The organism is Vreelandella rituensis (assembly GCF_003336665.1).
Lineage (GTDB): Bacteria > Pseudomonadota > Gammaproteobacteria > Pseudomonadales > Halomonadaceae > Vreelandella > Vreelandella rituensis.
The window spans coordinates 57672-114759 of the sequence record NZ_QPIJ01000003.1 but is presented as its reverse complement, the minus strand read 5'-3'; the positions used below and the strand labels follow the sequence as shown (position 1 = coordinate 114759).

Genomic DNA, 57088 nt, shown 5'->3' with positions numbered 1-57088 from the left:
GGTCGTGTCGACTGCCACCCAAGGGCGTCCTCGATGCTCGGCTATTTCAAAACGATGACTGACATCGGGGCGCAACACCAGCCAGCGTTGAACCACGGCTGCCAGCCAATATTCCGCATCCAGCACTTCCGGTTCCGCCATCGTGCGACGATCGGCTTGGGCGACCAAGTGTTGCAAGCGCGATTTACAAATATCCACTTGCTGGCGCAGCAACGAAATATCCTGGTCCAGCACAGAGTTTTTCTCGGCCTCATGCTGCATTTCATTGAGCAGGACCGCCATGGTGGAAAGCGGTGTGCCTAGTTCGTGAGCGGTGCCTGCGGCCTGCGTGGCGACGGCAAGCACCTGCTCGTTACGCAAGGCGGCTTCACGAGTCCGTGAGAGCGCCTGGTCGCGGTTGCGCAAGGCATGTGCCATCTTGTAGATAAAAAAGGTCACCAGCCCTGCTGAAAGGCCGAAATTGATCCACATGCCGAGTATATGCAGACTCAAGCGTGTCTCGGTATGGATATGGGCCAGTTGCGGAATTGGTTGGTAGTGGAACATGAGAAACGTATAGGCGGCCATTGCCGTGGCCGCGATGATCCAGGCGTGGCGCCAGGGGAGCGTAGCCGCCGCAATAGTGATAGGAACCAGGTAATAAGTGATGAACGGATTGGTGGAGCCGCCGGTAAAGTAAAAAACCAAGGATAGGCCGATGATGTCAGCTAGCAAGTGAGCCAGGTATTCCGCGTGCGTGACTGCCTTGGGTCGGCCGAGGCGCCACCAGGTGAGCATATTGAGAAGCCCCATGGCGATAACCACGCTTACCACTGCGGTTACGTGTAAATCAAATGCCAGTAATTCGACGCCCACAATGATGGCAACGAGAAAGCCGGTCCAGGTAATACCGCGTACAATGGTAAGCCTGACCAGGTTGCGGCTAGGTGTAGACAGGGGAAGAGGTAAAGCGGCAAGCATGATTGTCGTTACCTACTGGTTGGCTTCAATTCATTGATAATGAACTTGATAAACAATGTCACCACAAATACCAGCCAGCCTGCGGTGGCTAATATATTGAACAGCAATATTTTCGGCGGCACCCAGGTGTTCCCTAGTAACACTTCGAGCAACACATGTAAAAACAAGGTTAAAAGTAAGGGAAGGGCGAGGATATGCATCCACATATCCGTGCGTCGCTTGCGCACATGGTAACGGCGCAGCAATAAACGTAATGGGCGATGTGCCCAGCTGACCAGAATAAGCGCGCCCACTATCGACATGGCGGCAAGTGAAAGCTCGGGACTGCCCCGGGTAACGGAAAAGCTTATCGACCAGGCAAGACAAAGCCAGATCAACCCTTCGATAATTGCGGCCAGGTCGGCAAAGCGGCGCACCTTGGGCATAGTTCTCATTTTCCTGTGATGACATTTGCAGCGGCATGATACGTCAATTGACACTCCCTTGTCGGCGGCTGCGCTCACTTGATTTATCCTGCCGGGAGATTGGTTATACTGGCGGACTTATTTACCTTCAGCACAGGATCTCATGTGGACTCGATTACTTTGACGCGCCCGGACGATTGGCATTTACACCTTCGAGATGACGCGGCCTTGGCTTCGGTAGTGGGGCACACGGCTGCTCAGATGGGGCGAGCCATTATCATGCCCAATCTCAAACCTCCGGTCACCACCACCGACCAGGCAATGGCGTATCGCCAGCGGATCTTAGAGGCATTGCCCGCAGGTGCCGAATTTGAACCCTTGATGACGCTTTACCTCACCGATACCACCACCCCAGAAGAGATCGAGCGAGCGGTGGCGAGTCCCCACGTGCATGCAGTCAAGCTGTATCCGGCAGGAGCCACCACCAATTCAGCGTCGGGAGTGACGGACCTGCGCCATTGCGATGCGGCGATTGCCACCATGGCGCGCCTGGGCTTACCGCTGTTGGTGCATGGTGAGGTGACGGATGCCGATATTGATATCTTTGATCGAGAAGCTGTCTTCATCGAGCGGGTCATGAAGCCGTTGATGGAGCGTCACCCCACGCTCAAGGTGGTCTTCGAACATATCACTACCCGTCAGGCGGCTGAATTTGTGAGCGAGGCTCCCGCCAATGTCGCTGCCACTATCACGGCGCATCACCTGTTATTCAACCGCAATCACATGCTGGTAGGCGGGATTCGTCCGCATTATTACTGTCTACCCATTCTCAAGCGTGAGCAGCATCGGCAGGCACTGTTGGCAGCCATTGCATCGGGAAGCAGCAAGTTTTTTCTGGGAACCGACAGTGCACCTCATGCGCAGGGTGACAAGGAGGCGAGCTGTGGCTGTGCGGGGGCCTATACGGCACCTGCAGCGCTCGAGTTGTATGCCATGGCATTTGAACAGGCTGATGCGCTGGATAAACTCGAAGGGTTCGCCAGTCATCACGGCCCGGATTTTTATGGCTTGCCACGCAATACTCAGCAAGTGGTGTTGAGGCGGGAAAGCTGGACGTTGCCTGAGAGCTATATGTATGCCGAAGGTCAACGCATCGTGCCGTTGCAGGCGGGCCAGGCATTGCCTTGGAAATTGAAGGCGTAACAAAACAAAGGCATGTGTAACCCGTCAAAAAGGGATGAGATCATGTCTCATCCCTTTTTCTGGATACTATTTCTAGATGCTATCTGAAAAACCGGTGCCAGAAGAACCGTCGGTTATGCAGAGAAGGTCTCAGGATGCCAGGCGCTGCAACATCACATCCACCATGCGAGAGGAATGATCGGCAGCAACGCTCAGGAACTGCTCGAAAGAAAGGTGGTTATCGCCGTCTCCCGGAATATCGGAAAGTGCTCGAATCACTACGAAAGGGCAGCCGAACAGAAAGCAGGTTTGCGCGATGGCGGCAGCTTCCATTTCAACGGCGAGCATATCGGGGAACTGGGCGCGTGTGGCCTCGACTCGAGCCGGGTCAGCCATGAAAGCGTCGCCGGTAGCAATCAAACCCTCGCGCACCTGTACTTCGCCCAGGATATCGATGGCGCTTCTGGCCACGTTTATCAAGTCTGAATCCGCCGGATAAGCGGCAGGCATACCGGGCACCTGACCGATTTCATAGCCGAAGACCACGGCATCCACATCATGGTGGCGTACTTCACTCGAGATGATGATGTCACCAATCTCAAGGTCGGTGGCGAACCCCCCGGCTGAGCCGGTATTGATGATGGCATCAGGGCTATGGCGTTCCAGAAGAAGCGCAGTGGCGACCGCGGCGTTGACTTTACCGATACCCGATTGCAGTATCACCACCTCCAGGCCATGGCGTGTGCCGACATGAAAGATTAGGCCGGCATGTTCATAGCTCTGCGAATTTTCCAGCTGACGGGCGAGTTGTTCGACTTCCTGCGCCATGGCGCCAATGATGCCAATACGTTTCACCTTTCTCTCCCTCGTAAGGTAGTTGCCCTCAGGCAAAAACGTTTTTCCATTCATTACGCCCGGCGAGAAACCCGCGAGCAATCTCTTTGGCGCCTTCCAGGCTGTGGCTTGCGGCCCAGCCACACTGCATTTCGTTGCATGCCGGAACCTCTTCCGCCTCAAGGACATCGTTCAATGTCTTTTCCAGCAGATTGAGAGCGTCATCGTAGTCGTCGTGGTTGATCAAAGAGACGTAGAAACCGGTCTGGCAGCCCATCGGGCTGATATCCACCACCTTATCGGTATGGTTGCGAGACAGCTCGGCAAGCAAATGCTCCAGGGAATGCAGGGCGGGCATGTCCATGTGGGCCTTGTTGGGCTGACAAATGCGCATGTCGTATTTGTAAATCTCGTCACCATGCTGGCCGGCTTTGACGCCGGCAAGGCGCACATAGGGCGCCTTGACCTTGGTGTGGTCCAGGTTGAAGCTTTCCACATTCATCTGTTTATCGGTCATCGGAATTCTCCGTCAGTGTGGGCGGCCCCTTCGCAGGCCGCAAAATCACAGCTTAGCCTTGTTGCATGGTATCGTGGTCTTTTGCCGCGTATAAGGTATTTTCCAGCAGTGTCGCCACCGTCATGGGGCCTACGCCGCCGGGTACCGGCGTAATGAATCCAGCGCGCCGGGAGGCCTGTTCGAAATCCAGGTCCCCTTTGAGTGAGCCGTCTTCGCAGCGATTGATGCCCACATCGATGACGATAGCCCCCGGCTTGATCCATTCGCCTTTGACAATTCCGGGCTTGCCTACGGCAACCACCACCAGGTCTGCGCGAGCGACATGAGCTTCGAGGTTGCGCGTGAAACGATGACATACAGTCGTGGTGCAGCCGGCTAGCATTAACTCCAGTGCCATGGGGCGGCCGACAATATTCGAGGCGCCGACTACCGTGGCATCCAGGCCGCGCACGGCAATATCGCTTTTTTCAAGGAGGGTCATGATGCCCTTGGGGGTGCAGGGGCGCAAGACGGGCATCCGTTGAGCCAGGCGGCCCAAGTTGTATGGATGGAACCCATCGACATCCTTGTGGGGCAATATGCGCTCGAGAATCGAGCTTGCCTCGAGATGTTGCGGCAGGGGTAGCTGTACCAGAATGCCGTCTACGGCGGGGTCGGCATTGAGTTGGTCAATCAGCGCCTCAAGCTCGTGTTGAGTCGTCGTCTCGGGCAGGGCGTGCTGAAAGGAATGAATGCCGGCTTGTTCGCAGGCGCGATGCTTGGTGTTGACGTATACCTGGGAGGCTGGGTCGCCGCCGACAAGCACCACTGCCAAACCAGGAGTTCTGGCACCTGCCATACGGCGCGAGCGTATTTTCTCTGCAACCTGTTGGCGGACTTGGGCGGCAATGGCTTTGCCATCGATAAGCTGGGCGGTCATTGAGTCTTTTCCCCGTGACAGGTCATGGTGTCTTGAAGCCGAATGCTGCGGGCAATTTTCGCATGCAACGGCCTTAACTCAAAGCATCCAAAAAATAGCTACGGTTTTGGTGCTTGACTCTAGAAGAGAAATCCGTAATATATGCCTCGCCTGAGCCAAGAAGAGTAACGAGCTCAGGCAAGAAGATGTCGGGATGTAGCGCAGCCTGGTAGCGCGCCTGCTTTGGGAGCAGGATGTCGGGGGTTCGAATCCCTCCATCCCGACCACTACTGACGGAAAATTCGATAGATAAGCGTTTTCTGAAAGTTTCGGTTGTGGTCAGGTGCTCATCACCATCAAGTGCGCCCATAGCTCAACCGGATAGAGCAACGGCCTTCTAAGCCGTAGGTTGCAGGTTCGATTCCTGCTGGGCGCGCCATCAATGATTGTTCATTGGTAGCTCACCGGTTTCAAGCCGCAGCTCAGCAACTGAATAAATCTTTTAAGCGATTACCTCGCTTGATAGATGAATTAAAGAAAGATCGCTATAGACGTGAAAATCATTGCAATGGTGGGTGTAGCTCAGCGGTAGAGCCCCGGATTGTGACTCCGGTGGTCGTGGGTTCGAACCCCATCATCCACCCCATGTTGCAAGCAGGATTTTTACAGATGCTCGACAAAGCTTCAGGTAATGGTGGGTGTAGCTCAGCGGTAGAGCCCCGGATTGTGACTCCGGTGGTCGTGGGTTCGAACCCCATCATCCACCCCATTTACCTTGAACGCTCAATATTTATGCCATCTCCCTTCTTGTTCTTCATCTCCGCTAATTTGTCTCCTGTATAATGCATCGTATCTTTGCGTCATTTCACGCATGGCCTGTGCATCGCCTTCATGATTTCTATATCCTGATCGCGCGGAGTAATAGTCTGAGTAATTGGTGTTGATCTTCCCTTGAAATAACGCATATTGCCCCCATCTTGCGAGTATGGCGCTTGCCAGCATGCGTCAAGCTTCTTAAAATTGCTCTCTTGAGCTTATTCAATGCAATTAACATAACGCCAGCCGGTAGAGGACAATTCATGCAAGTTTCCGTCGAGACGACCTCCCAGATTGAACGCCGTATCACTGTCCAGGTTCCGGCAGCTGAAATCGATGAAGCCGTCAACACCCGCTTGAAAGACACTGCGAAAAACGTTCGCTTGAATGGTTTCCGCCAAGGTAGGGTGCCGATGGCGGTGGTTCGTCAGCGTTACGGTCATGACGTGCGCAATGAAGTCGTGGGCGAAGTGATGCGTGAGCGTTATGTGCGTGCCATTACCGACGAAGGATTGAACCCCGCTGGCTATCCGCAAATCGAAGCAAATGTTAACGAAGCGGGCAAAGATCTTGAGTTCGTGGCTACGATGGAGATCTATCCCGTCGTGGAACTGGCCTCGATCGAAGGTGTCGAGGTTGAGCGCCCGGTAGTGGAAGTAACCGAGGCGGATGTCGATGAAATGATTGAAACGCTGCGCAAGCAGAATGCTTCTTGGGAAGAGGTGGATCAGGCCGCCCAAGAAGGTGATCAGGTTACCATCGATTTCCAGGGCTTCATTGGCGATGAGCCGTTCGAAGGCGGTAGCGCCGAGAATCATGATCTGGTGCTGGGGTCGGGCAATTTCATCCCTGGCTTTGAAGAGCAGTTGATCGGCGCCAAGCCGGGTGATGACAAAGAGATCACCGTGACTTTCCCTGAAGATTATCAGGCAGAGCAACTGGCAGGTAAAGAAGCCACCTTCAAGGTCAAGGTGCATAAGGTCAGCACGCAAGCCTTGCCGGAAATTGATCAAGAATTCATTCAGCGTTTTGGCGTGGATGATGGTGATAAAGAAAAATTCCGCTCTGAAATCAAGAAGAACATGACCCGTGAGGCCACTCAGGCGGTGGATAACCGAGTCAAGCAGCAAGTGCTTGAGGCACTGAAGAAAGCCAACGAAATTCCGGTTCCGAGCTCGCTGGTACAGCAAGAAGTCGACGGCATGAAGCGCCAGGCTGCCCAGCAGTTTGGTCTGGGTGAAGAGTTCGACGTTTCTCAACTGCCGAATGAGCTTTTTGAAGAGCAGGCTAAAGGGCGCGTTCAAGTAGGTTTGTTGCTGGCCGAAGTGATCAAGCTCAACGAACTCGATGCTGGCGATGAGGCCATCAAGGCCAAGGTCGAGGAGCTCGCCGAGCAGTATCAGGATCCCGAGCAAGTGGTCAGTTACTACATGAATAACGACCAGCTAAAAACGCAGGTCAAATCCGCTATTCTTGAAGAAAAAGCCGTTGATAAACTGCTTGAGCAAGCCAGCCTCAAGGATGTTGAAATGTCTTATCAGCAGGCCTTGGCGGCGGCACAGCAGCAAGCCGAGCAGGACGAGGAAGCTGTTGAGGACGACGAGCAAGCCAGCGCCTGATCCAGCTGCAACGAGACGGCCGCACTCAGAAGGTTAAAACCTCGTGGGTGCGCCTTCCCCTTATCGGACGCAAGGAATCACTTAATGAGTGAGTTTGATATTCAAAATGCCGGTGGCCTAGTGCCCATGGTGGTCGAGCAAAGCGCCCGAGGTGAAAGAGCCTACGATATTTATTCACGTCTGCTCAAAGAGCGGGTGATCTTTCTTGTTGGGCCGGTAGAAGACTACATGGCTAACCTGATCGTGGCACAGCTGCTTTTCCTGGAATCGGAAAACCCGGATAAAGACATTCACTTGTATATTAACTCGCCGGGTGGGGGCGTGACTGCAGGTATGGCCATTTACGATACCATGCAGTTCATCAAGCCCGACGTTTCCACGGTTTGTATCGGTCAGGCGGCCAGTATGGGTGCATTATTACTGGCGGGTGGTGCCCCAGAGAAGCGCTTCTGTCTGTCGAATTCACGCATGATGATTCATCAGCCCTTGGGCGGTTATCAAGGTCAGGCATCGGATATCGAAATTCATACCCGCGAAATTCTGGGCATTCGTGATCGCCTGAACCAGATCCTGGCTCACCATACCGGCCAGGACATCGAGACTGTGTCACGTGACACGGATCGCGACAATTTCATGAGCGCGGAACAAGCCAGAGAATATGGTTTGATAGATGCGGTACTGGATAAGCGACCCACATCCTGATAGCGTGAGGAAACTCCGCTTTTCCAACCAGCTTTTTCGGTGGCACAAGCCACCGCAGTGACAGAGGTACGCGAATGGCCGACGGCAAAGGCAAGGACGAAGGCGGCAAGCTGCTGTATTGCTCGTTCTGCGGCAAGAACCAGAACGAAGTACGCAAGCTAATTGCAGGCCCGTCCGTGTATATCTGCGATGAGTGTGTCGACTTGTGTAATGACATCATTCGCGAGGAAGTTCTCGAAGCCGATGCCGAGAGCGATGAAGAGCGTCTGCCTACACCTCGCGAGATACGTCATACGCTGGACGATTACGTGATCGGCCAGGACCGCGCCAAGATGGTGCTGTCCGTGGCGGTCTACAATCACTACAAACGACTGCGCAGCGGTGTCAAAGAGAGTGATGTCGAGCTTGGTAAGTCCAATATTCTCTTGATCGGCCCCACGGGTAGCGGCAAGACGTTATTGGCGGAAACAATGGCACGTTTGCTGAATGTGCCGTTTACCATTGCCGATGCCACTACCCTGACGGAAGCCGGGTATGTCGGCGAAGACGTCGAAAATATCATTCAGAAGCTGTTGCAGAAGTGCGACTACGACGTCGAAAAGGCTGAGCGCGGTATCGTCTATATCGATGAAATCGACAAGATTTCACGTAAGTCAGATAACCCCTCCATTACTCGTGACGTATCCGGGGAAGGGGTGCAGCAAGCGCTTCTCAAGCTTATCGAAGGCACGACCGCCTCCGTTCCGCCACAAGGTGGCCGAAAGCACCCGCAGCAGGAATTTGTCCAGGTTCATACCGGCAAAATTTTGTTCATTGTCGGCGGTGCCTTTGCCGGGCTGGAAAAAGTAATTCGGGACCGCGCTGAGAAAGGCGGGATCGGTTTCAATGCCAGCGTGAAAAGCAAGGAATCATCGCGGGGTGTGGGAGAGCTGTTGGCCGATGTCGAGCCGGACGATTTGGTCAAGTTTGGCCTGATTCCTGAGTTTGTCGGACGCTTGCCGGTGATTGCGACCTTGACGGAGTTAAGTGAAGACGCCTTGGTGCAAATTCTGACCGAGCCCAAGAACTCCCTGGTCAAGCAGTATGCCAAGTTGTTCGAGATGGAAGATGTCACCCTTGAGTTTCGTGAAGATGCCTTGCGTGCCGTAGCCATCAAGGCGATGGAGCGCAAGACGGGAGCTCGTGGGTTGCGCTCGATCCTCGAATCGGTATTGCTGGACACCATGTATGAAATTCCTTCTCTGGAAGGTGTCAGCAAGGTGGTTATTGATGCCTCGGTCATTGCAGGGGAAAGTGAGCCGCTGCTGGTGTACGCGCAGCAGGAAGAAGAGCGGGTTGACGGCACTGATGGCTGAAGCTGGTGTACTCAGTTCGGCCTAGCTTTAACCGCTTGTGCCATATCAAGGGGTCGCCTAGGCGACCCCTTGCTGTTAGCTAGCATTTTCAAGTACCCATCCGATTTGTTGAGGAACGTCTGCGATGCAGCAGAACGCCGAACAGACACAATGTCTGCCCCTTTTGCCGTTGCGGGATGTGGTCGTATACCCGCAAATGGTCATACCGCTTTTTGTCGGTCGTGAAAAATCGATCCAGGCCCTGGAAGCTGCCATGGCAGCTGACAAGCGTGTCCTGCTCGTCGCTCAACGAGAAGCAGCGCAAGATGAACCGGATAACGCGGACCTGTACGCCATAGGAACCGTTGCCGACATCATGCAGTTGCTGAAACTACCTGATGGCACTGTCAAGGTGCTAATTGAAGGCAGTTTCCGTGCCGATGTGCTGGATATCGAAGAAAATGCCGAAGGATACACCCAGGCTCACCTGGTGGCGCGTGACAGTCATCCGCTGACCAGCCGTGAGCAGGAAGCCTTGGTGCGCGTATTGCTCAACCAATTCGAGCAATACGTCAAACTATCCAAGAAAGTACCTAATGAAGTGTTGAATTCATTGGCCGGCATCGAAGACCCAAGCCGCCTGGTGGATACCATCTGTGCCCACTTGTCGCTCAAGATCGGCGATAAGCAGGAATTGCTCGAGATGGATCGGGTACGTGATCGTATCGAACACTTGATGGCGCTTATTGAGTCGGAAATCGACCTGCTTCAAGTCGAGAAACGCATCCGCTCGCGCGTGAAAGAGCAGATGGAAAAGACTCAGCGGGAGTACTATCTCAATGAGCAGATGAAAGCCATCCAGAAAGAAATGGGTGAGCTGGAAAATGTGCCCAATGAGGCTGAAAAGTACGAACAGGCCATCCAGGAAGCGGGGATGCCCAAAGACGCCGCAGAAAAGGCCACTCAGGAGCTCAACAAGCTCAAGATGATGGCGACTAACTCTGCCGAGGCGACGGTGGTGCGTACCTATCTGGATTGGCTGGTATCCGTGCCTTGGAAAAAGCGCACTCGCGTCAAGCATGACCTGATCAAGGCGCAAAAGGTACTGGATGAAGACCATTATGGCCTGGATGAGGTCAAGGCCCGCATTCTTGAATACTTGGCGGTGCAAAAGCGTGTACGTAAGCTCAAGGGGCCTGTGTTGTGCCTGGTGGGTCCGCCCGGGGTAGGCAAGACTTCCCTGGGGCAGTCCATCGCTCGTGCGACCAACCGCAAGTATGTTCGCCTGGCGTTGGGCGGTGTTCGCGATGAATCGGAGATTCGCGGGCATCGGCGCACTTACATCGGCTCACTGCCGGGTAAGCTGATGCAGCGCATGACGCGTGCCGGCGTGAAAAATCCGCTCTTCTTGTTGGATGAAGTGGATAAGCTGGGCATGGATCACCGTGGCGACCCTGCTTCGGCATTGCTTGAAGTACTCGACCCGGAGCAGAACGATAGTTTCAGTGATCACTATCTCGAACTTGATTACGATCTCTCGGAAACCCTGTTCATCTGCACCGCCAATTCGATGAATATACCGGGACCGCTGCTGGATCGCATGGAGGTCATTCGGCTGCCGGGCTATACCGAGGATGAAAAGCTGGCGATTGCTAAGCGTTACCTGCTTCCCAAGCAGCTTGAAGCCAATGGTCTGAAAAAAGACGAATTAAGTCTCGAAGACAGCGCTCTGCTCGAACTGATTCGATATTATTCCCGTGAAGCCGGGGTTCGTGAACTTGAGCGTCAGATTGCCAAGGTCTGCCGTAAAGTGCTACGTGAGCGTCTCGAGCGTGAGCGTGACAAGGGTGACCTGACTCCTCAAGTGCTGGGTGCGGAACAGATTGAAGCTTATGCCGGTGTTCGCCGCTACAGCTACGGTTTGGCGGATCAGGAGGATCAGGTAGGCCGCGTGACGGGACTTGCCTGGACCTCTGTGGGAGGTGAGCTTCTGTATATCGAGTCGGTAGTGACGCCTGGAAAGGGACGTCTCAACAAAACCGGTTCATTGGGCGATGTGATGAAGGAGTCGGTCAGTGCTGCCCAGACGGTGGTGCGTGCCAGAGCGTTGAGCTATGGGATCGATCCAGAGCGCTTCGAGCATGAAGACCTGCATATCCACGTACCTGAAGGTGCGACGCCTAAGGATGGACCGAGTGCCGGCGTGGCCATGGTGACGGCTATGGTCTCGGCATATACGGGCCGCCCGGTGCGCTGTGACGTGGCCATGACCGGAGAAGTCAATCTGAGAGGGGAGGTATTACCTATCGGTGGGCTCAAGGAGAAATTGCTGGCGGCGCGTCGCGGTGGTATAAAGACGGTCTTGATTCCAGAGGAAAATCGTCGCGATCTCAAGGAAATACCCGATAATATCAAGGAAGCATTGGATATTCGTCCGGTACGATGGGTCGACGATGTTCTGGCGGTTGCGTTAGTTGAAAAAAACATGGATAGCCATGGAACTTCCGGTACCGAGGAAGTGTTTTCTTCTAAAGCAGTTGCGAGCACTCATTAGCGCTTTTTTCAAGAGATCTTTAGCTAAAGTTCTTTGTGTGAATGATTGAGATATAAGTGCCCAAAGCCTTGTGTGGCGGGCATTCCACGGCATGTTTTCTTGACAGACGTTTCACCGCATTGCTATAAAATGCAGCTATGCTGTGATCGCCACGTCGTCCGATTGTCATGCCGTTCAGAGCCATTTTTTGAAACAGTCAAGGGGTGAAGTGTGAATAAGTCCGAGCTGATTGAAGCCATTGCTGCATCTGCCGATATACCCAAAGCAGCAGCAACCCGCGCATTGGATGCCATGGTGGAGTCCGTCACCGATAGCCTCAAGAAAGGCGACAGTGTTTCACTGGTAGGCTTTGGTACTTTCACCATCAAGGAGCGGGCAGCACGTACCGGCCGCAATCCGCAAACCGGACAACCGATTGAAATCAGCGCGGCCAAGGTGCCAAGCTTCAAGGCTGGCAAGGCGTTGAAAGACGCCGTCAACTAATTGCGTACCTGTCGTCATGACTTTCATGGGCGCATCGCTTTTAGCGATGCGCCCATGTTATTTATTGGCCTGAGGTTGTCAGGTTTGTCACGTTTGGCTGTGTTTGTCCGAGGCTAGTATGCTGCAAAGTATTCGAGACCGCTCCAGAAGCTGGGGCGCCAAGATCATTATCGGTGTCGTGGTGGCTGCCATGGCACTTTTCGGCGTGGAATCTCTGTTTGGCTTGTTTGGCAGTGACCCTGAAGAGGTTGCCAGCGTCAACGGCCAGCCGATCATGCGTCAGCAGGTGGAATTGGAGGTGCAGCGAGCCCTTCGTTCGGGGCAGGTGCCGCCGGAGCAAGAGCGCGAGCTGCGCAATCAGGTGTTGAATCAGCTGATTACCGAACGTTTGCTCAGACAATATGCTGAAGAAGGCGGCTTGCATGTATCCGACGAGCAGCTGGATCAGCTGATTGTTAGTCTGCCCGAATTTCAGGATCAAAGCGGTCGCTTTTCCCAGGAGCTGTTCCGCAATCGTTTGGCGAGCGCTGGCTATACACCGCTATCGTTTCGCGATGAATTACGGGTCGACATCAAGCGCCAGCAACTCCAGCAAGGGCTGGCATTCAGTGAGTTCAGCTTGTCCAGTGAGCAGGAGCGACTTGCTGAGCTGCAGCGTCAGCAGCGCAGTTTCCGCTATGTGACACTCACGCCCGAGCAGCTCGAAGAAACGCCCTCGGTCAGTGAGGCGGATCTTCAGGCGTATTATCAAGATAATGCGGAACTCTTTCAGCGCCCGGAACAAGTTCGCCTGGCGTATGTGCTGATTGATCGCGAAGCGATGGCAGAAGATATCGAGGTCAGCGAGGAGCAGTTGCGTCGGGCCTGGCGTGAACAGACGGCAGACGCCGACCGTCGCGTCTCGCATGTCATGGTAACGTTCAATGACGAGCGCAATCGTGAACAAGCGCTTGAAAAGATTGAAACAGCGCGTGAGCAGTTAGCGGAAGGTGAGTCGTTCAGTGATGTGGCAGCCAGGCACTCAGATGATACGACCACTGCCGAAAACGGGGGTGACCTTGGGATTATCAGCCGCGGCTTTTTCGGTGATGCCTTCGATGAAGCCGCGTTTGGGCTGGATGAGGGAGAAGTCTCCGATGTGGTGGAGATGGACGGTGCCTTACACCTGCTCAAGGTAACCGAGCTTGAGCGGCCCGCGTTTGAAACCATGCGCGAGACGTTGCATCGTGAGCTTGCCTTGGGCCAGGTGCGCGATGATTTCAACCAGAAGGTTCAGCGGCTTATCGATGAAAGTTTTGCCGCCGATGATCTGACAAGCGTTGCCGATGACCTTGGGCTGACCTTGCACGAAAGCGAATGGTTGGCGCGTAATGAAGGGGAAGGCGTGTTGTCTGAGCCCGGGGTCATGGAAGAGGCGTTCAGTGAGGACGTGCTGGAAGAAGGCTACAACAGCGAGGTCATCGAGCTGGATGAAGATCGGCGTATGGTGTTGCGTGTAGCTGAACACCGTGATGCCACCCAGCTGCCCTTGGAGGATGTTCGCTCGGAAGTGCATGAGGCAGTCAGCGTTGAGAAACAGCAACAGGCTCTGCGTGAACAGGCCGAAGCCCACATCAAGGCGTTACGCCAAGGTGAGTCCCTGTCGCTCGATTGGCAGCAAGTTGAAGATGTCGGTCGCCAAACTGATAGCCAAGTGCCTCAAGCGGTGATTCAGGCGGCATTTCGTATGGCGCGTCCTGAGCAGGGTGAATCTCGATATGCCCATGTCGAGATGCCCAGTGGTGTTGCGGTGATCGCACTGGAAAGCGTAAGCACCGGTGACGTGGATGAACAGGTGGAAACCTTCGTCTCACAAATGGCCGAGCAGCTACGCGCCCAAGGTGTGATTCAGGGCTTGCTCGATGATTTACGTCGGGAGGCGGACATCGAACGGCGCTGAACTAAAAAAGCATCGGCATCGGGGATAGGTTCCTCAATGTCGATGCCTGTAGTGCGTTCTTATAGGCAGTTTTCCGTAAAGATACTCATTGAGGTGGTTCCTGCAACGGGAACTGCCTCAATTGCGGTTCAGGATGAGCGTTTTCAAAACCGTCAATCACAATATCCCAGCCGTATTCACGACTCCAGTCTCCCAGTACATAGCGCTTAGCCGGTACGCCATCCACGCTCAAGGCATGTACTTGAGGGCGGTGAGTATGGCCGTGGATCATGCTGGCCACTCCGTAATGAGCCATGCTATCGACCACCTCTTCGTGGGTGACATCCATGATAGCTTCGGTCTTATCGGCATTAGCTTCACCGGATTGCAGGCGCAGGCTCTTGGCCAGTTCCAGGCGTTGGTCCAGCGGCAAGGCCAGTATCTGAGCCTGCCAGGCGGGATTGCGCGCCTGCTCACGAAAAGCCATATAAGCTTCATCCCGGGTGCATAAGCTGTCCCCGTGAAGCAGCAGCAAGGGAATGCCTTGCAGTTCCATATAGGCCGAATCTTGAAGCAAGGTGGCACCACAGGCTTGGATGAAACGATCGCCTAGCAAGAAATCACGATTGCCATGCATCAGGAAGACTCGAGTACCGTTATCAGTCAGCTCACGCAAGCCATGAATCACTTCATGGGCTATATCGGCGAGTGGCAGACCGGCCTGGTCAAGAAGGTCATCGCCGATCCAGGCGTCGAATAAATCTCCCAGGATGAATAACGATTCCGCGCCGGAGGCGGTCTGTTGCAAATAACGCAGGAACCCCTGAGTGATCTCAGGGGCATCAGTGTTAAGGTGCAGGTCGGAGATGAAAAGGGTGCGCATAAGATCTCCGGGGTTATTCGGCTTGTCCGGCCCCGTTGGCATCATCTTCTTTTACATAAGCGCGTTCGATGATGACGTCATCGGCGGGAACATCCGCATGCATGCCACGACGAGTCGTCTTGACCGAACGGATCGCGTCCACCACGTCCATGCCGTCGACAACTTTGCCGAACACCGTATAGCCCCAGCCCTGTAGGCTCTTGCCGCTATGATCCAGGAAGCTGTTATCGTTGACGTTGATAAAGAACTGGGCGGTGGCGGAGTGAGGGTCTTGGGTGCGTGCCATGGCAAGTGTGCCTTGGGTGTTCTTGAGGCCATTGTCGGCTTCGCTTTCGATAGCGTCGCGTGTCGGCTTCTGGTTGAAGTCCTTGTCGAACCCGCCGCCCTGAACCATGAAGCCGTCGATGACACGATGAAACAGCGTATTGTCGTAGAAGCCGTCGCGAACATATTGCTCAAAGTTGGCGGCAGTCACGGGGGCTTTTTCATGATTGAGTGCGATGGTGATATCGCCATAATTGGTCTGTAGTACGATCATCGATAAATTCCTGTTCAATAAAGGCATTCGCCTTGGCGCTGTGTAGGGGCGTCACGTTATAATAGCGGTTTTGCCTTGAACCGCGAAGTCCGCCATTGTCGAACACTCCTGACATATCGTCCAGCCGGACAACTGGCACGCCATTCACTACGAGCCATGAGGTTTTTGACATAACCATGACCACCGATACCACTGCTGCGCCGAATTTCATTCGCAACCAGATACGTGAAGAAATCGAGGCCGGTAAGGTCACGAAGATCGTCACGCGTTTTCCGCCGGAGCCCAACGGCTTCTTGCATATCGGACATGCCAAGTCGATTTGCTTGAATTTCGGCTTGGCCGAGCAGTTCGGTGGTGACTGTCACCTGCGTTTTGATGATACCAACCCGGCCAAGGAAGAGCAGGCCTACATCGATGCGATCAAGGAAGACGTGAAATGGCTAGGCTTCGAATGGGCCGGGGACGTGCGCTTTGCCTCTGATTATTTCGATCAGCTATACGTCTGGGCGCAACACTTGATCCGTGAAGGCAAGGCCTACGTGGACGATCTTTCCCCCGATGAAATTCGTGAATATCGCGGCACCCTGACCGAACCGGGTAAGCCGAGCCCTTATCGTGAGCGCAGTGCCGAGGAAAACCTCGACTTGCTTGAGCGTATGCGCGTCGGAGAATTTGCCGAAGGCGGGAAAGTGTTGCGCGCCAAGATCGATATGGCCGCGCCCAATATCAATTTGCGCGACCCGATTCTTTATCGTGTACGTCATGCGCATCATCATCAAACCGGGGATGCCTGGAAAATTTATCCCTCCTATGATTTCACGCATGGTCAATCCGATGCACTGGAGGGCGTCACGCATTCGGTGTGTACGCTGGAATTTGAAGACCATCGCCCATTGTATGAATGGTTTCTCGATAACCTGCCGGTACCGGCTCGGCCACGCCAGATCGAATTTGCCAGGCTCAACCTGAATTACACCCTGACCTCCAAGCGCAAGCTCAAGCTGCTGGTGGATAAAAATATCGTGGATGGCTGGGATGACCCACGCCTGCCGACGATCTCGGGGATGCGTCGCCGAGGCTACACCCCCGCCTCGATTCGCAAGTTCTGTGACATGATCGGCGTGACCCGTGCCGATGGTGGCTTGGTGGATATCGCCATGCTGACCCATGCGATTCGTTCGGACCTTGAAGATAACGCCCAGCGAGCCATGTGCGTGCTCAAACCATTGAAAGTGGTCTTGACCAACGTGGCGGAAGACCATGAAGACGTCTACGAAGTACCGGGTCATCCCGCTCGAGAAGATATGGCGGTACGCCAGGTGCCGTTCAATCGGGAACTCTGGATCGACGCCGATGATTTCATGGAAGAACCGCCCAAGAAATTCTTCCGCCTGGCGCCTGGAAAGGAAGTCCGTCTGCGTAACAGCTATGTGATTCGCTGCGATGAAGTGATCAAGGATGATGCCGGCGAGATACAGGAATTGCGTTGCTCGGTGGATTTCGACACCTTGGGTAAAAATCCTGAAGGTCGCAAGGTCAAAGGGGTGATTCATTGGGTCAGCGCCAAGCATGGTGTGCCCATGGAAGTGCGGCTGTACGACAATTTGTTCATGGTGGAACAGCCGGACCGTGACAAGGACGCGGATTTTCTTGAGCACCTCAATCCAGACTCCCTGACGGTCTGTCAGGCCATCGGTGAGCCAAGCTTGGCCGAGGCGTTGCCCGAATCACGCTTCCAGTTCGAGCGGGTAGGCTATTTTTGCGCCGATCGCCACGACTGCCTCAATGGCAAGTTAGTGTTCAACCGGACGGTGGGTCTCAAGGATAGCTGGGCCAAGATCAAGAAGAAGGGCTGAGAGGGGTAACGCAGTATGCAAATTTACAATACGTTGACGCGACGCAAGGAACCCTTCACACCCATTGAACCGGGCAAGGTGCGCATGTATGTGTGCGGCATGACCGTTTACGACTACTGTCACCTGGGCCATGCCCGGGTCATGGTGGCGTTCGATGTCATCTCGCGTTACTTGCGTCAGCGTGGCTTCGACGTGACCTATGTGCGCAATATCACTGATATTGACGACAAAATTCTCAAGCGGGCAAGCGACAACCAGGAAAGTATCACGGCGCTCACCGAGCGTATGATCGAGGCGATGCATGAAGACGAAGCACGCCTGAGCGTGCTGCCGCCGGATATGGAGCCGCGAGCCACCGGCTATATCGGTGACATCATCGCCATGGTTGAAACATTAATCGCCAAGGAGTTTGCTTACGCAGCGGATAACGGCGATGTCTATTATCGGGTTCGCAAGTTCGAAGGTTACGGCAAGCTGAATAACCGCGACTTGGATGCCATGCGCTCGGGAGCGCGTGTCGAAGTTGACACCCACAAGGAGGATCCGCTGGATTTCGTGCTATGGAAAGCCGCCAAACCTGGCGAAGCCAGTTGGTCGTCGCCTTGGGGGGACGGGCGTCCCGGCTGGCATATTGAATGCTCGGCGATGTCCACCTGCTGTTTAGGGGATACGTTCGATATCCACGGAGGCGGGCCCGATCTTACGTTTCCGCATCACGAAAACGAGATCGCGCAAAGTGAAGCCGCCACAGGCAAGACCTACGTGCATACCTGGATGCATGCCGGTGCCGTGCGAATCAATCACGAGAAAATGTCCAAATCGCTGGGTAATTTCTTCACCATCCGCGAAGTGCTGGCGCATCATGATCCGGAAGTGGTGCGCTACTTACTGGTGGCCAGCCACTATCGCAGCCCGATCAACTATACCCCGGAATCGCTGTCGGATGCGCGCAAATCCCTGGAGCGTTTCTATAACGCTCTTGAAGGAGTGGCGCTGGAAACCCCCCAGGCCGAAGACAAAGACTTGTCGTCGCGCTTTTGCGAGCGATTCGGTGCTTCCATGGACGATGACTTCAATACCCCGGAAGCGCTTTCCGTCATGTTCGACCTTGCCCGCGAACTGAACCGCGCAAAAAAGGAAGATCCGGAAAATGCCCCGATGCTGGCTTTCGAGCTCAAGCGTTTGGGGGGAATACTGGGGTTGCTGCAACAGGACCCGGAAGTCTTTCTCAAAGGACAACCGGCGGGACTCTCTTTGCCCGAGAAAGAAATCGAAGCCAGGATCGTCGCGCGCGCCGAGGCCAAGAAAGCCAAGGATTTTGCCAAGGCGGATGCAATACGCGATGAGCTCGCCGCCCAAGGTATCGTGCTCAAGGATTCTCGTGAAGGCACCACCTGGGTGGTGGAAGCGCCCGACGCAAGCGCCTGATACAAGCGCCTGTCGCAAGTGCACTGATACAAGTGCTGATAGATATGCTTGCCACAGGAAGTCTGACATCAACGCATTCGGCTCTTATACTCGAATGACATCCCACAGCCTAAGGTGACTTGCCATGTTGTTTTACGCCAAGCCATTGACCTCTCTCTTTGCAATCACGGCGTTGAGTGTTGCATTTGCTCATGCCGAGGAACCCGTGTCGGTATCTTCCAAGATCGATACCGAAGGCGCCGTGTTGGGAGAATTGATTCTTCAGACCCTGGAGCGAGGCGGTATACCCACTCAAAATCGGCTGCAGCTAGGGGGAACCAGCGTGGTAAGGGGCGCGCTGATGGCGGGAGAAATAGATATCTACCCGGAGTACACCGGTAACGGGGCTTTTTTCTTCGACATGACCGGCAGCGATATCTGGCATGACGCTGACCAGGCCTATGAGGCTGTGCGTGAGCAAGATACTGAAAATGGTCTGGTCTGGTTGACACCCGCCGATGCCAATAACACTTGGGCGATAAGCGTGCGTGGCGAGCTGGCGCGGGAACACGACTTGCAAACGCTCGAAGACCTGGGGACCTATCTTGAAGAGGATGGTGAGTTCAAGCTTGCCGCCAGTGCCGAATTCGTCGAGTCGGAGCAGGCGCTGCCGGCATTCCAGCAGGCATATGGCTTCGAGTTGGGGCCGGATCAACTCTTGGTTCTTTCCGGAGGTAACACGGCGGCCACCATGCGTGCGGCGGCCCAGCAGACCAGTGGGGTCAATGCTGCGATGACCTACGGCACAGACGGTGGCCTCAAGGCGTTGGATCTGGTCGTGCTGGAAGATTCTCTCGGCGTACAACCGGTTTACCAGCCGGCGCCGGTGGTGCGTGAAAGCACGTTGGAACGTTATCCCGAGATCGAAACCCTCCTGGAAGCAGTGTTTGTAACGCTCGATCTTGAAACCCTGCAGTCATTGAATGCCGACGTGGCAGTCAATGGCCTGCCTCCCGCCCAGGTAGCGACTGAGTATCTCGATAACGTGAGTCGCTAATGTCATTGAAGGACGCCATGCCGGTCGAGAAGGGCCGGCTTTCCTGGTTTTCGCCTAACTGGGTGCTACTGCTACTGAGCACCATTGCACTCGGTGCTTTTTTCGGGCTGGAAACCGCCAGTGTGGCGCCCAATCGAATCGTTTCCGGTACGGGGTACCTTGTGTTTAGTGCCTTGGGTTGGCAGGGTGCTTTGCTAGGGATGGTGCTGATCCTGGCGCTGATTGGCTTCAGTTGCATTGCTGAATGTCAGGAATACCGTGACGCCTATAAGGCAATGCTGGTAATTGTCATGGCGCTACTGGCTTTAATGCCTTTTGCCTTGATGGTTGCCACTTCCCGGTTAGTGGATAGCGACTTGCCCCAGGCGCGACTGGGGATTGGCGCGGGTTTCTGGGTGACGCTTTTCGTCTTGCTCTTGGCTTTGGTCGAGCTTCGCACACGCTTGGCGTTGGCGCGCATATGGAGCTGGAGCCTGCTGTTACCCATCGGCCTGTTATGGTGGCTATGCCTGAGTCTGTGGCTTGAACCCTTGGCATTGATGCGCGAATACCACAGCCGCAGTGAGCAATTTTCCGAGGCCTTCCGCCAGCATCTTGAACTGGTAGGCACGGCGGTAGGCGTCAGTCTGATGCTAGGCATGGGGCTGGCCCTGCTCATGCGCCGCTACCCAAGGAGCCAAAAAGCCGCCTTCGCCATCCTCAATTTCTTGCAAACCATTCCCAGTCTGGCGTTGTTCGGCCTGCTGCTTGCACCTCTCGCCTGGCTTGCCGCCAATCTTCCGCTAGCGGCCTCGCTGGGTATCAGTGGTATCGGCTGGGCACCCGCCTTGGTGGCGTTGGTGGCTTATAGCTTGTTGCCCATGGTACGAAATACTTTTATTGCCCTTGAGGAGGTCAGCCCGGCGGTGATCGATGCCGCTTACGGTATGGGCATGGATACGCGGCAGGTGTTTTTGCAAGTGCGCTTGCCGTTGGCTTTGCCGGTAATGCTTGAAGGGGTGCGTATCACCACCGTACAGGCCATCGGGCTTACCACTGTTGCGGCACTGATCGGTGCCGGTGGCTTTGGTACCTTTGTTTTTCAAGGGCTGGGACAGGCGGCAATGGACATGGTCCTGCTAGGTGCATTACCCATTTTATTGATGGCTTCTGTGGCAGATGCCTTGCTGGGTGCTGTCAGTGATTTCTTGCGCCCAGGAGGGGCGAAATGATTGAACTTTCCCATGTCACCAAACGCTTTGGCGATGAGATGGCCGTGGATGATGTTTCGTTCAAGGTCGCCAAAGGTGAATTTTGTGCCTTGGTCGGCACCTCGGGCTGCGGCAAGTCCACCACATTGCGCATGATCAACCGGTTGCTTGAGCACAGCGAAGGAGAAATTTTGCTGGACGGGCAGCCAATCCGCGATTTCGATGCCGTCCAGCTGCGCAGGCGGATCGGCTATGTCATCCAAAGCACCGGCTTGTTTCCGCACTGGACGGTAGCCCGTAATATTGGTCTGGTGCCTCGTTTGTTGAAATGGCCGAGTACAAAAGTACATTCACGTGTCGAGCAACTCATGCACTTGTTGGGGTTGCCCGTGGGAGAATTTGCACACAAGTTCCCACATCAGCTCTCGGGTGGACAAGCGCAGCGGGTCGGCGTGGCCCGGGCCTTGGCGGCGGATCCCGATATTCTACTGATGGATGAGCCATTCGGCGCGCTTGACCCCATCACCCGGGAAAAACTCCAGGAAGAGCTTCGCGCACTGCAATCTCGCTTGCATAAAACCATCGTTTTCGTCACTCATGACATCGATGAAGCTCTGCAACTGGCTAATCATCTGGTCGTCATGCGTGCCGGACGGGTGGTGCAACAAGGAACGCCGCTGGAGTTATTGCACCACCCAGCAGATAAGTTCGTCGAATCCATGTTGGGAGGTGTCGAAAGAGGCTTGAAGCAGGCAGGGCTGACTCGTGTGGCGGATCATATGCTGCCGCTCAGTCCTACCTTGCCCGCCCAGTCCCGTGTGCCCAGCAGCATGTCGCTACGCCAGGCGTTATCCGTGATGTTGCGTGATCACACCGAACGCCTGACGGTGGTAGACCCCCATGATATGCCGGTGGGTGAGCTTTCGATGCGCAAGCTGATCCGTGAGCCCAAGGCGGATCAAGGTCATGACCGTGAACACTAGGGCCGCAACCCAGGCCTCCCGCTCGCCATGGCAAATAGGTATTCCTCTGGTATGGCTATTGCTGTTATGGCTTGCGGTTACGGGTATGGCTCAGCTGGAAGGTTTTTTCCGTTTGTTCGAGCCGGATGTTCGCAGCGTGATTTATAGCCGCGTCGATTTCAGCCTGCTGTTGGGGCGTCATCTGTTCGTGGTGGCCATTGCCGCCCTGGTTACCATCACGCTTGGCTTGGCCTCGGGCATTGCTGTAACCCGAAAGAAGGGTCGAGACTTTCTGCCACTGGTTTCCCAGTTAGCCTCGATGGGCCAGACATTTCCTCCGGTAGCCGTGCTGGCGCTGGCGGTGCCGGTACTAGGCTTTGGCACCTTGCCGATTATTGTCGCCTTGATGCTTTATGGGTTATTGCCGATCGTGCGCAATACGCTGACCGGTTTGCAGGAAGTGGATGTCGGCATCAAGGAAGCCGCCCGTGCGATGGGAATGACCAGCGGGCAGATCTTGCGTCAGGTAGAGCTGCCCATGGCGGCACCGGTGATTATGGCGGGTATTCGTACTTCCGTGACGATCAATATCGCGACGGCGGCGCTGGGGGCAACGGTCGGTGCGAGTAATCTGGGTGATCCCATTATTGCCGGTATCGTCAACGGCAATACCGCCTATGTGGTGCAAGGCGCGCTATTGATCGGCTTGTTGGCCCTGAGCGTGGACAGTACCTTCGAACAGGTGCAACGCCGATTGAAGGCTGACGAATCCCCACGAAATAAGTAATTAAATCATAGCGATATAATTGAAAAGACCTGCATGGGTCGGCATGTTGTTAATCGCCAAACCAACAAGATGCCAAAGGAGACCCATGCAGGCCCCTCAATTCTTGCATAATCTGCTGACCTCATCACTCCCCGCGATCCATGCCAAGCGCCACGCGAAAATTGCCGATGCCCGGCTTGACCACCTTCATAAACTCACCCGGCAGATCGTCAACGAGAACCAAGTGATCTGTGCTGAAAGCCTCGCGGTGAAGAACATGGTCAAGAACCGGTCTCTGGCGAAAGCCATCAGCGATGTGGGCTGGGGGGAGCTGGTGCGCCAGTTCGACTACAAGGCCGCCTGGGCGGGGCGCCAGTTAGTCCAGATCGACCGTGGGTACCCCAGCAGCAAGCGCTGCCATGGCTGCGGGTTTGCAGTCGAATCCTTGCCGCTCAATGTTCGCATCTGGGACTGTCCGGACTGCGGCACCCAAGGCATCGACCGCGACGTCAATGCCGCCCGCAACATCCTACAAGCCGGCACCGCGCTGTTAGCCGGTGCTGAGAGTTGAAGCACTACCGAGGGGCACTCGGGAAGTTACGCCTGTGGAGTTTGTGTAAGACCGGCAATGCCAAGGCATTGAGGCGACGGACAGCGAAGCAGGAACCTGGGAGGTAACGACCAGGGAATCCCCTTCTACAAGCGCGCTAGTGCTGAAGGTGGGGGAGGATGTCAAGTTATCTATATGACGTAAGTCGAATGACAAAAATAATGTTGCTGGGTTGGGGCCGGTGACGTTTCATATCCAGCCATTTTTCGCGCATGTGCGTAAAAGGACGATGGCAACTAAGCTAAAACATCAATCACTACTGAAAGGAAGAAAAAATGCCTTCTACTACCACTATCATCGTTATCGTTGTGGTGCTCGTTGTTGTACTTGGTATCGGCTTCAGCGACGTGCTGCCTTTTTAGAATGCGTTTATATCCTATTTCAGCGCGCTGTAAGCTTTAAGGATATTCATGTTCGCCACGCGTACATGACGTAAGTCGAATGACAAAAATAATGTTGCTGCGTTAGTGTTTAGTCTGTTGCGTTGACCTATGTTGGGGAAATCCTCTGGCATAACAGTACATGACAGTCAACAATGCCCTCAAAAGGGGCAAAAGGATAACAACCATGACGACACAGTATTCCCATGAGCCGGCATTTTTGACCGGTGACGAGTATTCCATTCCGACGTTCAGCCTGCTGGGCCCTGATGGGCAGCTTTATCCCGGCGCCAAGGCGCCTGAGCTGGAGCATGACCAGGCGCGGCGCATTTACCGTTCCATGTTAGCCACTCGCATCCTTGATGAGCGCATGCTTGCCGCTCAACGCCAAGGGCGACTGAGTTTCTATATGCAATGTACCGGCGAGGAAGCCGCAGTGATCGGGGCGACCGCCGCCCTTGATGATGCCGACATGATCATGGCGCAATACCGTGAACAAGGCGCTCTGGTATATCGCGGCTTCAGCTTCGATGAATTCATGAACCAGCTGTTTGGTAATGAACTCGATTATGGCAAGGGTCGCCAGATGCCGGTGCATTACGGCTCTCGCAAACTCCATTACATGACTATCTCCTCACCGCTTGCCACCCAGATTCCCCAGGCTACCGGCTATGCCTATGGGCAGAAACTGGCAGGCGACGGCCAATGCACCTTGACCTTCTTTGGGGAAGGCGCCGCTTCGGAAGGTGATTTCCATGCCGCGCTCAACATGGCTGCCGTGCATGAAGTGCCGGTCATCTTCTTCTGCCGCAATAATGGTTATGCCATCTCCACGCCGGCGGTAGAGCAGTTTGCCGCCGATGGCATCGCGCCGCGTGCCTTCGGTTATCGCATGCACGTGATTCGTGTCGACGGCAACGATATCCTGGCTGTGTACCAGGCCACGCAAAAAGCCCGCCGCATTGCCGTGGAAAACAATAAGCCGGTGCTTATTGAAGCCATGACCTATCGTTCTGCAGCGCATTCTTCTTCCGACGACCCCTCCGGCTATCGCCTGAAGAAAGAGGAAGAGGAGTGGCGTGAAAAAGACCCTGTATTGCGCATGAAGAACTGGATGCTGAACAAGCAGTGGTGGAGTGAAGAAGAAGAGAAAGAGCTCCAGGAAAGTCTGCGCCAGGAAGTGCTTGAAACAATGAAGCGCGCACAAAAACGTCCGGCGCCTGCCTTGGATACTCTGGTGAGTGATGTTTATGCCGAAATCACCCCGGCATTGCAGCGCCAGTTCGACCAGCTAAAGACGCACATTCGCAAGTATCCCGATGCTTATCCCCGCGGAGCGCAATCCCTGGACCCGGATGTCAGTGTCTCCACCATCGACCAGGGAGACTCATGACATGCCGACAATGAACCTCTTGCAAGCGATCAATAGTGCCTTGGATATTGCCATGGCCGAAGACGAGAAAGTCATCTGCTTCGGTGAAGATGTCGGCATATTCGGCGGCGTTTTCCGGGCCACCAGCAACCTCCAGGGGAAGTACGGCAAGGCGCGCTGCTTCAATACGCCATTGGTGGAGCAGGGCATCATCGGCTTTGCCAACGGCCTCGCCGCTCAGGGTTCTGTGCCCGTGGCGGAAATTCAGTTTGCCGATTACATCTTTCCGGCGTTTGACCAGATCGTCAACGAAGCCGCCAAGTTCCGCTACCGTTCGGGCGATCTGTTCAACGTAGGCGGCCTGACGATTCGGACACCTTATGGCGGTGGTATCCACGGTGGTCTTTACCACTCCCAGTCACCCGAAGCTTATTTTGCCCATACGCCGGGGGTGAAGATCGTCGTGCCGCGCAACCCTTACCAGGCCAAAGGGCTTCTACTCGCGGCGATTCGCGATGCCGATCCGGTGATCTTCTTTGAGCCCAAGCGACTGTATCGCGCTTCAGTGGGTGAGGTGCCGGAAGAGGATTATCAGCTGCCTATCGGTGAAGCCGAGGTCCTCAAGGAAGGGACGGATATCAGTCTGGTGGGCTGGGGTGCGCAAATGGAAGTGATCGACAAAGCGGTCGCTTTGGCTGAAGAGGCGGGTTTTTCCTGTGAAGTAATCGATTTGCGCAGTATTTCGCCTTGGGATACGGAAACTGTCGTGGAGTCCGTGCTCAAGACCGGTCGTTTGCTGATTACCCATGAAGCACCGCTTACCGGTGGCTTTGCCGGTGAAATTGCGGCGACGATACAAGAACGTTGTTTCCTGTACCTGGAATCGCCCATTGCTCGTGTGACCGGGCTGGATACGCCTTTTCCATTGTCGTTGGAAAAAGAGTACATGCCCGACCACTTGAAAATTTTTGAAGCGATTCGCCAAAGCGTTGAATTTTGACGCACACAGGAGAAAAACAATGAGCGATTTCATGCTGCCCGATATCGGCGAAGGTATTGTGGAATGTGAAGTGGTCGAGTGGCATGTCGCCGAAGGCGATGTGATCGAAGAAGACCAGCCCGTGGTCGAAGTCATGACCGACAAAGCGCTGGTTGAGATAACCGCCCCGGAAGCCGGACGCATTACAAGGCTTTATGTGTCCAAGGGTGAGATCGCCAAGGTTCATGCCCCGTTATTCGGCTACCAGACGGATGAGGAAAGCACCCAGGGTAACGAGCCGCAGGCAACTCCTGCGCCAGCCGCCACCGAGCCACAAGAGCAGAAAAGCCCTGCGGCGGCGGGCGCGATGCCTGAACGTACGCCATCACCATCGTCTGCGACACCGCAAGAGAGTTCTCAGCTCACGCGAGGAGCCTATGGCCGAGTGCCGGCAAGCCCGGCGGTACGCCGCCTGGTGCGGGAATACAAGCTGGAGCTAGAAGTGATTCCCGGCTCGGGCAAGGATGGCCGGGTATTGAAAGAAGACGTGCTGAACTTCGTGGAGCAGGGCGAGTCCGGCCAAGGGGATGTTTCCGTTGCGAGTACCTCACCTGTGGCAAGCTCCGAGGAAGTGCGTGTAGAGCCATTGCGGGGCATTCGCGCAGTGATGGCCAAGCGTATGGTCGAATCAGCGACCACCATTCCGCATTTTCAGTATGGTGAAGAGTTCGATATCACCGATTTGCTGGCGCTCAGGGCACGTCTCAAACCCAAGATGGAAGCATTGGGTGAACGCTTGACCTTGATGCCGTTCTTCATGAAAGCGATAGCATTGGCGGCGGCTGAACACCCGATTGTCAATGCCCGCCTGAATGCGTCCGCCGATGAAATCCATTACTACAGTGCCTGTAATGTGGGCATGGCGGTGGACAGCAAGGTGGGGTTGCTAGTGCCTAACGTCAAGCAGGTCGAGACGTTGTCCGTGTTGGACATCGCCCGTGAAGTGTCACGCTTGACCAGTGCCGCACGAGAAGGGCGCGTGGAGCAACATGACTTGAAAGGCGGCACTATCAGTATTTCCAATATTGGTGCATTGGGCGGCACCTATGCGTCACCGATCATCAATGCCCCGGAATCGGCGATCGTCGCTATCGGCAAGACGCAATGGCTGCCGCGTTTTGATGAAAACGGTGAGGTACAGCGTCGCGCTATCATGACCGCAACCTGGGCAGGCGATCATCGTCTGATCGATGGCGGTACCATCGCGCGGTTCTGTAATGCCTGGAAAGGCTACCTTGAAGCGCCGGAAACCATGTTGTTGCAGCTGCGGTAACGGAAAATGACCCAGGCATCCTTGCAGCAGTTTTATATTCCCGAAGAACAGTCGGTTTATCTGCTAAGCCATCATGACGCGCGCAAACTCAAGGATTGGGTCGCGTTATGCCAAACGCAGCTGGCTCAATTGGGCTATCGGGACATCCAACTGATCGGCAAGGGTGCCTACGGTTTTGTCTTCGCAGGCACCACTCCCACCGGGGATGAATACGTTTTCAAGTTCACCCGGGTTACCTTGCCGGCTCATCTACAGGAACGCCTGGAAGAAGAAGCCTTCATGCTGGAGCAGGTAAAGCACCCAAGGGTGCCGGCTCTGGTGGCCTATCAGCGGGTGCGAGGCCAGTCGATTCTGGTCATGCAGCGGGCACCGGGGTTGAATCTCGAAGAGTTTTCCCTGCGTGAGGGGCGCTTGTCTGCGCGGCTGGTGATGCGCATTGCCGTGCAGTTGGCGGATATCCTGAGTGCGTTACGCCGAGAGACCGGCGCGAACCCGCGTCCGATCGTGCATGGCGATATCAAGCCTTCCAATCTGGTCTTCGACCCCGAGCATGAGGACATTGCCCTTATCGACTGGGGGTCCTCGGTGTTTGCGCAACTCGATGCCAATCAACAGTTTGTGACCGCCAGTGTCATGGAGCTGATGTCGGATAATCTTCAGCAGACCAATGCTCGCCTGGGCGATGTGTATTTCATCGGCGAGGAACAACTCAATGGTGCCCTTTCTTCTCCACGCTTCGATGAACAGGGCGCAGCGGGAACGCTTTACGCTCTGGCCTCGGCACAGTCCTGTCGTTTCGGCCATCGCGCCATTCCGGCATCTTCGCTGGGGCTGCCGATGGAATTGGCGCGGACTCTGGATGGCATGCTCGACCCCGACCCTTCAGTACGTTTGCGTGCCGGCGATCATTTTATCGAGGCCATGCCGCGCTTGGCTCGATTGGTGATGGTTGAATTGCCGGAACCGCCTTCGACATCGCTGGTACCCATCTGGAGCCACGCCACCGAGCGGGAAATCGATACCGTGGTTTACAGTTCGCGTAAGGCATTTCTGCGCGAAACCGGCGGGCAAGAGCTTCTCAACGATGTCAATGACGTCCAGCTCGATCGCTATTACAAGAACTTCATGCAGGACATGGGCGAGACCGAAAAGGCTTTTCTGGCAGCGGTAAGCCGCTTGGGGAAATATCCCGTCGTGGGCGGTCTCGCAGTGCGCTGGGAGCGCGATGGGGTATATATCGATACCTCCCTGAATTTGCATGATGCCGCGCTTAAACCCGCCTTCGTGGCCGCGGTCAATAATATCGTGCATCTGGCGCGCGCCATCCATCGGCGCGGGATCTTCAAAAGTTGTCTATTCAATGCACGGGATACGCTACACCTGGAACGCACGCATCCTGCCGAACCTTTTTACGTGCTCAAGGGTATGCGGATTCGCTATGAAATGAGCGCCGTGCCGGAGCTGGAAGACCGCACACGCCAGCACAGCTATTTCGAGGATGGCCCTGACCCGGAAGAGCTTTTGACATTGCCCGAGTCAATCATGACGGCGCTCAAGGCGCTCAACGAGATTCACCACACTGGCATGATCATCTTCGAGGCGTTACCCCACCATCTCAAGATTCACAGTTATTACCGCTTGCTCGACCCCAGCCGCGAACAGGCATTTGCCCGGCATCTGACCAGTATTCTGGATGCCGTCGATCAGATCGAAGGGCTGGGGGTGTCGGGTTTCATGAAGATGCCCTACAAGGACACGCGCTACTTCACTCATCTGGAGCGTCAACCGGAACGCTTTTATCCGCGCGACCCCCGGGCAGCGGCTGCCGAAAGGAAGATTGCGGCTAAAAGCGGTTGAGTAACGCCAGATAGGCCTCGCGTGCTTGGGTGGCAGTCACCGGTTTCAGATGTATCTCGGTACCGGGCAGGCACTGGGCGAGGGTGGCGCAGGCGATCGGCGTCAAGGCGCCGAGACGCGGGTAGCCACCGATGGTCTGACGATCGTTGAGCAACACGATGGGTTGACCGTCGGTAGGCACCTGAACGGCGCCCAGCGGAATACCTTCGGAAATCATCCCGGATAACCTGCAGCTCAACGGCGGACCCAGCAGGCGTACGCCCATGCGGTCGGCGCGGTTATCCACCTGCCAAACGCTATTAAAAGCCTGGTATAGGCTGAGACCGGTGAAATGCCCAGCCTGTGCCCCGAGAACCAGTGCCAGCCGACAGCTGCTGTTCGGCATGGATGGCGCAAGTTCTTCGGGCAGCCGTCGTTCGCCGGGAGCCTTGCCAGGCCAAGTCAGGCGGTCACCGGCCTTGAGCGGTTGGCCGTCATCGTGCAAGCCGCCCAGGCGCTCCCGTGTGGTACAGGCACGGCTGCCTAGTATTTCGGGGGCATCGAGACCGCCGGGGAAGGCCAGGTAGGCACGTAGTCCGGTACGAGGTTGGCGAAAGATCAGACGTTGCCCCGGCTTGACGATAAAACTGGTGCCCGGTGCAAGCGAGGTATCATCGAGCGTGGCATCGAGATCAGCGCCCACCAATGCCAGGCGGGTCGGGCACTCTACCGAGAGTGTCAAGCCGCCCCCCACCACGATTTCCAGTGCCGCGCTATCAAGCGGGTTGCCCAGAAGCCAGTTGGCCCAGCGGTGTGAAATCCAGTCGGCCGCACCGCTCTGTGTCACGCCCAGATGGCGCACTCCGAAGCGTCCCCCATCCTGGATCAATGCCAGTGGTCCCGCCTTGTCGACGATAATTCCCTCGGGTATCTTGCTGTTCACTAACGCTCCTCCAGCGGGCTGGTGTCACCGCCCTGGGCTTCAAACTCGCTACGCGATATCGACTTGAAGCGTACCTTGTCGCCCAGGCGCAGCAACGGCTCGCCGCGGCGAGCAAAGTCGTAAAGCGGCACGGCGGTTCTACCCAGAATGTTCCAGCCGCCGGGTGAAGGCAGTGGATAGATCGCGGTCTGGCGTTCCGCGATGCCCACGCTACCGGCAGAAACCTTACGCCGTGGCGTGCTCAGACGCGGTGTGGCGAGTGCTTGTTCGACCAGACCCATAAAGCTGTAACCGGGCGCGAAACCCAGTGCGAACACGCAGTAGTCATGGGCGCAGTGGCGTCTGATCACTTCCTGGACTGTCAGGCCGGCACGGTCGGCGACGCGCGATAGCTCGGGGCCGACGCTTTCGTCATACCACGCCGGAATTTCGTGCAGCTGCCCGGCCTGGGTATCGGCGGGGGTCAAATGCTCAAGGGCCGCCAGGATACGAGCACGGGCCTCTGTATGGTTCAGTTGCCGACAGTCGTAATGTATCAGCAAGGTTGTGTAGGAAGGCACCAGGTCAATCAGGGATTCGCCGAAGGCCCCGCGCAGCGCCTGGTCGGCCGCCATGATCCAGGCCATGTTTTGCTCATCAATGCTGTCGAAAAGCCGTACCATGATGCAGTCCATGGCCACGGTTTCCATGCCCACGGTTTCCATGGACAGTTCCGGCTTGGCTTTCACGCGGACTCCAAGGCTTGAAACGCTTCTCGAATGGCGCGTACCGCAGCGATCGATTCCGGGTTATCGCCATGCACGCAGATCGTATCAGTAGGCAAGTGAAGTACGGTGCCATCCAAAGCCGTCAAAGGCTCGCCCTTGGCCAGCGCAACGGCCTGGGCAACGATGGTTGCCTGGTCGCGATGCACCGCATTGGGCAGCCGTCTCGAGGCTAGATATCCCTGGGCGTCGTAGGCGCGGTCGGCAAACGTCTCGAACCATACGCTGATGCCCATTTCGGCGGCTAACTGGCGGTTGGGTTCCGGGTCAGCGGTCGCCATCATCACCAGCGGCAGCTCAGGGTCATAGGCACGTATCGCTCTCATCACTCCCTTGAGTAATTCGGGGTCACGAGCCATGTCATTGTACAGGGCGCCGTGGGGCTTGACGTAATGCAGACGTGTGCCTTCGGCTTGACAGATGCCGGCCAGGGCGCCTATCTGGTAGAGCACGATGTCTTCCGCTTCCTGAGGGCTATGGGATATCGAGCGGCGGCCAAAGCCCATCAAGTCGGCATAGGCCGGGTGAGCGCCAATTCTGACGCCATGCTTATTGGCTAAAAGCACGGTGAGGCGCATCACATGCGGGTCGGAGGCATGAAAGCCGCAGGCGATATTGGCACAGTCGACGTAAGGCATGACATCGGCATCCATGCCCAGCGTCCAGTTGCCGAAGCTTTCGCCCATATCGCAGTTGAGCAAGGGAAGGGTCATGAAGACTCCTGTTATTGATTATGTCGGCGATTGATGAAATCGAATCGATGCGTTCTGTAAAACCCCCAATATATGGATTCGACTTCTCAAGAACCAATTTCTCAAGTACCTATCGTACTTGGCAATAGCATATATCGAGACTGGGTGCCATGTTTTCAGCGTTAGGAAAAAAGTTTGACGCTATTGCTCGAGGGGCATATCACTTGAAGGATGCGAAAGCCCCGAGATGGTCCGCAAAAGGCTGTATCTATTCTGGCCATCTATTATTCCTGATTAAGAGGACCTTCATGATGCATAACAACATCTTTTCTCCCCTAACGTTGGTTTTGGCCTGTGCGTTTGCCGCAGGTACCGCCCAGGCAGCCGAATGGAACATGGCCACGCCTTATGGCGATGCCAGCTTCCATACGCAAAATAACAAGCAGTTCGCCGAAGACGTAGCCGAAGCCACCGATGGCGAACTGAGCATCAATGTACACAGTGGCGGTTCGTTGGTGTCCCATGGGGAAATAAAACCCTCGGTACGCCGCGGTACTGTCCAGGCCGGTGAGATATTTCTGTCTATCCTCTCCAACGAACATCCCATCTTCGAGGTCGATACGCTGCCTGGGGTCGCCGGTAGCTACGACCAGGCTTACGAGCTGTGGGAAGCCACCAAGCCGATGATCGCCGATCTGTTAGCCGAAGAAGGTCTTATGCCGCTTTATGCGGTGGCTTGGCCCGCTCAAGGGATATATACCGATTTCGAGTTGACCAGCGAAGACCAGTTTGAGGGGCTGAGAGTGCGGGCGCCCAACATCAATACCCAGCGTTTCGTGCAGAACCTGGGAGGCATTCCTACCGAGACCGAAGAGTCGGATATCCCCACGGCCTTCAGCACGGGCCGGGTGGATGCCATGATCACCTCGAGCTCCACGGGTAATGCGATGACTGCCTGGGATTATGTCTCGCACTATACCGAGGCCAATCTCTGGCTGCCCAAGAACATCGTTTTCATCAATCAGCGGGCTTATGATCGTCTGGACGAGGCAACCCAGGAGGCACTGCTGGATGCTGCCGCGCGAGCCGAGGAGCGTGGCTGGGAAATGAGCAAGGAAAACAACCAGGAGAGCCTTGAGGCACTGCAGGAAAACGGCATGACGGTCTCCGAGCCCAACCAAGAAGTGGCCGCAGCGCTTCAGGCCGCCGGGGATACGTTGTTTGAAAACTGGCAGGAACGCGCCGACGAGGCCACCTTGGAAGTGCTCGAAGACTACCGTCAACAGCGCGATGCTGAATAGTGAAGAAGCATTGAAACAAACGCCGGTGCGGTGGAAATATCCACCGTGCCCTGTTTCAGGGTTTCACGAGATAATTTCATGACGTTCAAGTTCAACAAACTCTATCAGTGGGGAGCATGGGGCGCCGCTGCCTGCATGATCATGATCTGCGCGCTGATAGCGATCCAGGTCATCTTCCGGGTAGTCGATGCACTACTGACCATGGTGGGCATGGATCGTCTGGGGATGAGCATTACCGGTGTCTCTGAAATCGCCGGCTATCTGCTGGTCGGTGCTACCTTTCTTGCGCTTGCCTATACGTTCGTGCACCAGGCGCATATTCGCATGACGCTGGTCATCACGCGATTGCCATCGACAGTCCGGGTATGGTTCGAGGTGCTTTGTCTGGTGATTGCCTTGGCACTATGTGTGTTGCTGATCTACGGGCTGATCGACCTTACTCGGTTAAGCCTGGTTTACGGAGATGTTTCGTCGGGCTTTCTATCCATTCCGCTATGGATTCCTCAGACGGTACTAGTGGTCGGTGTGGCATTGCTGGGCTTGGCACTGCTTGAAGCACTCCTCATGACGCTACGCATCGCCTTGACCGATCCTTCGAGTTATCACGAAACCACCCAAGTGGATAATTCCGAACGTGACTGAGTTCCAACCCGTCCTCTAGCGGAGAGACTCTCGTGCTGATATTGAGTGTGGCCATTATTTTGACCTTGGGATTGCTGCTGGGAAGCGGGGTGTGGATCGCCTTTGCCTTGATCGGCACTGCCTGGGTTGCACTGACCTTTTTTACCCCCTTCGCGGCGGGCCCGGTACTTGCTTCGGACTTCTGGGGGGCGAGCTACGGCTGGGATCTCACCGCGTTGCCGATGTTCATCTGGATGGGCGAGATACTGTTTCGTTCGGGACTGGCCGACAACATGTTCCGGGGCCTTTCGCCGTGGCTCAACCGGCTGCCGGGGCGGCTGTTGCACACCAACATCATCGGCAGCGGCATGTTCGCCGCGGTGTGTGGCTCTTCGGCAGCAACTTGCGCCACCGTGGGCAAGATGACACTGCCTGAACTCGAACGGCGTGGCTATGACAGCAACATGGCGATTGGCACCCTGGCCAGCGCCTCGACGCTAGGTCTGCTGATTCCTCCTTCGATCATGCTGATCGTTTACGGCGTGGTCACCGAGCAGTCGATCTCGCGGCTGTTCATGGCGGGTATCGGCCCGGCGTTGTTGATCCTTGCCTTGTTCATCGGCTATCTGGTGCTCTGGGCGCTACTCAAGGGTAACCGCGAAGGGCTCACCGGCCACGACGAATCCTCCATGCCGTTGGGCGAAAAGCTGCGTAATACCTGGGCATTGGTGCCGATACTAATACTCATCGGCGGCATCATCGGCTCGATCTATGGCGGTTTGGCATCACCTACCGAAGCGGCCGCCATCGGTGTCGTGCTGTCGATCGTGATTGCGCGATTCAATGGCAGTTTCAACCGGCGCATCTTCAGCGACTCTCTATTCGCCGCGATACGCACCGCCTGCATGATCGCCTTCATCATCGCCGGGGCGTCGTTTCTCACCTCAGCCATGGGCTTCACCCAGATACCCATGCAGCTGGCGCGCGCCATCGGTGAGATGGGGCTTTCACCGACCATGTTGCTGGTGACGCTGACCTTGTTGCTGCTGGTGATGGGGTGCTTTCTGGATGGTATCTCGCTGATCCTGCTGGTGACCGCGATCATCATGCCGCTGATCGATGCGGCAGGCTTCGACCTGATCTGGTTCGGTATCTATCTGGTGGTGGTGGTGGAGATGTCGCAGATCACTCCCCCGGTAGGTTTCAACCTGTTCGTGATCCAGGGGCTGACCGGCAAGGACATTCTGACGATTACTCGCGCCACGCTGCCATTCTTCCTGCTGATGCTGCTCTCCATCGCCTTGATGCACTGGTTTCCGCAGATTGCCTTGTATCTGCCCCAGGCGATGAATCGCTAGCGGCGGAGCTGGTTGCTGAGTACTTAATATTGATTAGATAGTTCGCCATGCAGCCAGCCGATCAATTCCCGGCTCAGTTCATCGCCGGCTTCACCGAACGCTGCCACCACCTGGGGTATCTCCACGCTCTCGGCCTTGGCGCTGGCGCTTAGTGAGCGGCTGGCGACAGGTTGCCGGTTGGCGTCGAGCAGTTTGACGTCGAGTTGCAGCCTGGCTTCAGGGTGGCCCTGGATATACTCGCTCTGAAAACTGCGCAGCTCGCTCAGCAAGGTGTAATCGGTGGGCAGTTTGCCGCTGCTGACGCTGGCGAAGAGACCGCTTTCCTGAAGCGCTTCAATCAAGCGTTGCTGAACGAGTACCGGCGCATCGTCGTGCCAGCGCGCGCCCTCATATACGCTGACCACCATGGGTTCAGGAAATACCACAATACGTTCGCTACCCAACAGGCGGCCGGCTTCCGGTGTCTCTACTCCTAGCGTGATGGAACCCAGCGATGCAGGTGCTTCGTTGATGCTGCTGGCGGGAAGACGATAAAGCGTCAATGACTCCTGTTCAGGTAGCACGGTACAACCTGAAACAGCCAATGCCGTGATACAGGCCAGTAGTGAAGACCTAAGTAGCGGCTTCGGTAGGCGGAGCAAGAAGCTTGATTTATTCAAGGGCTGAACTCCTCTACGCGATCGCGCCCGAGTAGAAAATCAGTGGGGTTTTCATTCAGACGCCGCGTAAGTCGGTTGAGGTTGGTAAGGGTCTCGCGCAATTGATCCAGGGCGGGGGCTATGTCTTGACTGCCTTGCAATCCGATTTCGATGGCTTGGGCGTTATTTTCGACCAACTGCTCGATGCGCTGTGCGGCTTGCGCCACGTTGTTGCTGGCATCCGTGGCGCTTTGAAGCATTTGTTCTCCATCGTCCTCGAGTAACTGGGTCGTTGCCTGGCTAAGCTTGCTGATATCGGCCAGGGTCTGGGTCGCTTCTCGAGTCAGCTCCCCAAACAGCGCCATATTTGTATCCAACGCTTCTTGCTGGGAAGCGATGATTTGCGTTATCTGAGCCACGTTAGCCACTATTTCCTCGGCGCGTTGGGCATTATCGTCGGTAAACAGTTGGTTGATGTTGCTCAGGATTTCATTGATGTTTCCAAGCGCTTCGCCGCCCTCATCGAAGAGAGCCGCGATGGGCGAGGGATCGGCGCGAATCAACGGCGGATGAGTGTCTGCTTCACGGTGCAACAAGGGGCTCTCCGGGTGGCCACCATACAGCTGAATGCGCATATTGCCGGCCACACTGGCCAACGCCAGGCGTGCCCGCGTATCTACCTTGATAGGGGTGTCCTGGTAGACGCGAATATCGGCCAATACCTGACGTGGGTCGTCGGGGTTGAGCTTCAATTCCGTGACGTTACCCACTTCTATGCCATTGTATTGGACCTGGCTGTCGGTAGATAAGCCGCCCACGCTTTGCTCGAACAAGACCCGGTACGCATGGTATTGCTGTTGCCTGCCGGCCTGGTTGATCCAGAGCGCAAACAACAAGGCGCCACCCGCCAGTGCCAGGGTAAAGAATCCGATCAATACATGATGCGCACGGGTTTCCATGGGCTGGCTACTCCTGAAGGTGGTGAGTGCTGGCGGCTTGCTGGGCGGCCCGACCCCGAGGGCCATGAAAATACGCCTGAACCCAGTCGTCCTGGGTGGCGGCTATCTCATCCAGGGTGCCGGCTGCCAGCACGCGCTTTTGCGAAATCACCGCCACCCGGTCGCAGCTTGAATAGAGTGTATCCAGGTCATGGGTGACCAGAAATACACTGAAGCGCAGGGCGTCGCGCAGGGTGACCAATAGCTCATCGAAGGCCGCCGCACTGATAGGGTCCAGCCCGGCAGTCGGTTCATCGAGAAACAGTACATCCGGGTCGAGTGCCAGCGCTCGCGCCAAGGCGGCACGCTTGACCATGCCCCCCGAAAGCGACTCGGGAGACTGCAGGGCGGCGCTGGCCGGCAAACCCACCAGGGAAAGCTTGACGCGTGCCAGGTACTCGGCATCCGAGCGGGAAAGTCGCGCATGCTCAATCAAGGGAAGGGCAATATTTTCCTGCAAGTTCAATGAACTGAATAAAGCGCCGCGCTGAAAGAGCACGCCGAAGCGCCGCTCCATCTGGCTGCGTTGCTGGCTATCCAGTGAATCCAGAGCCTGGCCAAACACTTCCACGCGGCCTTCATCCGGGCGCTTGAGTCCCACGATGCTGCGCAACAACACGGACTTGCCCGAGCCGGAGCCGCCGACGATGCCCAGGATCTCTCCCGGCAGCACATCCAGGTTGAGGTTGTCGTGAACCACATTGTCGCCGAAGCGATTGACCAGTCCCCTGACGCTTATCACCGGCTCTTGATCCGCTGTTTTATGCTTCGTTTGCCTGTCGCTCATCACCAACCCATTTCCATGAAAAATAACGCGGCAAGCGCATCCAGAAGAATCACCATGAAAATCGACTGCACGACACTTGAGGTGGTGTGTTCTCCCACGGACTGAGCGCTACCCTTGACCTTGAACCCTTCCAGGCAACCGATCAACGCAATCACAAAGGCAAACACCGGAGCCTTGCTGAGTCCAAGCAAAAAATGCGTGACTGCAATATCACGCTCCAGGGTGCCGATAAACTGGGATAACGCAATATCCAGGGACAAGGAGGCCACCATCGCGCCGCCCGCCAGACCGCTGAGCATCCCCACAAAGGTCAACAAGGGCAAGGTGATCAGCATCGCCATGACGCGAGGCAGTACCAGCAGCTCAATGGGATCGAGGCCCTGGGTCCGCAGGGCGTCGATTTCTTCGTTGGCTTTCATTGACCCGAGTTGCGCAGTGAAAGCACTGGCGGTGCGCCCGGCGAGCAAGATCGCCGCCAAGAGGACGCCGAATTCGCGCAGAAAGGAAAATGCCACCAGGTCAATGGTATAAATAGTGGCGCCGAAATTGCGAAGCACTGTCGCGCCGAGAAAGGCCACCACGGCGCCCACCATGAACGTCAACAACGCCACGATGGGCACGGCGTTGAAGCCGCTTTGCTGAATATGCGCAACGATGGCGGTAATCCGCCAGCGGCGAGGATGCCACAAGATCCGCGCGAAGGTGGCGACTACCAGGCCGGTAAACCCCATCAATTGAAGCTGCTGGTGCCACAAGGCTTCGACTTGCTGGCCGAGCATCGCCAGCATGGCGTGCCACCAAGACTCGGACACTGGTTTGGGCGCCAGGGACATGCTCATGGCCTGGGCCACCCGGGCCAACAAGGCCTGGCGCTCTGCCGAAAGCGACGGTGCCCATGCATGAACGTCACCGACTCGTTCGGCTCCCAGTAACTCGACCAGCAAGGCGGCGCCGGCGGTATCGATGGCCCGCAGATTTTCCAGGTTGACCTCATGCACCTGCCCAGCCTGGGCCGGCAGGCTCGCAATGGCGGCTTTCAACTGTGAGTAATGGGCAAGCGTCCATTCGCCTTCAATGGCGAGTTCACCTTCCTGATAGTCCACCCATTGGGTTGACATGGGCAACTCCTTAACTGGAAAGGGGGTGACTATGGCTATATTCCCCAAGCTCTCTCCAGGCGGCATAAGTGCTTAGAAATACCCGCCCGGTCAATTCATCCAGAAAATCACTGCGTTTGAGCTGATCCATGACGGGACCTTTGATCTCCGCCAGATGCAGGGTAACGCCGGAGTCCTTGAGATGTGCATTGATTGCATCGAGACTTTCCAGAGCGGAGGCGTCAATCAGGTTGACCGCTGAGCAGATCAGCACCACATGCTCCAGTTCCGGGCGAGTGGCAATCAGATTGTATAAGGTGTCTTCAAGGTAGCGGGCATTGGCGAAATACAGGCTTTCATCGATACGTAAAAGCGCTAGATGAGAAGCGGTCTCCACTTCATGGCGCACCACATTACGAAAATGCTCGGTATCCGGCACTCGACCCACCAGGGCGCTGTGGGGGCGGCTGGTACGATATAGAAATAGCCCGATCGAGAGGATGACCCCGGCAATGATGCCCATCTCGACGCCTTCCACCAGCGTAAAAGCAATGGTTACCGCCATGGAGGAGAAATCGGTACGCGAATAACGCCACGTCTGGCGCAGCATGGGAATATCCACCAGCGTCAGAATGGAAACGGTAATCGTGGCTGCCAAGGTCGCAATCGGGAGGTAATACAGCAGCGAGGTCATCGACAAGGTCACAACCGCGATGCCTAATGCGGCAAAGGCGCCTGCGGCGGGTGTCTTTGCACCGGCATCGTAATTGATCACGGTGCGCGAGAGACCCCCGGTAACCGGCATGCCGCTGGAAAGACCCGCCGCCAGATTCGCTCCCCCCAGGCCGATCAATTCCTGGTTGGGAGAAATTCGCTGGCGATGCTTGGCAGCCAGCATTTGCCCCATGGATACCGACTCCACGAACCCGACCAGGCTTATCAGCAGGGCGGGAATCAACAGGGCGCGCCATAAGGAGGTATCGGCATCCCAGGGCAGGCTAAGAGCCGGAAGCCCTTGGGGAATACTGCCCACTACCGCGACGCCATGCTCGGCGAGTCCTAAATGCCAGGTCAGCAAAGTAGTGATAACCACGGCAAATACCGGCCCGGCCTTGGCTATCAAGTCGGCCAACATGCTGCGAAGCCCCAGCCGCATCAGGGTTTTCTTACCTTGACGGCGCATGAGCACCAGAAACAGGAGGGTGCCGAAGCCAATTCCCAGCGTCGGCCAATGCAGGCTCGGCAAGTTGGGAACGAGACTGATCAGGCGTTCAACGAGCGTGAAACCGCTACTTTCGATGCCCAGCAGGTTGCCCAGCTGGCTGGTGGCAATAAGAATACCTGAAGCCGTGAGAAAGCCGGAAATCACCGGATGGCTCAGAAAGTTGCTGAAAAACCCCAGGCGCAAAAGCCCCATGGCTATCAGCATGACGCCGGAAAGTAGTGACAGGATCAATGCCGCTTGCAGGTAATCGGGCGTTCCCGGTGTGGTGACGCCCGAAAGCGCCGCGCCGGTCATCAAGGCGATGATAGCCACCGGGCCCACGGCCAGGGTACGGCTGGTACCGAACACGCAGTACAACAATTGCGGCAGGATACTGGCATAAAGCCCTACCACGGCGGGCAACCCCGCCAACAGGGCATAGGCCAATGACTGGGGAATCACCATGATGGTCACTATCACGCCCGCCAGAAGGTCGGCACCAAGCAAACGACCATGATAGTGAGGCAACCAGCTGAGTATGGGAAAGTAGCGTTTGAACATGAGCCTCTAATGGCGCTAGGAAGGGTGAACGATAAAAAGGGTGAACGATAAAGTAGTCAGACTAAACGATATTGGCTTCCAGGGTGAGCCTTGGTTAGCATCAGATGCAATTGCACCAAATGAAGACGCGGATGCGCTTTCATCCCCATCACATCGCCATAAGGATACACGATGAAACCTGAAACCATTGCTCTACATCATGGTTATGTCCCTGATAATCAACATGCCGTGGCAGTGCCTATTCATCAGACGACATCTTTTTCGTTTGATAACGCCCAACATGCCGCTGATCTTTTCGATCTCAAGGTCGAAGGCAATATCTATTCGCGCATCATGAACCCCACCTGCGCCGTGCTAGAACAGCGTATTGCCGCCCTGGAAGGTGGCATCGCCGGCTTGGCGGTAGCCTCGGGAATGGCGGCGATCACTTACGCTATCCAGACCATTGCCGAAGCCGGCGACAACATCGTCTCGATCAGCGAGCTGTACGGCGGCACCTATAATCTGTTTGCGCATACCTTGCCGCGCCAGGGCATTCAGGTGCGTTTCGCCGATAAAGACGATTTTGCCGGTATCGAAGCGCTTATCGATGAGCGCACCAAGGCGGTGTATTGCGAAAGCGTGGGAAATCCCTCGGGTGGTATCGTCGATATCGAGCGTCTTGCCGAATTGGCCCATCGCCATGGTGTTCCGGTGATCGTGGATAACACCACCGCCACGCCGTTTCTGTGGCGGCCAATCGAGCACGGTGCGGATATCGTGGTGCACTCGGCCACCAAATACATTGGCGGCCACGGCACGACCGTGGGTGGCGTCATCGTGGATTCCGGAAAATTCCCCTGGGCTGAGCACGCAACGCGTTTCCCGCTACTCACCGAGCCGGATGTGTCCTATCACGGAGTAAGTTATACCCGCGATGTCGGCGAGGCGGCGTTCATTGCCCGTGCGCGAGTGGTGCCACTTCGCAACATGGGTGCGGCACTCTCTGCGCAGGCGGCTTGGAACCTTCTGCAGGGCCTGGAAACACTGGCGTTACGTATCGAGCGTATTTGTGAAAACACCCATAAAGTCGCCAACTTTCTGGAGCAGCATCCTCGGGTTACCTGGGTGCAATATGCCGGTCTCGAAAGCCATAAGGATTTCGCTTTGGCGCAGAAATACATGGGTGGCAATGCCTCTGGGATTCTTAGTTTCGGCATTGAAGGCGGGCAACAGGCCGGTGAGCGTTTCTATGATGCCTTGAGTTTGATACTGCGTCTGGTCAACATCGGCGATGCCAAGAGTTGCTCCTCGATTCCTGCTTCCACAACACACCGTCAACTCGATGCGGATGAGCTCAAGGCTGCAGGCGTGTCGGCGGACATGGTTCGGCTGTCGATAGGTATAGAGCATATCGAGGATATTCTAGCCGATATCGATCAAGCACTTGCATCGATTGGCTGAGACATCGGCACCCCTCGAAAGTGCTAGTCCGTTCAGTCGTTTAACACGTTAAGCTGGGAGGTGGGGGAAGAGACAGTGGGTGCCGTTTTCAGCGCTACTGTCTCGTTACATCAATTTCAATAAAAAGAGCTCAGCCCATGCGTATATTGCCGCTAGTGTTTTCGACGGGATTGTTTGCCGTATCCGTGCTGTTGGCTTATCAAGGAGGGGGGTGGGTTTACCTCGGCTTGGTATTGGCGGCAATGGGGGGTGGGCTCTGTGTATTCAATGGATTGGTGAACGTCTATTACGCTAGTAAGGATGGGTTGGCACGTATCCGACTGTGGCTGTGGCCGGTGCAGGATTATCGTTCACTACGGGCCATGGCATATCGGTTGATGAGCCGGGCGAGCAGTACCGCGATTGCATCGGCGGAAGTGTCGTTTCACGCCGACAAGATGGATCAGCGGCTGGATCATCAGGAAGCCATGGCCCGTGAGGCTTCTTCAAGCATGGCGGCGATCAACACCGCGATTGTGCAGGTCTCATCCAGCGCGTCCCAAGTGGCTTCCTTGGCGGAAAGTGCCCGCCAGGCCAGTCATCATAATCGCAGTGAACTGGATGAAGTCATCACTGAAATGATGCAGATTGCCGAGCGCTCGGGTCAGGCACTGGAAATGCTCAATTCTCTCAATGACAAGATAGAGCGGGTGCGCAACGTGACCTCGATGATCGAGGGCATTGCCGAACAGACGCACCTGCTCTCGCTCAACGCCTCTATCGAAGCGGCACGGGCGGGGGAACATGGTCGTGGTTTTGCGGTAGTGGCGGGCGAGGTACGCAACCTAGCGCTAAAGACCTCCACGGCGACACAGAGCGTTGATGAACTGGTCAAGGACATGCACCAGAGCGGCCAAAGCGTGGTTGATACCATGGGGCATTTGATGGCGCGTATCAATGAACGTTCGCATGGTATCAAGAGTGTGGGGAGTAGCCTGGTCAGTATCACCGAAGATTTTGATCAGGTGCATCGCGAAATCACCAGTGTCGCGGATGCCATGGACAATACCCGCCAACATAGCCAGACGGTAGCCGATAATCTGCGTCAACTGGAAGACGACGTGGACGAAGGCAATCGTAATATGCATGAGTTGGCACAGCAGGCCAGGGCCTTGATGGAAGCCGCAGAAGGAGTGGATAGCGAGCTGGCGCAACAACGACTCGATGGGCGCCATCAGCAAGTGTTTCATGCCGCGAGGGCCACCGCCGATCATCTGGGTAAACTGTTTGAAACCGCCTTGAAAAGAAGCGAGCTACAGGTTTCCAGCTTGTTTGAACCACGCTATGAGCCGATTCCGGGCACCAGCCCGCCCCAGTACAAGACCGGCTTCGATTCTTTTACCGATCGCCATTTACCCGATCTTCAGGAGCCTCTGCTCAAGACGCTGAAAGTAGGCTACGCCATTGCCTGTGACCGCAACGGCTATGTCCCCACCCATAACCAGGCGGTAAGCAGGGCGCCCTCTGGTGATTATGCGCACGATCTGAAGTTCTGCCGCAACAAGCGCATTTTCGATGACCCTACCGGCAGCCGTTGTGGGGCGCATGAAAACGCCTTGCTGCTGCAGACCTATAAACGCGATACCGGGGAAATCATGCATGATCTTTCGGTGCCGATATATGTCAATGGCAAGCATTGGGGAGGTTTCCGTATCGGCTACCAACCTGAGCAAGCCTCAATCGCTCAACTTGAAACCAGCTCTCCACAACTAATCAGTGACCAGCGCCCGGCTCGGGCGTGATTGCCAGGCGGACCAGGAGTACATTGCCAGCCCAGTCCAGATCAGCAAAAAGGTAGTGAGCTGGATGGGCGAGAGAGGTTCGTGAAAGACCAACAGGGCAATCAGAAACTGAATGCTGGGGTTGATGTACATCAGAAACCCCAAAGTGGCCAAGCGCAGGCGTCTTGCCGCTCCGGCAAATGCCATCAAGGGCAAGGCGGTGATCACACCGCTGGCGATCAGCAGCAAGGTGGTGAATTGCTCATCGGCAAAGTGCGAAAGCTCCTGCAGACTGAGCCAGCTCAGTGCCAACAGGCCCAGCGGAAGCAGCAAGAGAGTTTCCACGAACAACCCGGAAAGTCCGTCCAGCGGTATCTGTTTTCTGAGCAGCCCGTAAGTGCCAAAGGACAGCGCCAGTGCCAGGCTGATCCAGGGTAATTCCCCGAGCAGAAAGAATTGAATGGCAATCGCCAGCGTCGCCAGCCCCAGGGCGACCAGTTGCAACCGGGCCATGAACTCACGCAACACCAGCATGCCCAGCGCTACATTTACCAGGGGGGTCAGAAAATAGCCCAGACTGGCCTGCAACACCTGTTTGGTTTCCACCGCATAAATATACAATCCCCAGTTAAGGGCAATAAGCAGTGCGCAGCCCAATACCCGCCCCAAGCGTTTTGGCTCAGCCAAGGCCAGCCTAACCGGCGCCCAGCGTCCAAGCAGGGTGATCAAGCCCACTAGGAAAAGACATGACCAGATTATCCGATGTATCAATATTTCATAAGCGGGCACTCCCTCGAACAAGGCGAAAAAAAGCGGAAAGCAGCCCCACATGACATAGGCGGCAAGCCCGAACCCCACGCCTTTGGCGGCTTCCGGATCAGCATTGTTTGAGCGGAGCATGACGGCCTCATCGTTGAAAAATGCTAATCTAGCACATAATGAACCCCAGATTATTAAAGCGGATGAAGGAGCATTATCGATGAGTAAGCTGAGAGCCAGCCTTGTGCAATGCGACCTGCGCTGGGAAGATCCACAGGCTAATCATCAGCACCTGGAGACCCTACTGGGCGAACTGGATGGGCATGAAACGGATCTGATTGTGTTGCCGGAAATGTTTGCAACCGGTTTCACCATGAATTCGCGTGAGATGGCTCAGCCGATGCAGGAAAGCCTTAGTGTGGCGTGGCTGAGTGACCAGGCGCAGCAGCGTGATTGTGTGATGACCGGCAGTGTGGCGATCAAGGATAATGGCGAATACTACAACCGGATGATCTGGGCCACACCGGACGGTGACATCGTGCATTACGATAAGCGTCATCTATTTCGTATGGCCGGTGAACATGAACGCTATGGCATGGGCAAGGAGCGTTGCGTGGTGGAACTCAAGGGCATGAAGCTCTTGCTGAGCGTCTGTTACGACCTGCGCTTTCCGGTATGGCTACGTCAGCAGCCCACTGCCGATGAGGCGTTTGAATATGATGCCCTCTTGTGTGTCGCCAATTGGCCGGCTCCCCGGCGTCAGCCATGGCGCACCTTGCTACAAGCCCGAGCGGTGGAAAATCTGTGCTATGTGATTGGGGTCAATCGTGTGGGTGAGGATGCCAAGAGCATGCATTATGCCGGCGACTCGATGTTAGTCGATTTCAAGGGAGACACCATGATTGACCGCGCAGCCGACACTGGTTTCATCGAGACAGGCACTCTGGACAAGGACGCTCTGGATACATTTCGCGAGAAGTTTCCCGCCTGGCAGGATGCCGATCGTTTTCAACTTTTGCCGGGAGTAGGGCACTGATGCGTCTGGATCGTTTTTTGAGCGAAACCACGGAATTGACCCGCAGCCTGGCCAAGCGAGCGCTCAAACGTGAAGAAGTCACCGTCAATGGTGAAGTGACCAAGCAAAGTGCGTTACAGCTTGACCTTGAGCAGGACAAGGTCACTTGGAATGGTGTGTCGCTCGAGTTGGTCGGTCTGCGTTATCTGATGATAAACAAGCCGGAAGGCGTGGAATGCACGGCACGGCGAGGGTTGTACCCACGAGTAGTGGAGTTGATCGATCTACCCAAAGTGGAACGCTTGCAATCGGTTGGCCGCCTGGATGTAGACACTACCGGCCTGTTGTTATTGACCGACGACGGTCACTGGTCGCATCGGGTCAGTGCCCCCAAAAAGCGTTGTGGCAAAGTGTATTTGGCGAGTCTGGCGCAACCCCTGGAAGGAAAGCAGGCGGAAGAGGCCATTGCCCGGGTTAGCGAAGGATTAATGCTGGATGGTGAAGAAGAGCTCACGCACCCGGCTACCCTTGAAATGTTGACGCCCACTCAGGCACGCCTGACCATCACTGAAGGCCGTTATCATCAGGTAAAACGCATGTTTGCAGCTCTGGGCAACCACGTGGAAGCGCTGCATCGCGAGTCAATCGGCCCCTTGGTGCTGGACCCTTCACTGGAACCCGGCGAATGGCGCGAGCTTACTGCCGAAGAAGTCGCACTGTTCTGAACCTTGTCCCAAAGGAACGGCATTAAGACTGAAGGAAGGCACTTGTCTTTCCCGGTGGTACCGTTTGGGTCCGCCGAGATGGGGTGAGTGTCTTTAAAAATGTGCTGCTGATCGTTCTCCTCGTCGTTTGCGGGATGCTAGCAATACAAGCGAAGTTTGATATCGTGCTTGCTACCGGCGTTGTGTCTAACATTAGCTACGACCGGCAGAGCTTAGAGAAAATACAACTCGGAGGAAATGCTCAGCAGTATCAAAAGCCGTAAAATCCCAAAATTTCGTCTGCTCTTCTCCGCTGCTGCTTTCCTGGCGTCTGCTATCGTTCAGCTTTCGCTTTGGGCAGTATATTATCTAAAAGCGTGTAATACCTCTTCCTGAGTCGCGTAGCGCGAAGGAAGGGGATACAAGCGCGGCATCCGAGAGGACGCCTTGTGTTCTTACGCAAATGATACTAAGCTGTAAGCCATGAAAGCCGAACGCGCCTACAAATCCCGATTCTACCCCACGCCCGAGCAGGAAATCCTGCTGGCGCGGACGTTTGGGTGCGTGCGGTTTGTCTGGAACGCAGTGCTGCGCTATCGCACCGATGCGTTCTATCAGCGTCAGGAAAAGGTCGGCTACAACGATGCCAGCGCTTTCCTGACCCAGCTGAAAAAGCAGCCTGACACCGCGTTCCTGGCCGAGGTCAGTTCGGTGCCCTTGCAGCAATGCCTGCGCCATCAGCAATCGGCCTTCAAGCACTTCTTTGCCAAGCACGCACGATACCCGCGTTTCAAGTCAAAGAAGCAGCGGCAGTCCGCCACCTTTGCCAGTTCGGCGTTTGCGTATCGCAACGGCCAGATCACGCTGGCCAAGTGCCAGGACCCCCTCAGCATCCGCTGGAGCCGCGTGCTTCCGTCAGCCCCCAGCACCGTTACCGTGTCCCAAGACCGCGCCGGTCGCTATTTCATTAGCTGCCTGTGCAAAGTGGACGCCGAATCACTGTCCATTACCCCCAAGATGGTGGGTATCGATCTCGGGCTGAAAGACCTGTTCGTGACCAGTGACGGCAAGCGCGTCAATAACCCCCGCCATCCGGCGCGTCACGCACGCAAATTGGCGCGGGCGCAACGGCAACTGAGCCGTAAGCAAAAAGGCTCGAACAATCGGGCGAAAGCCAAGCGGAAAGTGGCCAGGCGCCACGCGAAAATCGCCGATGCCCGGCTTGACCACCTTCATAAACTCACCCGGCAGATCATCAACGAGAACCAAGTGATCTGTGCTGAAAGCCTCGCGGTGAAAAACAGGGTCAAGAACCGGTCTCTGGCGAAAGCCATCAGCGATGTGGGCTGGGGGGAGCTGGTGCGCCAGCTCGACTACAAGGCGGAATGGGCGGGGCGCCAGTTCGTCCAGATCGACCGCTGGTACCCCAGCAGCAAGCGCTGCCATGGCTGCGGGTTTGTCGTCGAATCCCTGCCGCTCAATGTTCGCACCTGGGACTGTCCGGACTGCGGCACCCAAGGCATCGACCGCGACGTCAATGCCGCCCGCAACATCCTACAAGCCGGCACCGCGCTGTTAGCCGGTGCTGAGAGTTGAAGCACTACCGAGGGGCACTCGGGAAGTTACGCCTGTGGAGTTTGTGTAAGACCGGCAATGCCAAGGCATTGAGGCGACGGACAGCGAAGCAGGAACCTGGGAGGTAACGACCAGGGAATCCCCTTCCACAAGCGCGCTAGCGCTGAAGGTGGGGGAGGATGTCAACCGGGACCAAACACCTAGCATGTCGTTTCAAGGTGATGACGAAGGTTGGGTTACATAACGCTGTTTCTGGGTATTGTGATCATCCGTGGTATGCAGGGCCTGCCAGGCATCATAAGTACTTAGAAATATTTGTCCTGTTAATTCATTGATAAACGCTGTTTTTTTAAGTCGATCCATTACCGGTCCCTTTACTTCGGCCAAGTGCAACGTTGTACCCATATCGTGAAGGCGTGCGTTGATGGCTTCTAGGCTTTCCAGAGCTGAGGCATCAATGACATTAACGGCCTGGCATGCGATAACTACGTGCCGAAGAGGCGGTTGCCCTGCAGCTATCGCGGTAACGGTATTTTCCAGATAGCGGGCATTGGCAAAGTAAAGGCTCTCATCTATTCGTAGAATCACAAGGTGAGGATCGGTTTCCACGGCGTGTCGTTTCACATTACGAAAATGCTCGCTACCCGGAACACGACCCACCACGGCACTATGCGGACGGCTAGTACGATAAAGATGAAGCGCTAATGAGAGGCTCACGCCAGCTATAATGCCACTCTCAACGCCAACGCCAAGCGTTACGATGATCGTTGCCAGCATGGCGCTAAAATCGCTACGCGAGTATTGCCAAGTACGCTGGATCGTGCCGAAGTCCACTAAGGATAGCACTGCGATGATAATCGTGGCCGCCAAGGTAGCGATGGGAAGGTAGGCAATGAAAGGTGTGAAGAAAAGAGTAGCCAGCATTATCCCGACAGCTGTAAAGGCACCCGCAGCAGGCGTTTCTGCACCGGCTTCGAAGTTAACCACCGAACGCGAGAAACCACCGGTGACGGGCATGCCGCCTGTAAAAGATGATGCGATGTTAGCAGTGCCTAAGCCAATTAGCTCCTGATTTGGATCAATTTGTTGGCGACGTTTCGCTGCCAGCGTTTGTCCTACAGACACGGATTCTACAAATCCAACGATACTGATCAAGAGTGCGGCGAGAAACAGTTCTTGCCAAATACCACTATCACCGCCAGGTAGTGTAAGTGGCGGAAAGCCAGAAGGGATGTCACCGACAACGGCAACGCCCTGATGATTTAATCCAAATGCCCAAGTAGCGTAGGTTGTTATTGCAACGGCGAGTATTGGAGCCGCTTTGGTCAGCATGTCTGCCGCTCGAGCTGGCGTTCCGAGAGAGATAAGTAGTCTTTTTAACCAGCGACGCGTGACATAAAGGAAGGCAAGTACGCTTACACCAATTGCCAGAGTCGGTAAGTTAAGTTGGTTAATATTGGCCGCCATGCTTTGGCCTAACGCTATCAGTGTGTGTCCGCTTCCTTCGATGCCAAGAATGTGTTTTGTCTGGCTGGCGGCAATGATGAGACCTGATGCGGTGATAAATCCAGAAATGACCGGATGGCTGAGAAAGTTGGCCAGAAATCCCAGCCTTGCGAGGCCCATCAAGACCAGTATGGCTCCTGATAACAGCGCCAATATGAGAGCCGCTGCTATGTACTCGGAAGAACCCGGCGTTGCTATGTTGCCAATGGCTGCGGCAGTCATAAGTGAGACGACTGCAACAGGGCCTACGGCGAGAGTACGGCTTGTGCCAAACAAGGTATAAATGACTAACGGTGCGATACTGGCGTAAAGACCCACTTCCGGGGGTAGGCCCGCCAGCATCGCGTAGGCCAGTGATTGAGGAATCAGCATGACGGTCACGATCAACGCTGCGAGTAAATCACTGACCAGTGGTTTACGTCCGTAATGCGGCAGCCATTGTAAAATAGGTAAGTAGCGTCTTATTTGCATGTTATGTCTCACACGCTGCGGTCGGTTGTGTTTTCTAACCTGTTGCGGTGCTCCTCAATGTCATGCCCTGCAGCACGTGCTGAAGCGAGTAGTCGCGGAATGTCGCAGCTAGGTGCCTGACTTTTGGCATGTGCCCAAAGGTGCACTGCGCGTTTGCCACTGCGGCAGAAGGCCAAAATCGGCGTGGGGAGATGGTCCATTGCTTGACCAAAGGCGGCGATATCGGCATCGCTATACTCACCGGGAGAGACCGGGATGCAGCGCCATTCAATGCCAAGCTTGGCAGCTTTAGCGCGCAAGGCCTGAGCGTCTGGAAAGTCGTCGGCCTCGCCGGGACGGCGGTTACAAATGACCGATTTAAAGCCGCGTTCGGCAACCTCGTTAAGGTCTTTTGGCGTTACTGCTTCACTAATCGCAAAGCCGGGCTCAAGCTCGTGAATTTTCATGGGACATTTCCTGTGAGTAACAGCGCACGCGAACGTAAAAACGCCGCCAGCGAGGCGGCGCACCAAGGCCTATCAATCCCAGGCGGCGCCTTCCAGCGCGTCAAGAGGGATTTTCAAGTAGCGGCGGCCGTTGGCTTCCGGTTCCGGCAAGCGACCGCCGCGGGTATTGATCTGCAACGCATGCAGAATCAGCTTGGGCATCGGCAATTCGCGGTCACGCTCGTTGCGCAAAGCGATAAAGTCAGCTTCATCCATGCCCGCCAAGTGCGGGTTCCCCGCCTTTTGCTGCTTCACCGTACTTTCCCACTGGGGCTCACGGTCATTGGGCATGTAGTCGTGGCCGGTGAAAAGGCGTGTGTCCTCGGGTAGCGCAAGAATCGCCTGAATGGAGTTCCACAACGTTTTAGCGTTGCCACCGGGAAAGTCGGCCCGGGCGGTGCCGAAGTCCGGCTGGAAAATCGTGTCATGAACAAACGCCGCATCGCCAATCACGTAGGTGATCGATGCCAGCGTATGTCCCGGCGAAAACATCACGCGAGCATCAATCTCACCTACCTTGAACGTATCGCCGTCAGCAAACAGCTGATCCCACTGACGGCCATCGGTGGGGAAATCCGGCCAGTGATAGATGTCTTTCCAAAGCTCTTGAACGTCAGTGACGTATTTGCCGATCGCGGTGGGCGCACCGGTTTTCTCTTGCAGGTAGTGTGCAGCAGAGAAGTGATCAGCGTGCGGGTGGGTGTCCAAAATCCACTGCACCTCGAAGCCTTGCGCTTTGACGTAGGCCAGCAGCTCGTCTGCATGATGCGTGGCGGTGGCGCCAGACTTCTCATCATAATCCAGCACCGGGTCGATAATCGCGCACTGGCGTGTGGCCGGATCGCTGACGATGTACTGCACACTAGAGGTGCGTGGGTCGAAAAAACCGGCAACATCCGGCTGGTCAGCGGCGGTGCTGCGAGATAGCGAAAACGTTTGCATATGGGCCTCCTGAGAATGGAAACGGGGTAAAAAAGAGATGAAACTGACCGCCCTCTAAAAGACCATCATGTACCAGGCTTCTGGAATGGTTATGCCATGCGCGTCACTGGTTTTGTAACGACTTCCCTAATCAGCACAGGACGTCTTGAGTTGGGTGGCCGTTGCTTATGTTTTTCAAAATTATGCTATAAAGATAGACCATAAGGCTATAATAGGGAAGTTAATCACAGCTATGGCTGAAATAGGGTGGGTTTATTTGACATCCTCCCCCACCTTCAGCGCTGACGCGCTTGCGGAAGGGGATTCCCAGGTCGTCGCCTTCCTGGTTCCTGCTTCGCTGTCCGTCGCCTCAATGCCTTGGCATTGCCGGTCTTACACAAACTCCACAGGCGTACATTTCCGAGTGCCCCTCGGTAGTGCTTCAACTCTCAGCACCGGCTAACAGCGCGGTGCCGGCTTGTAGAATGTTACGGGCTGCATTCACATCGCGGTCGATGCCTTGGGTGCCGCAGCCGGGGCAGTCCCAGATGCGAACATCGAGCGACAGGGATTCCAGTACAAACCCGCAGCCATGACAGCGTTTCGAGCTAGGATACCAGCGGTCGATCTGGACGAACTGACACCCCGCCCATTCTGCTTTGTAGTCGAGCTGGCGCACCAGCTCCCCCCAGCCCACATCGCTGATGGCTTTCGCCAGATGCCGGTTCTTGACCATGTTCTTCACCGCGAGGCTTTCAGCACAGATCACTTGGTTCTCGTTGACGATCTGCCGGGTGAGTTTGTGTAGGTGGTCAAGCCGGGCATCGGCGATTTTCGCGTGGCGCCGAGCCACCGTACGCCGCGCCTTGGCGCGGTTGTTGGAGCCTTTTTGCTTCCGTGATAGCTGGCGCTGTGCCCGCGCCAGCTTACGCGCATGACGCGCCGTATGGCGGGGGTTGTTGACCCGTTTGCCGTCACTGGTGACAAATAGGTCTTTCAAGCCAAGATCAATCCCCACCATCTTCGGCACCACGCCGAGCGATAGGGTTTCGACCTTGCACAGGCAGCTAATGAAATAGCGACCGGCGCGGTCTTGGGACACGGTAACGGTGCTGGGGGCTGACGGAAGCACGCGGCTCCAGCGGATGCTGAGGGGTTCCTGGCACTTGGCCAGCGTGACCTGGCCGTTGCGATACGCAAACGCCGAACTGGCAAAGGTGGCAGACTGCCGCTGCTTCTTTGACTTGAATCGCGGGTATCGTGCGCGCTTGGCAAAGAAGTGCTTGAAGGCCGATTGTTGATGGCGCAGGCATTGCTGCAAGGGCACCGAACTGACCTCGGCCAGGAACGCGGTGTCAGGCTGCTTTTTCAGCTGGGTCAGGAAAGCGCTGGCGTCGTTGTAACCGATCTTTTCCTGACGTTGATAGAACGCATCGGTGCGATAGCGCAGCACCGCGTTCCAGACAAACCGCACGCACCCAAACGTCCACGCCAGCAGGATTTCCTGCTCGGGCGTCGGGTAGAAGCGGTACTTGTAGGCGCGTTCGGCTTTCATGACTTACGGCCTAGTATCATTTGTGTAAGAACACAAGGCGTCCTCTCGGATGCCGCGCTTGTATCCCCTTCCTTCGCGCTACGCGACTCAGGAAGAGGTATTACGCGCTTTTTGATAAGGAGAGGAGCCCATCCTAATGCTTGCCTAGCTCAGCATGACATTGGCGCCTAGCGCCATCAGCAGCGCGGAGAAGATTCCGTTGCGTAGCAGGGCCAAGCGCGGTGAGGCGTCGCAGGCACGGCCCAGCGTTGCACCGAGTGTGACGTAAAGCAGATCAAACGCTACGCCGATCCCGACCAGCAGAGCCCCTAAGAGGACAAACTGTGACGCTATCGGCATGGTCGGGTTAAGAAACTGCGGCAGTAGCACCGAGCAGAACACAAGCGATTTCGGGTTGAGAAAATTAGTCAGAAATCCCCGTCGCGTCCAGTGCCATACGCTTAGCATGGCGGCTGGTGTCACTGTCCCAGTCTGTACAGCTGCCGGTATGTTTCTCCGCGTGCTTCGCCACAGCTGAACGCCTAGCGCTATCAGGTAGGTCCCGCCGACCACCTTCACAGCCAGTAACAGCTGCGGTGACGCCGTCAAAAGCGCCGTCATTCCCAGCGCGGCCAACAGCACATGCCCACTACGCGCAGCGGCGAGACCGCCTAGCACACCGATACCCTCCAGACGTCCGCGCTGCGCAGTAGTCTCCATCAATAGCAGCATATCGGGGCCGGGCAGCACGTAGACCACGATAAGAGCAAGCATAAAGGGCGCCAGTTCCAGCATGATGAGCAGCCTGTCCGGTGAGGATGAGTTGGCTACAGAGTACGCCAGAATTGCGGGGAGTAAGTTGCGTTCTACTGAAACATTTGCCTATATACAAGCATATCCTGCCACTTTTAAGAATATAAAGGACATAATATGTCGTTAGCTGTCTTTGACCGTTACGATCGCCATATCCTTCAGCTGTTGCAAGTGGAGGGACGCTTGAGCAATGCGGCCTTAGCTGAACGGGTCGGGCTATCTCCGTCGCCCTGCTTGCGCCGGGTCAAGCAGCTGGAAGCCGAGGGTGTGGTGCGCGGTTATCAGGCATGCCTTGATCGCGAAGCCGTCGGGCTAGGGTTAACAGTGTTTGTCAACGTCAAGGTGGAGCGGCACCAAGAGGCGTCGGCGGACGCCTTCAAAGAAGCGATCGTGTCACTTCCCGAGGTGGTTTCGGTACATCTGGTCTCTGGCGAGGCGGATTTTCTACTGCAAGTGGTGGCGCCGGATCTCAAGCACTACGAGCGTTTTTTAACGGGCGTGCTGCTAAAGATTCCAGGGGTGCGCGATATTCGCAGCAACTTTGCCATTCAAACTCTCAAGTCGCAGGGGACTCTGCCCATCTAGTCGGTTGGACTGACGCTTCGGCCTGTGTGTCCGGGAAACTATAGCCACTTCACTATAGCTGCTCCAGAAAGCGTGTCAGTATGGTAATCGAAGGGGGCGGCACTACCCGCGCTCGCGCACAAGATAGCTAAGCGGATGAAGTGCCAGAAACGCCAGCACGAAAACGCCGACCATAGCGCCGATCAAGGCTACCCAGTCGAAGACGGTGGCGATATACGACAGCTGCGAATGTGTGAGCCATGGAATCCATAGCAGCGAAGAAAGCCCGATGAGAGCCGCAATCACGAGAGCTGGATAACAACGGTACTGGGTCAGTTGGTAGCCTCGAAGATAGGCAATAATGTGAAGAGCAATCAAAAAGGTAATCCCAGCCATTAACCACCAGACGAATGGAGCCAAGGCGTACATCAATACTATGAGTGTGCCGTAAATGGTCATTTCAAGCTCCTGTCAGGCCTGGCCTTCGAGTACCGCGTAGTAAGCTGGTTGTAGCATCCGGTCTTTCATGACCCACACCGCCCAGGACTCGTCTTTCGGGTCAATAAACGGGAAGGAGGGCATGAAGGCATAGTTATCCGCGTAGCCAAACTCGACCAACATAGCTTTACCGATACCGGTAATCATGGGGCAGGAGGTATAGCCGTTATGTCGGGCGGGTAGGGGCTTACCCATCAGCTGAGCAAGCAGGTTAGCTTCCACCACCGGCGCCTGCGCCTTGACGCTTGCCGCGGTCTTGTTGATCGGCGCACCGATGACGTCGCCAATGCCGAAGACTTCGGGGTAACGATTGTGCTGCAGCGTATGAATATCCACATCAAGCCACTCATTGGCGAAGGGACCTTCCTGCGCGATCAAGTCGCTCTGCTTGAGAAAGTCATGCGCGCTCATGGGAGGTACGACATGAATGAAGTCGTAGTCTCGAGTGATGCGTTCATCACCGTCGCCATCTTCAAGAACGAATTCTGCCTGCTTGGCCCCAGGGTCGATTGCCGTCAAGCGGTGGTAATGATGGCGATTGACGCCTTGCTGATCGAAACGCTCCTTGACGAAACCATCCACCCAGGGTTGAGAGAATAAGCTTGCCCCCGGTGCCATGAAATCAACGTCGAAATCATCGCGACGGCCGCTATCTTCCAGATGTGACAGGGTGGTGAACGTCATTTTTAGCGGTGCGCCAGCGCACTTCACAGCCGTGGGTGAAATGGTGAAAATCCCTTGTCCTTGGCCGCTATCGACCCAAGCTTTAATCGCTTGGCGTGTGCGAGACGCGGCTTCAATGCTGGCATAAACGCTGCCGATTCCGTGTTGACCCACCAGCGAAGGAGACATGCCGTCAATCAAGTGATAATTGAGCTGGAGACCGGTAGCGACGACCAGATAGTCGTAATCGACTGCTTCCCCGTTGGTGAGTTCGACACGGCGTTTTTCTGCGTCGACACCCGCGGCGTGCTCGCGTACCCAGTTAATCCCTTGTGGAACAAATTGGGCGTTGGGGCGCATGGTTTTATCAGCTGCCCACACTCCAGAGGCCACCATTGTCCAGCCGGGCTGATAATGGTGTGCTTCACGCGGCTCAATCAGCGTGATAGTGCCGCCACGTAGGCGTGTGGCTAAACGATTGGCCATTGCCATACCCGATGCGCCACCACCCAGGATGACGATATGTGCTTGGGTATCGATCGTATTGGCGTGCAACTGGGTAGCAAAAAGCGTGCTGGCACCTATGCCGACACCAGCTTTCAGAAGCTGGCGACGGCTAAGCGTTACGGGGCGGTATGTCATGGCAGACTCCCACAGCATGGCTTGGCTGTTATATTATTTATTGTTATAATCATATAATTAATTTCAAATTTAATTTTAGCTTAATACACAGCCGGCGCCATACACATTTTGTCGCAGTTGCGACGGTTGATTTGGTTTTCGCAGCCATGAAAAAAGGGGATTGGTATGCGCGTACTGCTCGTCGAAGATGACGCGCCAGTGGCCGCTGGCGTCGAGACCGGATTAGCACTGAGCGACTTCGTGGTCGATACCGTTACTACGTTGGTTGCTGCGCGAGGTGCTCTGGCGACGATCGACTATGACGCGGTCGTACTCGATCGCCGTCTGCCCGACGGCGATGGGCTGACGCTGTTGCAAGAATGGCGTCATTCGGGCGTTGCGACGCCGGTGCTGATGCTGACGGCTCGAGACGCCGTGGCCAGTCGCATCGAGGGACTCCAGGGAGGGGCAGACGATTACCTGGTCAAGCCGTTCGATCTGGACGAGTTGACCGCGAGGCTTCAGGCGCTCCTGCGCCGTGCGGCAGGGCAAGTCGACAACTCCCTTCGTCACGGTAATCTGGCCCTGGACCCTGTCGCTCGCAGTGTCACGCTTGATGGCGTACCGGTGACACTGGGACGGCGGGAGTTGATGCTGCTGGAGGCACTGATCCGTGCTCGTGGGCGAATCCTGAGTGCCGACCAATTGAAGGATTGCCTCTACAGCATCGATGACGAGATCGAAAGCAATGCGCTCAACGTGCATATCTATCAACTGCGTCGCAAGCTTGGGCGCAACGTGATCGAGACGGCCCGAGGCATCGGTTATCGCCTCGGTGCACCGAGTGGCGATACGACATCATGAGCCTGCGTCTGAGACTCGTGGCCACGCTTGGGATTACGTTGATGCTGCTGTGGGGAATCACCGCAGCGTGGTCGATGCGCGACCTGTCGAACCAGCTCGAGCACGCGATGGATCAGCGCTTGGCGCAATCGGCGCGCATGGTGGCGAATCTGCTGGATCGCGCCCCGGCGGCTGCATGGAATGGCGAGGAAGGCGGCGTAACATCGACCATTCCCGCGCTCGAGGGTGTCGCTTGTCGCGTTTCGTCGCTGCGCGGAAAGATGGTGGCTGGCACGCATCCCGAAATGAACGACGTTCTTGCGGTCGATGCCGAAGGTTACAGCTATCGCAATCACGCTGGGCAGCGCTGGCGTGTCTACACCCTGGTCGACGATGACAAGCGAATCACCGTGGCGGATCGCCTGCGTGAGCGGGAGTCGCTGTTGGCACAGGTTCGCCGTGCCGCCTTCTATCCGTTTCTGCTTGCGCTGATCGGCAGCCTCATCGCCTTGTGGTGGGGCGTGACCCGGGGGCTATCGCCGCTTTCGAAGTTACAGCG

At 55.9% G+C, this 57088-nt stretch carries 51 protein-coding genes, 4 tRNA genes and 2 pseudogenes (1 of these 57 running past the window's edge); 33 read left to right on the top strand and 24 right to left on the bottom strand.

What is annotated here, in order from left to right; genetic code table 11:
- Both DU506_RS03330 and DU506_RS03325 read right to left on the bottom strand, forming a co-directional pair.
- Window positions 1–960: the 5' portion of an ATP-binding protein gene (locus tag DU506_RS03330; protein WP_114485532.1), read on the bottom strand. Its footprint begins 309 nt before the window's first position; 960 of the gene's 1269 nt are visible here — the first part of the coding sequence; its start codon is at window positions 958–960; its stop codon lies beyond the left edge, outside the window.
- Window positions 961–968: 8 nt separating this feature from the next.
- A complete protein-coding gene (locus DU506_RS03325) occupies window positions 969–1385 on the bottom strand; it encodes a hypothetical protein (RefSeq protein WP_114485531.1) in 417 nt (138 codons plus the stop codon).
- A gap of 144 nt (window positions 1386–1529) precedes the next feature.
- On the opposite strand from DU506_RS03325, the gene pyrC reads away from it, so the two are divergent.
- A complete protein-coding gene (gene pyrC / locus DU506_RS03320; RefSeq protein WP_114485530.1) occupies window positions 1530–2567 on the top strand; it encodes a dihydroorotase in 1038 nt (345 codons plus the stop codon).
- A 129-nt stretch (window positions 2568–2696) separates the two neighbouring features.
- Here pyrC and mtnN read toward each other — a convergent pair whose 3' ends face one another.
- From mtnN to folD, 3 genes are read right to left on the bottom strand one after another with little or no spacing between them, the layout of a single operon-like run.
- Window positions 2697–3401: a 5'-methylthioadenosine/S-adenosylhomocysteine nucleosidase gene (gene mtnN, locus DU506_RS03315; RefSeq protein ID WP_114485529.1), complete on the bottom strand. Its 705-nt coding sequence runs from the start codon at window positions 3399–3401 to the stop codon at window positions 2697–2699.
- 28 nt (window positions 3402–3429) lie between these two features.
- Window positions 3430–3897, bottom strand: a complete 468-nt coding sequence (locus tag DU506_RS03310; protein WP_114485528.1) for an S-ribosylhomocysteine lyase — start codon at window positions 3895–3897, stop codon at window positions 3430–3432.
- Window positions 3898–3949: 52 nt separating this feature from the next.
- The gene (gene folD, locus DU506_RS03305) at window positions 3950–4816 is read right to left on the bottom strand and encodes a bifunctional methylenetetrahydrofolate dehydrogenase/methenyltetrahydrofolate cyclohydrolase FolD (protein ID WP_114485527.1); all 867 of its coding nucleotides are present in this window, start codon (window positions 4814–4816) and stop codon (window positions 3950–3952) included.
- A 189-nt stretch (window positions 4817–5005) separates the two neighbouring features.
- Here folD and DU506_RS03300 point away from each other — a divergent pair.
- The 4 genes from DU506_RS03300 (at window position 5006) to DU506_RS03285 (ending at window position 5564) form a co-directional block, all read left to right on the top strand.
- Window positions 5006–5082 (top strand) — tRNA-Pro (locus DU506_RS03300).
- 75 nt (window positions 5083–5157) lie between these two features.
- Window positions 5158–5234 (top strand) — tRNA-Arg (locus DU506_RS03295).
- A gap of 132 nt (window positions 5235–5366) precedes the next feature.
- Window positions 5367–5441 (top strand) — tRNA-His (locus DU506_RS03290).
- 48 nt (window positions 5442–5489) lie between these two features.
- Window positions 5490–5564 (top strand) — tRNA-His (locus DU506_RS03285).
- Window positions 5565–5578: 14 nt separating this feature from the next.
- Here DU506_RS03285 and DU506_RS21425 read toward each other — a convergent pair.
- The gene (locus tag DU506_RS21425; RefSeq protein WP_147273732.1) at window positions 5579–5797 is read right to left on the bottom strand and encodes a hypothetical protein; all 219 of its coding nucleotides are present in this window, start codon (window positions 5795–5797) and stop codon (window positions 5579–5581) included.
- A 77-nt stretch (window positions 5798–5874) separates the two neighbouring features.
- On the opposite strand from DU506_RS21425, the gene tig reads away from it, so the two are divergent.
- The 6 genes from tig to DU506_RS03255 all read left to right on the top strand — a co-directional run bounded on the left by tig (window position 5875) and on the right by DU506_RS03255 (window position 14242).
- On the top strand, window positions 5875–7230 hold the full coding sequence (gene tig, locus DU506_RS03280; protein WP_114485526.1) for a trigger factor: 1356 nt from the start codon (window positions 5875–5877) through the stop codon (window positions 7228–7230).
- Window positions 7231–7314: 84 nt separating this feature from the next.
- Window positions 7315–7932 (top strand): ATP-dependent Clp endopeptidase proteolytic subunit ClpP, encoded by a 618-nt coding sequence (gene clpP, locus DU506_RS03275; RefSeq protein ID WP_114485525.1) that lies wholly within the window; start codon window positions 7315–7317, stop codon window positions 7930–7932.
- Between the two features lie 74 nt (window positions 7933–8006).
- The gene (clpX, locus tag DU506_RS03270) at window positions 8007–9287 is read left to right on the top strand and encodes an ATP-dependent Clp protease ATP-binding subunit ClpX (RefSeq protein ID WP_114485524.1); all 1281 of its coding nucleotides are present in this window, start codon (window positions 8007–8009) and stop codon (window positions 9285–9287) included.
- Between the two features lie 124 nt (window positions 9288–9411).
- A complete protein-coding gene (gene lon, locus DU506_RS03265; protein ID WP_114485523.1) occupies window positions 9412–11820 on the top strand; it encodes an endopeptidase La in 2409 nt (802 codons plus the stop codon).
- A gap of 210 nt (window positions 11821–12030) precedes the next feature.
- Window positions 12031–12303, top strand: a complete 273-nt coding sequence (locus DU506_RS03260; RefSeq protein WP_114485522.1) for an HU family DNA-binding protein — start codon at window positions 12031–12033, stop codon at window positions 12301–12303.
- Between the two features lie 118 nt (window positions 12304–12421).
- Entirely contained in the window at window positions 12422–14242 is a 1821-nt protein-coding gene (locus DU506_RS03255) for a SurA N-terminal domain-containing protein (RefSeq protein ID WP_114485521.1), read from the top strand.
- Between the two features lie 85 nt (window positions 14243–14327).
- Here DU506_RS03255 and DU506_RS03250 read toward each other — a convergent pair whose 3' ends face one another.
- Together DU506_RS03250 and DU506_RS03245 are read right to left on the bottom strand one after the other, a co-directional pair.
- Window positions 14328–15104 carry a UDP-2,3-diacylglucosamine diphosphatase gene (locus DU506_RS03250; RefSeq protein WP_114485520.1) on the bottom strand — a complete coding sequence of 259 codons (777 nt, stop codon included), beginning with the start codon at window positions 15102–15104 and terminating at the stop codon, window positions 14328–14330.
- Between the two features lie 13 nt (window positions 15105–15117).
- The gene (locus DU506_RS03245; RefSeq protein WP_114485519.1) at window positions 15118–15642 is read right to left on the bottom strand and encodes a peptidylprolyl isomerase; all 525 of its coding nucleotides are present in this window, start codon (window positions 15640–15642) and stop codon (window positions 15118–15120) included.
- Between the two features lie 176 nt (window positions 15643–15818).
- Here DU506_RS03245 and DU506_RS03235 point away from each other — a divergent pair, with 176 nt between their 5' ends.
- From DU506_RS03235 to DU506_RS03185, 11 genes and pseudogenes are all read left to right on the top strand, one after another.
- Window positions 15819–17498 carry a glutamine--tRNA ligase/YqeY domain fusion protein gene (locus DU506_RS03235; RefSeq protein WP_114485517.1) on the top strand — a complete coding sequence of 560 codons (1680 nt, stop codon included), beginning with the start codon at window positions 15819–15821 and terminating at the stop codon, window positions 17496–17498.
- A 15-nt stretch (window positions 17499–17513) separates the two neighbouring features.
- Complete coding sequence (gene cysS / locus DU506_RS03230; RefSeq protein ID WP_114485516.1) at window positions 17514–18926, top strand: cysteine--tRNA ligase; 1413 nt, start codon at window positions 17514–17516, stop codon at window positions 18924–18926.
- Between the two features lie 124 nt (window positions 18927–19050).
- A complete protein-coding gene (gene osmF, locus DU506_RS03225) occupies window positions 19051–19962 on the top strand; it encodes a glycine betaine ABC transporter substrate-binding protein OsmF (RefSeq protein WP_114485515.1) in 912 nt (303 codons plus the stop codon).
- A complete protein-coding gene (locus DU506_RS03220) occupies window positions 19962–21173 on the top strand; it encodes an ABC transporter permease (protein ID WP_114485514.1) in 1212 nt (403 codons plus the stop codon). The genes osmF and DU506_RS03220 overlap by 1 nt, the downstream gene beginning before the upstream one ends.
- Complete coding sequence (locus tag DU506_RS03215) at window positions 21170–22135, top strand: ABC transporter ATP-binding protein (protein WP_114485513.1); 966 nt, start codon at window positions 21170–21172, stop codon at window positions 22133–22135. The genes DU506_RS03220 and DU506_RS03215 overlap by 4 nt, the downstream gene beginning before the upstream one ends.
- Complete coding sequence (locus tag DU506_RS03210) at window positions 22119–22901, top strand: ABC transporter permease (protein WP_114485512.1); 783 nt, start codon at window positions 22119–22121, stop codon at window positions 22899–22901. The genes DU506_RS03215 and DU506_RS03210 overlap by 17 nt, the downstream gene beginning before the upstream one ends.
- A gap of 142 nt (window positions 22902–23043) precedes the next feature.
- A pseudogene (locus DU506_RS03205) lies at window positions 23044–23451 on the top strand (RNA-guided endonuclease InsQ/TnpB family protein); the annotation flags it as partial.
- 606 nt (window positions 23452–24057) lie between these two features.
- Window positions 24058–25263: a thiamine pyrophosphate-dependent dehydrogenase E1 component subunit alpha gene (locus tag DU506_RS03200; RefSeq protein ID WP_114485511.1), complete on the top strand. Its 1206-nt coding sequence runs from the start codon at window positions 24058–24060 to the stop codon at window positions 25261–25263.
- Between the two features lies 1 nt (window position 25264).
- On the top strand, window positions 25265–26242 hold the full coding sequence (locus DU506_RS03195) for an alpha-ketoacid dehydrogenase subunit beta (protein WP_114485510.1): 978 nt from the start codon (window positions 25265–25267) through the stop codon (window positions 26240–26242).
- A 19-nt stretch (window positions 26243–26261) separates the two neighbouring features.
- Window positions 26262–27554: a 2-oxo acid dehydrogenase subunit E2 gene (locus tag DU506_RS03190; RefSeq protein WP_114485509.1), complete on the top strand. Its 1293-nt coding sequence runs from the start codon at window positions 26262–26264 to the stop codon at window positions 27552–27554.
- A gap of 6 nt (window positions 27555–27560) precedes the next feature.
- A complete protein-coding gene (locus DU506_RS03185) occupies window positions 27561–29411 on the top strand; it encodes a protein kinase domain-containing protein (RefSeq protein ID WP_114485508.1) in 1851 nt (616 codons plus the stop codon).
- Here the strand turns inward: DU506_RS03185 and DU506_RS03180 are convergent.
- From DU506_RS03180 to DU506_RS03170, 3 genes are read right to left on the bottom strand one after another with little or no spacing between them, the layout of a single operon-like run.
- Window positions 29398–30333 (bottom strand): 5-oxoprolinase subunit C family protein, encoded by a 936-nt coding sequence (locus tag DU506_RS03180; RefSeq protein ID WP_235825418.1) that lies wholly within the window; start codon window positions 30331–30333, stop codon window positions 29398–29400. The two genes, DU506_RS03185 and DU506_RS03180, sit on opposite strands and share 14 nt — an antisense overlap.
- Complete coding sequence (pxpB, locus tag DU506_RS03175; RefSeq protein WP_114485557.1) at window positions 30333–31037, bottom strand: 5-oxoprolinase subunit PxpB; 705 nt, start codon at window positions 31035–31037, stop codon at window positions 30333–30335. Before pxpB ends, DU506_RS03180 begins: the two co-directional genes overlap by 1 nt.
- A gap of 20 nt (window positions 31038–31057) precedes the next feature.
- Window positions 31058–31810 carry a 5-oxoprolinase subunit PxpA gene (locus DU506_RS03170; protein ID WP_114485507.1) on the bottom strand — a complete coding sequence of 251 codons (753 nt, stop codon included), beginning with the start codon at window positions 31808–31810 and terminating at the stop codon, window positions 31058–31060.
- A gap of 290 nt (window positions 31811–32100) precedes the next feature.
- Here DU506_RS03170 and DU506_RS03165 point away from each other — a divergent pair, with 290 nt between their 5' ends.
- The 3 genes from DU506_RS03165 (at window position 32101) to DU506_RS03155 (ending at window position 35069) form a co-directional block, all read left to right on the top strand.
- Window positions 32101–33090 carry a TRAP transporter substrate-binding protein gene (locus DU506_RS03165; RefSeq protein WP_114485556.1) on the top strand — a complete coding sequence of 330 codons (990 nt, stop codon included), beginning with the start codon at window positions 32101–32103 and terminating at the stop codon, window positions 33088–33090.
- Between the two features lie 78 nt (window positions 33091–33168).
- On the top strand, window positions 33169–33732 hold the full coding sequence (locus DU506_RS03160) for a TRAP transporter small permease (protein ID WP_114485506.1): 564 nt from the start codon (window positions 33169–33171) through the stop codon (window positions 33730–33732).
- Window positions 33733–33764: 32 nt separating this feature from the next.
- Window positions 33765–35069: a TRAP transporter large permease gene (locus DU506_RS03155; protein ID WP_114485505.1), complete on the top strand. Its 1305-nt coding sequence runs from the start codon at window positions 33765–33767 to the stop codon at window positions 35067–35069.
- Window positions 35070–35092: 23 nt separating this feature from the next.
- Here the strand turns inward: DU506_RS03155 and DU506_RS03150 are convergent, their stop codons facing one another.
- The 5 genes from DU506_RS03150 to DU506_RS03130 all read right to left on the bottom strand — a co-directional run bounded on the left by DU506_RS03150 (window position 35093) and on the right by DU506_RS03130 (window position 40354).
- Window positions 35093–35632 (bottom strand): ABC-type transport auxiliary lipoprotein family protein, encoded by a 540-nt coding sequence (locus tag DU506_RS03150; protein ID WP_235825417.1) that lies wholly within the window; start codon window positions 35630–35632, stop codon window positions 35093–35095.
- Between the two features lie 92 nt (window positions 35633–35724).
- On the bottom strand, window positions 35725–36666 hold the full coding sequence (locus DU506_RS03145; RefSeq protein WP_114485504.1) for an MlaD family protein: 942 nt from the start codon (window positions 36664–36666) through the stop codon (window positions 35725–35727).
- 7 nt (window positions 36667–36673) lie between these two features.
- On the bottom strand, window positions 36674–37492 hold the full coding sequence (locus DU506_RS03140) for an ABC transporter ATP-binding protein (protein ID WP_114485503.1): 819 nt from the start codon (window positions 37490–37492) through the stop codon (window positions 36674–36676).
- Window positions 37492–38610 (bottom strand): ABC transporter permease, encoded by a 1119-nt coding sequence (locus DU506_RS03135; protein WP_114485502.1) that lies wholly within the window; start codon window positions 38608–38610, stop codon window positions 37492–37494. Before DU506_RS03135 ends, DU506_RS03140 begins: the two co-directional genes overlap by 1 nt.
- A gap of 10 nt (window positions 38611–38620) precedes the next feature.
- A complete protein-coding gene (locus tag DU506_RS03130; protein WP_114485501.1) occupies window positions 38621–40354 on the bottom strand; it encodes a SulP family inorganic anion transporter in 1734 nt (577 codons plus the stop codon).
- Between the two features lie 171 nt (window positions 40355–40525).
- Between DU506_RS03130 and DU506_RS03125 the strand changes: the two genes are divergently transcribed.
- On the top strand, window positions 40526–41797 hold the full coding sequence (locus tag DU506_RS03125) for an O-acetylhomoserine aminocarboxypropyltransferase/cysteine synthase family protein (RefSeq protein WP_114485500.1): 1272 nt from the start codon (window positions 40526–40528) through the stop codon (window positions 41795–41797).
- Window positions 41798–41934: 137 nt separating this feature from the next.
- Window positions 41935–43578: a methyl-accepting chemotaxis protein gene (locus tag DU506_RS03120; RefSeq protein ID WP_114485499.1), complete on the top strand. Its 1644-nt coding sequence runs from the start codon at window positions 41935–41937 to the stop codon at window positions 43576–43578.
- Here the strand turns inward: DU506_RS03120 and rarD are convergent.
- A complete protein-coding gene (gene rarD / locus DU506_RS03115; RefSeq protein WP_114485498.1) occupies window positions 43546–44457 on the bottom strand; it encodes an EamA family transporter RarD in 912 nt (303 codons plus the stop codon). The two genes, DU506_RS03120 and rarD, sit on opposite strands and share 33 nt — an antisense overlap.
- A 79-nt stretch (window positions 44458–44536) precedes the next feature.
- Here rarD and DU506_RS03110 point away from each other — a divergent pair, with 79 nt between their 5' ends.
- The 3 genes from DU506_RS03110 (at window position 44537) to DU506_RS03095 (ending at window position 47631) form a co-directional block, all read left to right on the top strand.
- Window positions 44537–45352: an amidohydrolase gene (locus DU506_RS03110; protein ID WP_114485497.1), complete on the top strand. Its 816-nt coding sequence runs from the start codon at window positions 44537–44539 to the stop codon at window positions 45350–45352.
- Complete coding sequence (locus tag DU506_RS03105; RefSeq protein WP_114485496.1) at window positions 45352–46056, top strand: pseudouridine synthase; 705 nt, start codon at window positions 45352–45354, stop codon at window positions 46054–46056. The genes DU506_RS03110 and DU506_RS03105 overlap by 1 nt, the downstream gene beginning before the upstream one ends.
- A 462-nt stretch (window positions 46057–46518) precedes the next feature.
- Window positions 46519–47631 carry an RNA-guided endonuclease InsQ/TnpB family protein gene (locus DU506_RS03095; RefSeq protein ID WP_114485494.1) on the top strand — a complete coding sequence of 371 codons (1113 nt, stop codon included), beginning with the start codon at window positions 46519–46521 and terminating at the stop codon, window positions 47629–47631.
- A gap of 192 nt (window positions 47632–47823) precedes the next feature.
- Here DU506_RS03095 and DU506_RS03090 read toward each other — a convergent pair whose 3' ends face one another.
- From DU506_RS03090 to DU506_RS03070, 5 genes are all read right to left on the bottom strand, one after another.
- Window positions 47824–49587: a SulP family inorganic anion transporter gene (locus DU506_RS03090; RefSeq protein ID WP_114485493.1), complete on the bottom strand. Its 1764-nt coding sequence runs from the start codon at window positions 49585–49587 to the stop codon at window positions 47824–47826.
- Between the two features lie 8 nt (window positions 49588–49595).
- Window positions 49596–50033 (bottom strand): protein tyrosine phosphatase family protein, encoded by a 438-nt coding sequence (locus tag DU506_RS03085; RefSeq protein ID WP_114485492.1) that lies wholly within the window; start codon window positions 50031–50033, stop codon window positions 49596–49598.
- 72 nt (window positions 50034–50105) lie between these two features.
- A complete protein-coding gene (locus DU506_RS03080; protein ID WP_114485491.1) occupies window positions 50106–51014 on the bottom strand; it encodes an MBL fold metallo-hydrolase in 909 nt (302 codons plus the stop codon).
- Between the two features lie 421 nt (window positions 51015–51435).
- Window positions 51436–52548, bottom strand: coding sequence for an RNA-guided endonuclease InsQ/TnpB family protein (locus DU506_RS03075; RefSeq protein ID WP_114485490.1), 1113 nt, complete (start codon window positions 52546–52548; stop codon window positions 51436–51438).
- A 144-nt stretch (window positions 52549–52692) separates the two neighbouring features.
- Complete coding sequence (locus DU506_RS03070) at window positions 52693–53322, bottom strand: LysE family translocator (protein WP_114485489.1); 630 nt, start codon at window positions 53320–53322, stop codon at window positions 52693–52695.
- 135 nt (window positions 53323–53457) lie between these two features.
- Here DU506_RS03070 and DU506_RS03065 point away from each other — a divergent pair, with 135 nt between their 5' ends.
- Entirely contained in the window at window positions 53458–53925 is a 468-nt protein-coding gene (locus DU506_RS03065) for an Lrp/AsnC family transcriptional regulator (RefSeq protein ID WP_114485488.1), read from the top strand.
- A 102-nt stretch (window positions 53926–54027) separates the two neighbouring features.
- Here DU506_RS03065 and DU506_RS03060 read toward each other — a convergent pair whose 3' ends face one another.
- A complete protein-coding gene (locus DU506_RS03060) occupies window positions 54028–54363 on the bottom strand; it encodes a hypothetical protein (protein WP_114485487.1) in 336 nt (111 codons plus the stop codon).
- 12 nt (window positions 54364–54375) lie between these two features.
- On the bottom strand, window positions 54376–55707 hold the full coding sequence (locus DU506_RS03055; protein ID WP_114485486.1) for an NAD(P)/FAD-dependent oxidoreductase: 1332 nt from the start codon (window positions 55705–55707) through the stop codon (window positions 54376–54378).
- Window positions 55708–55872: 165 nt separating this feature from the next.
- On the opposite strand from DU506_RS03055, the gene DU506_RS03050 reads away from it, so the two are divergent.
- Both DU506_RS03050 and DU506_RS22745 read left to right on the top strand, forming a co-directional pair.
- The gene (locus tag DU506_RS03050) at window positions 55873–56550 is read left to right on the top strand and encodes a response regulator (RefSeq protein WP_114485485.1); all 678 of its coding nucleotides are present in this window, start codon (window positions 55873–55875) and stop codon (window positions 56548–56550) included.
- Window positions 56547–56969: pseudogene (locus tag DU506_RS22745) on the top strand (sensor histidine kinase N-terminal domain-containing protein); the annotation flags it as partial. The gene DU506_RS03050 and the pseudogene DU506_RS22745, both read left to right, overlap by 4 nt.
- Between the last annotated feature and the right edge of the window lie 119 nt (window positions 56970–57088).

What these genes read in the sequence shown, in the direction of transcription:
- DU506_RS03325 (WP_114485531.1), bottom strand. Translation starts at nt 1,385, where the DNA reads ATGCCCAAGGTGCGCCGCTTTGCCGACCTGGCCGCAATTATCGAAGGG.
- DU506_RS03310 (WP_114485528.1), bottom strand. Translation starts at nt 3,897, where the DNA reads ATGACCGATAAACAGATGAATGTGGAAAGCTTCAACCTGGACCACACC.
- folD (WP_114485527.1), bottom strand. Translation starts at nt 4,816, where the DNA reads ATGACCGCCCAGCTTATCGATGGCAAAGCCATTGCCGCCCAAGTCCGC.
- DU506_RS21425 (WP_147273732.1), bottom strand. Translation starts at nt 5,797, where the DNA reads ATGCTGGCAAGCGCCATACTCGCAAGATGGGGGCAATATGCGTTATTT.
- tig (WP_114485526.1), top strand. Translation starts at nt 5,875, where the DNA reads ATGCAAGTTTCCGTCGAGACGACCTCCCAGATTGAACGCCGTATCACT.
- clpP (WP_114485525.1), top strand. Translation starts at nt 7,315, where the DNA reads ATGAGTGAGTTTGATATTCAAAATGCCGGTGGCCTAGTGCCCATGGTG.
- clpX (WP_114485524.1), top strand. Translation starts at nt 8,007, where the DNA reads ATGGCCGACGGCAAAGGCAAGGACGAAGGCGGCAAGCTGCTGTATTGC.
- lon (WP_114485523.1), top strand. Translation starts at nt 9,412, where the DNA reads ATGCAGCAGAACGCCGAACAGACACAATGTCTGCCCCTTTTGCCGTTG.
- DU506_RS03255 (WP_114485521.1), top strand. Translation starts at nt 12,422, where the DNA reads ATGCTGCAAAGTATTCGAGACCGCTCCAGAAGCTGGGGCGCCAAGATC.
- DU506_RS03250 (WP_114485520.1), bottom strand. Translation starts at nt 15,104, where the DNA reads ATGCGCACCCTTTTCATCTCCGACCTGCACCTTAACACTGATGCCCCT.
- DU506_RS03245 (WP_114485519.1), bottom strand. Translation starts at nt 15,642, where the DNA reads ATGATCGTACTACAGACCAATTATGGCGATATCACCATCGCACTCAAT.
- DU506_RS03235 (WP_114485517.1), top strand. Translation starts at nt 15,819, where the DNA reads ATGACCACCGATACCACTGCTGCGCCGAATTTCATTCGCAACCAGATA.
- cysS (WP_114485516.1), top strand. Translation starts at nt 17,514, where the DNA reads ATGCAAATTTACAATACGTTGACGCGACGCAAGGAACCCTTCACACCC.
- osmF (WP_114485515.1), top strand. Translation starts at nt 19,051, where the DNA reads ATGTTGTTTTACGCCAAGCCATTGACCTCTCTCTTTGCAATCACGGCG.
- DU506_RS03220 (WP_114485514.1), top strand. Translation starts at nt 19,962, where the DNA reads ATGTCATTGAAGGACGCCATGCCGGTCGAGAAGGGCCGGCTTTCCTGG.
- DU506_RS03215 (WP_114485513.1), top strand. Translation starts at nt 21,170, where the DNA reads ATGATTGAACTTTCCCATGTCACCAAACGCTTTGGCGATGAGATGGCC.
- DU506_RS03210 (WP_114485512.1), top strand. Translation starts at nt 22,119, where the DNA reads ATGACCGTGAACACTAGGGCCGCAACCCAGGCCTCCCGCTCGCCATGG.
- DU506_RS03200 (WP_114485511.1), top strand. Translation starts at nt 24,058, where the DNA reads ATGACGACACAGTATTCCCATGAGCCGGCATTTTTGACCGGTGACGAG.
- DU506_RS03195 (WP_114485510.1), top strand. Translation starts at nt 25,265, where the DNA reads ATGCCGACAATGAACCTCTTGCAAGCGATCAATAGTGCCTTGGATATT.
- DU506_RS03190 (WP_114485509.1), top strand. Translation starts at nt 26,262, where the DNA reads ATGAGCGATTTCATGCTGCCCGATATCGGCGAAGGTATTGTGGAATGT.
- DU506_RS03185 (WP_114485508.1), top strand. Translation starts at nt 27,561, where the DNA reads ATGACCCAGGCATCCTTGCAGCAGTTTTATATTCCCGAAGAACAGTCG.
- pxpB (WP_114485557.1), bottom strand. Translation starts at nt 31,037, where the DNA reads ATGGAAACCGTGGGCATGGAAACCGTGGCCATGGACTGCATCATGGTA.
- DU506_RS03170 (WP_114485507.1), bottom strand. Translation starts at nt 31,810, where the DNA reads ATGACCCTTCCCTTGCTCAACTGCGATATGGGCGAAAGCTTCGGCAAC.
- DU506_RS03165 (WP_114485556.1), top strand. Translation starts at nt 32,101, where the DNA reads ATGCATAACAACATCTTTTCTCCCCTAACGTTGGTTTTGGCCTGTGCG.
- DU506_RS03160 (WP_114485506.1), top strand. Translation starts at nt 33,169, where the DNA reads ATGACGTTCAAGTTCAACAAACTCTATCAGTGGGGAGCATGGGGCGCC.
- DU506_RS03145 (WP_114485504.1), bottom strand. Translation starts at nt 36,666, where the DNA reads ATGGAAACCCGTGCGCATCATGTATTGATCGGATTCTTTACCCTGGCA.
- DU506_RS03140 (WP_114485503.1), bottom strand. Translation starts at nt 37,492, where the DNA reads ATGAGCGACAGGCAAACGAAGCATAAAACAGCGGATCAAGAGCCGGTG.
- DU506_RS03135 (WP_114485502.1), bottom strand. Translation starts at nt 38,610, where the DNA reads ATGTCAACCCAATGGGTGGACTATCAGGAAGGTGAACTCGCCATTGAA.
- DU506_RS03130 (WP_114485501.1), bottom strand. Translation starts at nt 40,354, where the DNA reads ATGTTCAAACGCTACTTTCCCATACTCAGCTGGTTGCCTCACTATCAT.
- DU506_RS03125 (WP_114485500.1), top strand. Translation starts at nt 40,526, where the DNA reads ATGAAACCTGAAACCATTGCTCTACATCATGGTTATGTCCCTGATAAT.
- DU506_RS03120 (WP_114485499.1), top strand. Translation starts at nt 41,935, where the DNA reads ATGCGTATATTGCCGCTAGTGTTTTCGACGGGATTGTTTGCCGTATCC.
- rarD (WP_114485498.1), bottom strand. Translation starts at nt 44,457, where the DNA reads ATGCTCCGCTCAAACAATGCTGATCCGGAAGCCGCCAAAGGCGTGGGG.
- DU506_RS03110 (WP_114485497.1), top strand. Translation starts at nt 44,537, where the DNA reads ATGAGTAAGCTGAGAGCCAGCCTTGTGCAATGCGACCTGCGCTGGGAA.
- DU506_RS03105 (WP_114485496.1), top strand. Translation starts at nt 45,352, where the DNA reads ATGCGTCTGGATCGTTTTTTGAGCGAAACCACGGAATTGACCCGCAGC.
- DU506_RS03095 (WP_114485494.1), top strand. Translation starts at nt 46,519, where the DNA reads ATGAAAGCCGAACGCGCCTACAAATCCCGATTCTACCCCACGCCCGAG.
- DU506_RS03090 (WP_114485493.1), bottom strand. Translation starts at nt 49,587, where the DNA reads ATGCAAATAAGACGCTACTTACCTATTTTACAATGGCTGCCGCATTAC.
- DU506_RS03085 (WP_114485492.1), bottom strand. Translation starts at nt 50,033, where the DNA reads ATGAAAATTCACGAGCTTGAGCCCGGCTTTGCGATTAGTGAAGCAGTA.
- DU506_RS03080 (WP_114485491.1), bottom strand. Translation starts at nt 51,014, where the DNA reads ATGCAAACGTTTTCGCTATCTCGCAGCACCGCCGCTGACCAGCCGGAT.
- DU506_RS03075 (WP_114485490.1), bottom strand. Translation starts at nt 52,548, where the DNA reads ATGAAAGCCGAACGCGCCTACAAGTACCGCTTCTACCCGACGCCCGAG.
- DU506_RS03070 (WP_114485489.1), bottom strand. Translation starts at nt 53,322, where the DNA reads ATGCTGGAACTGGCGCCCTTTATGCTTGCTCTTATCGTGGTCTACGTG.
- DU506_RS03065 (WP_114485488.1), top strand. Translation starts at nt 53,458, where the DNA reads ATGTCGTTAGCTGTCTTTGACCGTTACGATCGCCATATCCTTCAGCTG.
- DU506_RS03060 (WP_114485487.1), bottom strand. Translation starts at nt 54,363, where the DNA reads ATGACCATTTACGGCACACTCATAGTATTGATGTACGCCTTGGCTCCA.
- DU506_RS03055 (WP_114485486.1), bottom strand. Translation starts at nt 55,707, where the DNA reads ATGACATACCGCCCCGTAACGCTTAGCCGTCGCCAGCTTCTGAAAGCT.
- DU506_RS03050 (WP_114485485.1), top strand. Translation starts at nt 55,873, where the DNA reads ATGCGCGTACTGCTCGTCGAAGATGACGCGCCAGTGGCCGCTGGCGTC.